Source organism: Roseibium marinum (assembly GCF_002906165.1).
Classification (GTDB): Bacteria; Pseudomonadota; Alphaproteobacteria; order Rhizobiales; family Stappiaceae; genus Roseibium; species Roseibium marinum.
This window is the reverse complement of record NZ_PPCN01000020.1, coordinates 1-57,351: the sequence shown is the minus strand read 5'-3', so window position 1 is coordinate 57,351 and position 57,351 is coordinate 1. Positions and strand designations below refer to the sequence as shown.

Annotated in this window: 53 protein-coding genes (1 of these 53 only partly in view); 24 read left to right on the top strand and 29 right to left on the bottom strand. The window is 61.6% G+C overall.

Annotated features, from left to right (window positions below):
* The 3 genes in view from CLV41_RS26485 to CLV41_RS26475 are tightly spaced (at most 8 nt apart) and all read left to right on the top strand, a layout consistent with a single transcriptional unit that may run on beyond the window.
* Positions 1-421 carry the end of a D-2-hydroxyacid dehydrogenase gene (locus CLV41_RS26485; protein WP_103225506.1) on the top strand. 506 nt of this gene lie to the left of the window's left edge, so 421 of the gene's 927 nt are visible here — the last part of the coding sequence; the start codon falls outside the window, past its left edge; the stop codon is at positions 419-421.
* Positions 418-1,584, top strand: coding sequence for a M24 family metallopeptidase (locus CLV41_RS26480; RefSeq protein ID WP_103225505.1), 1,167 nt, complete (start codon positions 418-420; stop codon positions 1,582-1,584). The genes CLV41_RS26485 and CLV41_RS26480 overlap by 4 nt, the downstream gene beginning before the upstream one ends.
* 8 nt (positions 1,585-1,592) lie before the next feature.
* Positions 1,593-2,558 (top strand): amidohydrolase family protein, encoded by a 966-nt coding sequence (locus CLV41_RS26475; protein WP_103225504.1) that lies wholly within the window; start codon positions 1,593-1,595, stop codon positions 2,556-2,558.
* 133 nt (positions 2,559-2,691) lie between these two features.
* On the opposite strand, the gene CLV41_RS26470 is transcribed toward CLV41_RS26475, so the two are convergent.
* The 3 genes from CLV41_RS26470 to CLV41_RS26460 form a co-directional block, all read right to left on the bottom strand.
* Positions 2,692-3,321 carry a YcjF family protein gene (locus CLV41_RS26470; RefSeq protein ID WP_103225503.1) on the bottom strand — a complete coding sequence of 210 codons (630 nt, stop codon included), beginning with the start codon at positions 3,319-3,321 and terminating at the stop codon, positions 2,692-2,694.
* A gap of 165 nt (positions 3,322-3,486) precedes the next feature.
* On the bottom strand, positions 3,487-4,140 hold the full coding sequence (locus tag CLV41_RS26465; RefSeq protein WP_103225502.1) for a YcjF family protein: 654 nt from the start codon (positions 4,138-4,140) through the stop codon (positions 3,487-3,489).
* The gene (locus CLV41_RS26460; RefSeq protein ID WP_170107332.1) at positions 4,137-4,793 is read right to left on the bottom strand and encodes a ParA family protein; all 657 of its coding nucleotides are present in this window, start codon (positions 4,791-4,793) and stop codon (positions 4,137-4,139) included. Before CLV41_RS26460 ends, CLV41_RS26465 begins: the two co-directional genes overlap by 4 nt.
* A 467-nt stretch (positions 4,794-5,260) precedes the next feature.
* On the opposite strand from CLV41_RS26460, the gene CLV41_RS26455 reads away from it, so the two are divergent.
* Genes CLV41_RS26455 through CLV41_RS26435 form a run of 5 tightly spaced genes read left to right on the top strand, consistent with a single transcriptional unit; the run spans position 5,261 to position 13,467 of the window.
* Entirely contained in the window at positions 5,261-8,146 is a 2,886-nt protein-coding gene (locus tag CLV41_RS26455; RefSeq protein ID WP_103225500.1) for a peroxidase family protein, read from the top strand.
* A 12-nt stretch (positions 8,147-8,158) separates the two neighbouring features.
* Positions 8,159-9,802, top strand: a complete 1,644-nt coding sequence (locus CLV41_RS26450; RefSeq protein ID WP_103225499.1) for a c-type cytochrome — start codon at positions 8,159-8,161, stop codon at positions 9,800-9,802.
* A gap of 8 nt (positions 9,803-9,810) precedes the next feature.
* Positions 9,811-10,398 (top strand): hypothetical protein, encoded by a 588-nt coding sequence (locus CLV41_RS26445; RefSeq protein WP_146048646.1) that lies wholly within the window; start codon positions 9,811-9,813, stop codon positions 10,396-10,398.
* Position 10,399: 1 nt separating this feature from the next.
* A complete protein-coding gene (locus tag CLV41_RS26440; RefSeq protein ID WP_103225497.1) occupies positions 10,400-11,782 on the top strand; it encodes a hypothetical protein in 1,383 nt (460 codons plus the stop codon).
* A gap of 44 nt (positions 11,783-11,826) precedes the next feature.
* A complete protein-coding gene (locus tag CLV41_RS26435) occupies positions 11,827-13,467 on the top strand; it encodes a S8 family peptidase (protein WP_103225496.1) in 1,641 nt (546 codons plus the stop codon).
* 23 nt (positions 13,468-13,490) lie between these two features.
* Here the strand turns inward: CLV41_RS26435 and CLV41_RS26430 are convergent, their stop codons facing one another.
* From CLV41_RS26430 to CLV41_RS26400, 7 genes are all read right to left on the bottom strand, one after another.
* Positions 13,491-14,585, bottom strand: a complete 1,095-nt coding sequence (locus CLV41_RS26430) for a glycoside hydrolase family 88/105 protein (protein ID WP_103225495.1) — start codon at positions 14,583-14,585, stop codon at positions 13,491-13,493.
* Entirely contained in the window at positions 14,575-16,083 is a 1,509-nt protein-coding gene (gene pglA, locus CLV41_RS26425; RefSeq protein ID WP_103225494.1) for a polygalacturonase PglA, read from the bottom strand. Before pglA ends, CLV41_RS26430 begins: the two co-directional genes overlap by 11 nt.
* Before the next feature lie 61 nt (positions 16,084-16,144).
* On the bottom strand, positions 16,145-17,422 hold the full coding sequence (locus tag CLV41_RS26420; protein WP_103225493.1) for an ABC transporter substrate-binding protein: 1,278 nt from the start codon (positions 17,420-17,422) through the stop codon (positions 16,145-16,147).
* Positions 17,423-17,446: 24 nt separating this feature from the next.
* Entirely contained in the window at positions 17,447-18,568 is a 1,122-nt protein-coding gene (locus CLV41_RS26415; protein WP_103225492.1) for an ABC transporter ATP-binding protein, read from the bottom strand.
* Positions 18,568-19,485 (bottom strand): carbohydrate ABC transporter permease, encoded by a 918-nt coding sequence (locus CLV41_RS26410; RefSeq protein ID WP_103225491.1) that lies wholly within the window; start codon positions 19,483-19,485, stop codon positions 18,568-18,570. Before CLV41_RS26410 ends, CLV41_RS26415 begins: the two co-directional genes overlap by 1 nt.
* 3 nt (positions 19,486-19,488) lie before the next feature.
* The gene (locus tag CLV41_RS26405) at positions 19,489-20,373 is read right to left on the bottom strand and encodes a carbohydrate ABC transporter permease (protein WP_103225490.1); all 885 of its coding nucleotides are present in this window, start codon (positions 20,371-20,373) and stop codon (positions 19,489-19,491) included.
* Positions 20,373-21,770 (bottom strand): family 4 glycosyl hydrolase, encoded by a 1,398-nt coding sequence (locus CLV41_RS26400; protein ID WP_103225489.1) that lies wholly within the window; start codon positions 21,768-21,770, stop codon positions 20,373-20,375. Before CLV41_RS26400 ends, CLV41_RS26405 begins: the two co-directional genes overlap by 1 nt.
* Before the next feature lie 169 nt (positions 21,771-21,939).
* On the opposite strand from CLV41_RS26400, the gene CLV41_RS26395 reads away from it, so the two are divergent.
* Positions 21,940-22,806, top strand: a complete 867-nt coding sequence (locus CLV41_RS26395; RefSeq protein ID WP_103225488.1) for a helix-turn-helix domain-containing protein — start codon at positions 21,940-21,942, stop codon at positions 22,804-22,806.
* 163 nt (positions 22,807-22,969) lie between these two features.
* Here the strand turns inward: CLV41_RS26395 and CLV41_RS26390 are convergent, their stop codons facing one another.
* From CLV41_RS26390 to CLV41_RS26360, 7 genes are read right to left on the bottom strand one after another with little or no spacing between them, the layout of a single operon-like run.
* Positions 22,970-23,500: an NADPH-dependent FMN reductase gene (locus tag CLV41_RS26390; protein ID WP_103225487.1), complete on the bottom strand. Its 531-nt coding sequence runs from the start codon at positions 23,498-23,500 to the stop codon at positions 22,970-22,972.
* Positions 23,501-23,521: 21 nt separating this feature from the next.
* Positions 23,522-24,835 (bottom strand): TRAP transporter large permease, encoded by a 1,314-nt coding sequence (locus tag CLV41_RS26385; RefSeq protein WP_103225486.1) that lies wholly within the window; start codon positions 24,833-24,835, stop codon positions 23,522-23,524.
* Positions 24,832-25,398: a TRAP transporter small permease subunit gene (locus CLV41_RS26380; protein ID WP_235867269.1), complete on the bottom strand. Its 567-nt coding sequence runs from the start codon at positions 25,396-25,398 to the stop codon at positions 24,832-24,834. The genes CLV41_RS26385 and CLV41_RS26380 overlap by 4 nt, the downstream gene beginning before the upstream one ends.
* A gap of 17 nt (positions 25,399-25,415) precedes the next feature.
* Positions 25,416-26,498, bottom strand: a complete 1,083-nt coding sequence (locus tag CLV41_RS26375; RefSeq protein ID WP_103225485.1) for a C4-dicarboxylate TRAP transporter substrate-binding protein — start codon at positions 26,496-26,498, stop codon at positions 25,416-25,418.
* A gap of 19 nt (positions 26,499-26,517) precedes the next feature.
* Entirely contained in the window at positions 26,518-26,922 is a 405-nt protein-coding gene (locus tag CLV41_RS26370; protein ID WP_235867268.1) for a YciI family protein, read from the bottom strand.
* 38 nt (positions 26,923-26,960) lie between these two features.
* Positions 26,961-28,106 (bottom strand): CaiB/BaiF CoA transferase family protein, encoded by a 1,146-nt coding sequence (locus CLV41_RS26365; protein WP_103225484.1) that lies wholly within the window; start codon positions 28,104-28,106, stop codon positions 26,961-26,963.
* A gap of 10 nt (positions 28,107-28,116) precedes the next feature.
* Positions 28,117-28,932, bottom strand: a complete 816-nt coding sequence (locus CLV41_RS26360) for a citryl-CoA lyase (protein ID WP_103225483.1) — start codon at positions 28,930-28,932, stop codon at positions 28,117-28,119.
* Between the two features lie 264 nt (positions 28,933-29,196).
* Here CLV41_RS26360 and CLV41_RS26355 point away from each other — a divergent pair, with 264 nt between their 5' ends.
* The 4 genes from CLV41_RS26355 to CLV41_RS26340 all read left to right on the top strand — a co-directional run bounded on the left by CLV41_RS26355 (position 29,197) and on the right by CLV41_RS26340 (position 32,878).
* Positions 29,197-30,015, top strand: coding sequence for an IclR family transcriptional regulator domain-containing protein (locus CLV41_RS26355; RefSeq protein ID WP_235867267.1), 819 nt, complete (start codon positions 29,197-29,199; stop codon positions 30,013-30,015).
* A 47-nt stretch (positions 30,016-30,062) separates the two neighbouring features.
* Positions 30,063-31,571: an amidohydrolase family protein gene (locus CLV41_RS26350; protein ID WP_103225482.1), complete on the top strand. Its 1,509-nt coding sequence runs from the start codon at positions 30,063-30,065 to the stop codon at positions 31,569-31,571.
* 78 nt (positions 31,572-31,649) lie between these two features.
* The gene (locus tag CLV41_RS26345; protein ID WP_103225481.1) at positions 31,650-32,510 is read left to right on the top strand and encodes a DODA-type extradiol aromatic ring-opening family dioxygenase; all 861 of its coding nucleotides are present in this window, start codon (positions 31,650-31,652) and stop codon (positions 32,508-32,510) included.
* Complete coding sequence (locus tag CLV41_RS26340) at positions 32,507-32,878, top strand: hypothetical protein (protein WP_103225480.1); 372 nt, start codon at positions 32,507-32,509, stop codon at positions 32,876-32,878. Before CLV41_RS26345 ends, CLV41_RS26340 begins: the two co-directional genes overlap by 4 nt.
* A gap of 58 nt (positions 32,879-32,936) precedes the next feature.
* On the opposite strand, the gene uxuA is transcribed toward CLV41_RS26340, so the two are convergent.
* The 9 genes from uxuA to uxaC are packed head-to-tail and all read right to left on the bottom strand — an operon-like array spanning position 32,937 to position 41,754.
* Positions 32,937-34,121: a mannonate dehydratase gene (uxuA, locus tag CLV41_RS26335; protein WP_103225479.1), complete on the bottom strand. Its 1,185-nt coding sequence runs from the start codon at positions 34,119-34,121 to the stop codon at positions 32,937-32,939.
* A complete protein-coding gene (locus CLV41_RS26330) occupies positions 34,118-35,548 on the bottom strand; it encodes a mannitol dehydrogenase family protein (protein WP_235867266.1) in 1,431 nt (476 codons plus the stop codon). Before CLV41_RS26330 ends, uxuA begins: the two co-directional genes overlap by 4 nt.
* Positions 35,538-36,266: a 2-dehydro-3-deoxy-D-gluconate 5-dehydrogenase KduD gene (gene kduD, locus CLV41_RS26325; protein WP_103225477.1), complete on the bottom strand. Its 729-nt coding sequence runs from the start codon at positions 36,264-36,266 to the stop codon at positions 35,538-35,540. The genes CLV41_RS26330 and kduD overlap by 11 nt, the downstream gene beginning before the upstream one ends.
* Positions 36,263-37,087: a 5-dehydro-4-deoxy-D-glucuronate isomerase gene (kduI, locus tag CLV41_RS26320; protein WP_103225476.1), complete on the bottom strand. Its 825-nt coding sequence runs from the start codon at positions 37,085-37,087 to the stop codon at positions 36,263-36,265. Before kduI ends, kduD begins: the two co-directional genes overlap by 4 nt.
* A 28-nt stretch (positions 37,088-37,115) precedes the next feature.
* The gene (locus CLV41_RS26315; RefSeq protein WP_103225475.1) at positions 37,116-37,436 is read right to left on the bottom strand and encodes a cupin domain-containing protein; all 321 of its coding nucleotides are present in this window, start codon (positions 37,434-37,436) and stop codon (positions 37,116-37,118) included.
* A 7-nt stretch (positions 37,437-37,443) separates the two neighbouring features.
* Positions 37,444-38,724 (bottom strand): TRAP transporter large permease, encoded by a 1,281-nt coding sequence (locus CLV41_RS26310; protein ID WP_103225474.1) that lies wholly within the window; start codon positions 38,722-38,724, stop codon positions 37,444-37,446.
* Between the two features lies 1 nt (position 38,725).
* Positions 38,726-39,250, bottom strand: a complete 525-nt coding sequence (locus tag CLV41_RS26305; RefSeq protein ID WP_235867265.1) for a TRAP transporter small permease — start codon at positions 39,248-39,250, stop codon at positions 38,726-38,728.
* A 56-nt stretch (positions 39,251-39,306) separates the two neighbouring features.
* The gene (locus CLV41_RS26300) at positions 39,307-40,287 is read right to left on the bottom strand and encodes a TRAP transporter substrate-binding protein (protein ID WP_103225473.1); all 981 of its coding nucleotides are present in this window, start codon (positions 40,285-40,287) and stop codon (positions 39,307-39,309) included.
* A gap of 24 nt (positions 40,288-40,311) precedes the next feature.
* Complete coding sequence (gene uxaC / locus CLV41_RS26295; protein WP_103225472.1) at positions 40,312-41,754, bottom strand: glucuronate isomerase; 1,443 nt, start codon at positions 41,752-41,754, stop codon at positions 40,312-40,314.
* A 94-nt stretch (positions 41,755-41,848) separates the two neighbouring features.
* Here uxaC and CLV41_RS26290 point away from each other — a divergent pair, with 94 nt between their 5' ends.
* The gene (locus CLV41_RS26290; RefSeq protein WP_103225471.1) at positions 41,849-42,541 is read left to right on the top strand and encodes a GntR family transcriptional regulator; all 693 of its coding nucleotides are present in this window, start codon (positions 41,849-41,851) and stop codon (positions 42,539-42,541) included.
* Positions 42,542-42,842: 301 nt separating this feature from the next.
* On the opposite strand, the gene CLV41_RS26285 is transcribed toward CLV41_RS26290, so the two are convergent.
* The 3 genes from CLV41_RS26285 to CLV41_RS26270 all read right to left on the bottom strand — a co-directional run bounded on the left by CLV41_RS26285 (position 42,843) and on the right by CLV41_RS26270 (position 47,208).
* Complete coding sequence (locus CLV41_RS26285; protein ID WP_103225470.1) at positions 42,843-43,151, bottom strand: GIY-YIG nuclease family protein; 309 nt, start codon at positions 43,149-43,151, stop codon at positions 42,843-42,845.
* Between the two features lie 306 nt (positions 43,152-43,457).
* A complete protein-coding gene (gene rhaI / locus CLV41_RS26280; RefSeq protein WP_103225469.1) occupies positions 43,458-44,741 on the bottom strand; it encodes an L-rhamnose catabolism isomerase in 1,284 nt (427 codons plus the stop codon).
* A 364-nt stretch (positions 44,742-45,105) separates the two neighbouring features.
* Positions 45,106-47,208, bottom strand: coding sequence for a bifunctional rhamnulose-1-phosphate aldolase/short-chain dehydrogenase (locus CLV41_RS26270; RefSeq protein ID WP_103225531.1), 2,103 nt, complete (start codon positions 47,206-47,208; stop codon positions 45,106-45,108).
* A 185-nt stretch (positions 47,209-47,393) separates the two neighbouring features.
* Between CLV41_RS26270 and CLV41_RS26265 the strand changes: the two genes are divergently transcribed.
* The 10 genes from CLV41_RS26265 (at position 47,394) to CLV41_RS26220 (ending at position 57,169) form a co-directional block, all read left to right on the top strand.
* A complete protein-coding gene (locus CLV41_RS26265; protein ID WP_103225467.1) occupies positions 47,394-48,200 on the top strand; it encodes a DeoR/GlpR family DNA-binding transcription regulator in 807 nt (268 codons plus the stop codon).
* Between the two features lie 145 nt (positions 48,201-48,345).
* The gene (gene rhaS / locus CLV41_RS26260) at positions 48,346-49,338 is read left to right on the top strand and encodes a rhamnose ABC transporter substrate-binding protein (protein ID WP_103225530.1); all 993 of its coding nucleotides are present in this window, start codon (positions 48,346-48,348) and stop codon (positions 49,336-49,338) included.
* 101 nt (positions 49,339-49,439) lie between these two features.
* Positions 49,440-50,993, top strand: a complete 1,554-nt coding sequence (locus tag CLV41_RS26255) for a sugar ABC transporter ATP-binding protein (protein WP_103225466.1) — start codon at positions 49,440-49,442, stop codon at positions 50,991-50,993.
* A complete protein-coding gene (locus CLV41_RS26250; RefSeq protein ID WP_103225465.1) occupies positions 50,990-51,973 on the top strand; it encodes an ABC transporter permease in 984 nt (327 codons plus the stop codon). The genes CLV41_RS26255 and CLV41_RS26250 overlap by 4 nt, the downstream gene beginning before the upstream one ends.
* Positions 51,970-52,980, top strand: coding sequence for an ABC transporter permease (locus CLV41_RS26245; RefSeq protein ID WP_103225464.1), 1,011 nt, complete (start codon positions 51,970-51,972; stop codon positions 52,978-52,980). The genes CLV41_RS26250 and CLV41_RS26245 overlap by 4 nt, the downstream gene beginning before the upstream one ends.
* A gap of 4 nt (positions 52,981-52,984) precedes the next feature.
* The gene (gene rhaM / locus CLV41_RS26240; RefSeq protein ID WP_103225463.1) at positions 52,985-53,299 is read left to right on the top strand and encodes an L-rhamnose mutarotase; all 315 of its coding nucleotides are present in this window, start codon (positions 52,985-52,987) and stop codon (positions 53,297-53,299) included.
* Between the two features lie 6 nt (positions 53,300-53,305).
* Entirely contained in the window at positions 53,306-54,718 is a 1,413-nt protein-coding gene (locus CLV41_RS26235; RefSeq protein ID WP_103225462.1) for an FGGY-family carbohydrate kinase, read from the top strand.
* A gap of 147 nt (positions 54,719-54,865) precedes the next feature.
* Positions 54,866-55,324 (top strand): dihydroneopterin aldolase, encoded by a 459-nt coding sequence (locus CLV41_RS26230; protein ID WP_103225461.1) that lies wholly within the window; start codon positions 54,866-54,868, stop codon positions 55,322-55,324.
* Positions 55,325-55,465: 141 nt separating this feature from the next.
* Positions 55,466-56,350, top strand: a complete 885-nt coding sequence (locus tag CLV41_RS26225; protein ID WP_103225460.1) for a dihydropteroate synthase — start codon at positions 55,466-55,468, stop codon at positions 56,348-56,350.
* 63 nt (positions 56,351-56,413) lie between these two features.
* Complete coding sequence (locus CLV41_RS26220) at positions 56,414-57,169, top strand: SDR family oxidoreductase (RefSeq protein WP_103225459.1); 756 nt, start codon at positions 56,414-56,416, stop codon at positions 57,167-57,169.
* Positions 57,170-57,351: the final 182 nt, after the last annotated feature.

The following is a 57,351-nucleotide window of genomic DNA, read 5'->3' as shown; positions in this document are numbered from 1 at the left end:
GGGTTTCAAGAAGATTTACACCCGTGAGCGCCTGCTGGAAGCTTCAGGAGAAGCGGACTTCTTGATCCTTCTGACGCCCTACACACCCGAGACGCATCATATCGTCGACGCGCGGGTGATCGCGGCGATGAAGCCGACCGGCATTCTCATCAACATTTCCCGGGGCGGCTGCCTCGACGAGGAATCCCTGATCGATGCGCTGCGGGCGGACCGCATAGCGGGCGCCGCGCTCGATGTCTTCGCGCGGTCGCCGCTACCGCCCGGAGATCCCTTGTGGGACCTGCCGAACCTGATCGTCACACCGCATATCGGCGGGTTTTCCGATGTCTACCGCGAACAGGCGCTGCCGATTCTTGAAACCAACGTGGCCGCCTATGCGGCCGGTGGCGTTGCTGCCCTTGAAGGGAGGCTGGACCAATGAGCAATTCACCGGTATCGGCTGCTGAACTCGACCGGCGCCAGGCGCTGGCGCGCGGCGTCATGGAAGATCTTGGACTTGATGCTCTGGTCTGCCAGGCGCGCGAGGACTGGATGGGCGGCTATGTCCGCTGGCTGACCGACGTTCCGGCCAACAACGGTTATCCGCGTACGGTGATCCTGTTCGCGGACAGGCCGATGACCGTGATCGAGATGGGAGCTTTCGGCACCGACCGGACGACGGATCCGCTCGCCCCGTCAACGCGGGGCGTCGGCCGGGTCCTGGGCACGCCGTCTTTCCATTCGATCGTCTACACCGTTGACTATGACAGCGAACTGGCGATCGCGGCCCTGAAAGAGGCCGGGGCACTGCGGGTCGGAACACTTTGCCCGGCCGCGCTGCCGCACGGGCTGATGCGCGCGCTGGAGGCCGCGTTCGAACCGGTTGACGCCACGGACGCGCTGGACCGGGTGAAAGCCGTCAAGAGCGAGGAGGAAATTGCTCTCATCCGGCAGATCGCCGGGCTGCAGGACAAGGTGTTCGAAGAGGTCTGCGACTTTATCCGTCCGGGTTTGACCGATCGCGACGTGGCAGCACACGCGGAGGCCGTCGGCCGCCGTCTCGGATCCGATCAGGGCATCTATCTTGGTCTGTCCGCGCCCCTCGGTCAGCCGTCAAGGTTCATGAACCGGCCTTTTCAGACCCGCGAAATTCAACCCGGCGATCACATGTCGCTGCTGATCGAGATCAACGGGCCCGGAGGGCTCTACCTGGAAATCGCCCGCACCATGGTGATGGGAAAGGCGGATGACCATCTGCTGCAAGCCTTCGCCAACGTCAAGGACGCGCAGGACCACACGCTGTCGCTCATGAAGCCGGGGGCAGCGCCGGCCGCCATCGCGGCGGCGCACGATGCCTGGATGGAGGCACGCGGACTTCCCCCCGAGATCCGGCTATACGCCCACGGACAGGGCTGCGAGATGGTCGAACGGCCCCTGATCCGCCGTGACGAGACCATGCCGCTGGCGCAGAACATGTGCCTTGCGGTGCATCCCAGTTACGACGACGGCCGCGTCTTCGCGGTCATCTGCGACAATTATCTGATTACGCCCGACGGTGTCAGCGATTGCCTGCACCGGACGGAAAAGAAGATTTTCGAACTCTGAGGAAAGTCATGAAGCCGACACCGAAAATCGCACTCGAAGAGCATTTTCTGCATCCCGATTTTGTAGATTACTGGGCTACCACTGCGCCCAACATCAGTCCCGACCTGTTCGGCAAGGCGCGTACCGCGCTGGAGGATTTCGGCGAGATGCGTCTTGCCGCGATGGACGGCATCGGTGTCGAAAAGTCGATCCTCTCACTGGCGGGGCCAGGCGTCCAGGTGGAAAAACGGACCGAAACGGCCGTTCGCCTCGCGCGGCGGGTGAACGACTTTCTGGCCTCCGAAATGGCGAAACACCCGGATCGCTATGGCGGCTTCGCGCATCTTGCGATGCAGGACCCTCTTGCCGCGGCCGACGAGCTGGAGCGGTGTGTCACCCAGCTAGGCATGCAGGGCGCGATGATCAACGGCCAGACCGGCGGCACCTATCTCGATGACGACCGCTACGCGCCCTTCTGGGAGCGCGTTTCGGCTCTTGAAGTGCCGGTCTACATCCATCCCAACAATCCGCCCGAGCAGGCGCACATGTATCACGAGCATCCGGAACTCTGGGGCCCGGTCTGGTCCTGGACGGTGGAGACCGCCACCCATGCGCTGAGACTGGTCTTCGCCGGAACCTTCGACCGCTATCCCGGCGCGAGGCTCGTGCTCGGACACCTGGGGGAATGCCTGCCTTATCTTATCTGGCGGCTCGACAGCCGCTGGGAGATCTCCAACCGGGGCGCCATGCATCTGGAAAAGAAGCCGTCCGCGTATTTCAGGAATAACGTCTGGGTCACCACCTCGGGCATGTGCGCCGATGCGCCGCTGCGCTGCGCCCTGGACATGATGGGCGAGGACCGGGTGCTGTTTTCGGTCGATTATCCGTTCGAACGGGCCTCCGAAGCCGGCGAATGGATCGAGCGGGCATCGCTGACTGACAGCGAACGCGCGAAGGTCTGCCACGCAAACGCGCGCGGGCTGCTGAAACTCTGATTAGCCGAACCCTCCGCCACATTTGCGGGTCACGGAGTGGGGCGTATAATCGCCGCGGCCCTTGATTAAAAAAAGCCGCCCGGATCATTGATCCAATGGCGGCTTTCAGGTGTTTCCGCGGTCGGGAAAAGGATTAAGTCGCGGTCTCTTCCGCGCCTTCGGCTTCCTCGGACTTCACCTTGTCCTTCGCCTTGCGGGCGAAGGATTTTCCCTTTTCGAACTGCTCGTTAAAGAATGCACGCATCTTGCCGGCATTGAAGTCCATGAGAGTGCCGCCCTCTTCATAATGCTTGACGATGGACCGGCCAACAGCGTAGGTCGCTCCGCCCGCCACCACCGGCAGTGAGACCATGCCGACCATCCATCCAATCCCGGGGATCAGTTTGGATGCGCTCGCGGCAACAAAATATCCGGCACTGTAGCCAAGAACACCGCCTACAAGCGCATATATGACCTTGCGTCCGAGATGCTCCGAGAATGGTTTGCCGTAGAGTTTGGAGAGCTTCTGGATCATGCGGAGCTGAATTGCGATGACGGCCGCAATGTCGAAAAATGCAACGGGTACGATGCTGGCCGCAACGGACGCGATGACATAGTCCTTGATCAGGTTGTCGGCGGTCAGTTCCCGTGTAACGGTAAACTCGTCGTCGTCGTCGTCGACATCGACGGTGTCGGCTTCCATTTCCGGCTCCTTGGGCTTATCGGTCTTGGTCGCTCTTGTTCTGGTTGCTTTCGTCCCGGCCGCGCTCGTTCTGCTCACCATCTAAGATCTCCTCAGCGTCTGCCGGGCGACGGTCGTCAACCGGGCGGAATGCTTTCGTGAGGGACGTTACTCCCTCATGCGTTGAAAGAAAAGTGTTCGCATCCGGGACGCTGCCCTTTTGCAGTCGGGTTCCTGATGTGTCCCGGAGGGTGCCTCGAGTGTCCGCTACGCCGCGAGCTCCGGCCCCAGGCTCAGCCGGTTCAAATAGACCTCGCCGACAATGCGTATAAGAACCGCCGCTGAAACAGACGTGATCGCCATGCCCAGAAGAGTCGGTCCCGTTGTCATCCTCAAAAGACCGCTTGTGGTGAAGCTGGCGATGCCTGGCGCGGCCATTCCCGTCAGCAATGCGGCGGCCAGGTGTTTGCTTCGATCCGCGCTGATAGGCTGACCATAAAGACGGGCAAGCTTGCGCAACATCCGTTCGACAACGGCGGCAATCGCGGCGAGATCGACCCATGGTAGCGGGACCAGACCCGCAATCGCCCCAAACTGGGCATGTCTGTCGACAATCAGCTGTCCGGCATTTTTAAGGAATTCCGCTTTACCGGGGGGAGATGACCGAACCGGTAAACTTTCCAGGTTGGAGAAAGGAAATGACCGTTTTGGGCCGGCGTCCTCTTTTGCTGCGTGGCTGCCGGCATCCGTTTCCTGCGCATCGCCCCCGGATTGGCCCTGACCTTGCTTCGGGGGAACGATCCCATCCGTATCGGCTGCATCGGGTCTGCGAGCCTGCTCTTCCTCGGCGAATGTCGAATTTGCCGCCCGGCGAAGGTCATTCATTGTGCGGCTGGACGTTCTCGGCAGCTTTCTGGTCATGCGGACAGCTTTTTCTTGGTTTCCAGAAGGACCGCGATTTCCCCGGCGATCGCGGTGATATCCCGGGCGGCGGGTCCGTCCGGAGCCGTAAGGCTGGGGGTCGCCCCGTAAAGCCCGGCTTCGGCATAGGCAACACGATTGGGCATGTCGTTGAAGAGGAGCGGGAAACCGCCTTCCTCCAGTTCGCTGCGCACATGCCTGGAGATGACGCTGCCCCTTGTTGTTTGCGTCAGCACACAGCGGAAGGTCGGCGCCCAGCCTTTCACTTCGTTCATCAGGGTCTTGACCGTATCCATCATCCGGTCGACATCGAGCGGTGACGCCTTGACCGGAATGAGGACAAGATCCGCCACAGCCAGAGCGGCAACCGTGATTTCACTGTCGAAACCGGGCGTGTCTATGATTGTGATGCCGTGGTTCTCGGCAATCTGCCGGGAGGTTTTCCAGAGGTCCTTGTCGGCTTTCTCAAGCACATCGATGTGTCCGAGAGCCTGCTCGCGCTCCGCGAGCCGGATGCCGGAGCGTTGTGGATCGGCATCAATCATCAGGGGTTTGTAGCCATCAAGATGCCATTGCACGGCCAGGCAACAGGCCAGCGTCGTCTTTCCGCTGCCTCCCTTCAGGGATGCGATGGTGACTACCGGTCCACCCATTTTTCCTGGCCCACCCTGATTTTTCGCGTCCATCAGCAAAAGATTAACAAAGAAAGACAAGTTTACCACGCCCGGCAGGCCTGTCACGTCCGGTTTCCACTGGCAATCTTTCCAATAGGTAAGGGTAAGCCGTTTCTCAGAGCCGGACAGGGGTGGCGCACCAGCAGCGGCGCCGGGATCGAAACGCAAGAATGCAGAGATTGACCGGTCTGAAAATGCCGCCGCAACTTGTCTGTCATGACCCGGGCGCGGCGTTGCCCGGCATGTCATTGAGCGTGCGTCCTTTTTCATTTTCCGCTGCGTGGTTCGATCGCCCGCGCGCATAGGTGATGACCGGCTTTAGCGGTTCACCGCAGAATCCTGTCTTGAAAAATACAACCACAGCTTATATGATCGTCCTGTACTACTGATTTTTATTTGATTTTGACTTATCTTAATTCTACTTAAAGTTGTAATTGGAGGCGCGCATGCTGGCTCCGGACAGTGAAGTCGAACACGATGTCGATCGTGGCTTCGACAAAATCACACGGTGGGAATATTACAAAGGCGCTGATGGCGACGCGGAATCGGAGCGTCGTGATTTCGAGCGTTTTTCAGTCGCCATATTGAAAATCCAGGACACGGTCCGGCGCAGATCCGGCGCCCTGCGCATAGATCGTGCCCAGCACGCCAAGGCGTTGCTCGCGGTCGGTAACGCGAAACTCAAGATCGCGGACGATCTGCCCGAGGACCTCACCGTCGGCCCGTGGCGGGCAGGCGCCGAGTTCCCGGTCATCCTGCGCCTGTCCAACGCCAGTGGCGTACACCAGTCGGACGGCCAGCGCGATCTGCGCGGCGCCGCGCTGCGCGTGGACGTTGGGTCGGCGGTGCAGGACCTGCTGATGACCAATTTCCCGGTCCCGCATGCACGCGATGCCACCCAGTTCATCGCCTTCGCCTCGGCGATGGCGGGCAACCGCATCCTCGGCATCGTGAAGCTGATGTTCGCGGTCGGCCCCAGGGAAGCCATCCGCATGCTGCGCAATGTCGCCGGCGGAACGGGGCGGCCGGTCCAATCGCTGGCCGGTGAAAGCTTCTGGAGCCGCGGCGCAATTCTGTGGGGCGAGGACGCCGGCCCGGTGAGGTATTTTCTCCGTCCGGCGCCCGGACACTCCGCGCAGGAGGTGGCGAAGGACTGGCAGCCGCCGGACAACCCGAACTACCTGCGTGCCGAAGCGGCGCAATTGCTTGCCAAGGGCGATGTCAGCTGGGAATTCTGCGTTCAGCGGTTCGTCAGCGAAGAGGTTACGCCGGTCGAAGATGCCGCCGCCGCATGGCCGGAGGAGAGCGCCAGGCCGATCGTGGTCGCGACGCTTACCGTCCCCCAGCAGGACATCACCACCCTTGAGGCCCAGGCGAAGACAGCCGAGATTGACGGGCTCTCCTTCAATCCCTGGAACACCACACCCGAGTTCCGGCCGCTCGGCAATCTCAACCGGGCCAGAAAGGCCGTTTATGCGGCAAGCGCCGCGCATCGCCTGCGCAGACGCTTCTACGAGCCGGTGCCCCTGCGCAACCGGTTCGTGACGGCATGCTTCACGCCTGCCTTCGCCCTGATCAACCGCTGGCTGCCCTGGTACCGGCTGCCGCATCTTGTGGCGCTCTTGAACCTGTCGCTGCTGCGTCATCAGCTGCGGACGAAAAACCTCATCGACCGGGAGCCCGTCGAGCCGAACCCGCAGGCGACCCAGCCGGAGCCCGCGGTGCCGGAAAACTTCCGCGACAGCAGGAGCTTCGACGGGAACCAGAACGATCTGAGCGTTTCCGGCATGGGCCGGGAAGGCGCCGCCTTCGGCCGCAACCTGAACCCGGACCCGCGTCCGGGCGATGTGAACACGCCCAATCCCGTTGTTGTCAGCCGCGAATTGCTTTACCGCAAACAATTCATTCCGGCGTCATCGCTGAATGTGCTCGCAGCGGCCTGGATCCAGTTTCAGGTGCATGACTGGGTGCAGCACAGCCGCTTTCCGCCGGGCCAGCGGGATGTCGAAGTTCCCATGCCCGACGGGATGACGTGGAAAAACACCCCGCGCGGCAAACAGGAAAGCGTCATGCGGATTTCCGGTGACCGTCCGCTGGGAGCCGCCGACGACATGAACCCGGTTTTCGGCAATACCGTTTCCCACTGGTGGGACGGCTCGGAAATCTACGGCAGCAGCCTGCAGAACGCGCAGCGACTGCGGGAGGGAAGCGGCGCGAAGCTGCGGCTTGAGAACGGCTACCTGCCGGAAGACAATATCGGCATGGAAGTGACCGGCTTCAACGAAAGCTGGTGGCTCGGCCTGTCGTCCCTGCACACGTTGTTCGCCCGCGAGCACAATGCCGTATGCGACGCTCTGCAAAGAGAATACAGGGACTGGAGCGACGAACGGGTCTACCAGACAGCCCGTCTGATCATCTCCGCGCTGATCGCGAAGATCCACACGGTGGAGTGGACGCCGGCCATTCTGGCGACCCCGGAAATCGACGTCGCCCTCAACGCCAACTGGTCGGGACCCGCAGGCGCGTTCACGCGGATGGGGCTCTGGCTTCAGGAAGCCCACGCGTTGCGCGGCATTCCCGAAACCCTTCCCGATCATCACAATGCCAGATACTGCCTGACCGAAGACTTCGTCACGGTCTACAGGCTGCATCCGCTTCTGCCGGACGACTACCGCATCCACGATGCGCAGACCGGAGCCTTTCAGGAGGCGCTCGATTTCAACGCGGTACAGGGCATCAGAACGGACGAAGCGATGCGCCGCATCGGCCTTTCCAGCGTTCTCTACTCCATGGGGATCGCGCATCCGGGCGCGATCACGCTGCACAATTATCCAAGGTCTCTGCAGAATTTCACCCGGACGTCGTCGGACGGCAAATCCGAGATTATCGATCTGTCGGTGGTCGACCTGGTGCGCGAACGCTCCCGCGGCATTCCCCGCTACAACAAGTTCCGCCAGGGGCTGCACAAGCCGCCGATCAAGCGCTGGGAGGACATTACCGCCGACAGCGAAAACGTGCGGTTGCTCAAGGAGGTCTACAAATCCATCGACGATGTGGACACGATGGTCGGCCTCTACGCCGAAACGCCGCCTCCGGGCTTCGGTTTTTCCGACACCTCGTTCCGCATCTTCATTCTGATGGCGACCCGCAGGCTTCAGTCCGACCGTTTCCTGACCGTCGATTTCCGGCCGGAAATCTATTCGCCGCTCGGAATTGCCTGGGTGCAGGAAAACACCATGAGCAGCATCATTCTGCGGCACTTCCCCGACTTTGCGTCCGTTCTTCCCACGGGTCAAAGCGCGTTCGCCCCGTGGCGGCGGCGGCAGAATTGAGGAGCATGTGCAATGCCAGTCTCCAGTCACCGCCTCAATTACGTCTGGCGGACGGTCCTTTGGGTCTGCAACGCGGTCCTGCTGATCGCGCTCGGCCTGACGGGCCTGTTCATCTATCTGGAAGGTGGATGGGCGAAACCGGTCTTCCGGGACGCGGCTGAAGCGTTCCGGCACGGTACAATCGGGACGGAGGTGATGCCACTGCCGGTCGCCCTCGTCCTGCCGGACCTGTTTCCGCATCACTTCCAGCCGGGCGGGCAGGACGCCGGCAGCTGGGTGGAACAGTTCGGATTCCTGGACGATCCGGAAAACCCGGACGGGCTTCCCGTCGGGTTCACCGCGACCAACTACCGGCCCCAGTCCGCCGCTCCCTCGCCGGTCCCGTTCGTCGCCCTGACCTGCTCCTTGTGCCACACGACGGATTTGCGCACTTCCGACGGCGGTACGCCCGCCCGGGTGCTTGGTCCGGGAAGCGTTTCGATCAACCTGTTCGCCTGGCTGGACGCCTTCCAGGCCTCGTTGCTCGAACGGCAGCCGGCGGCCCCGGGAGACGCGGAGGCGGATGCGCCCTTCGCACTGACCGTGGACGCGATCACCGCCGCCTATGAAGACAAGACCGGCGAGAGCCTGGGATTGATGCAGCGGGTCATGATCGGCGTGTGGCTCGGTCAGATCCGCGACCGGATGGAAGAAAACATCTCCCGGTTCGACGCACCGTACGGCAACGGCCGTTCGCGCGATGAGGACGTCACACCGACGGGACCGACCCGGACGCTGGCCTTCCGCACGCTTCTGCGCAACGTGATGAATTATCCGGCTAACGACCTGCCGATCCATTCCAAGATCGCAACGATCTACAATCAGGGCTGGCGCGAACGGGCGCAGTTCGACGGGTCGATTTCCAACCCGGAAGCCCGCAGCTCGCTGGCGGCGGTCGCCGCGGGCGCAACGGATGTCAATCTGGCCAATCCGGAGATCGTGCACAACATCCGCAAGGCTATCGAATACACGATCACGCTCGCGCCGCCGCGCTTCGAGGAGATTTTCCCGGACGCGGCGCGGCCCGATCCCGAAGCGGTGCGCCGCGGACAGGCGGTTTACCGGGAGTATTGCATGACCTGTCACGGCGACCGGTCCGGCCAGAGCTGGGAACCGGGAGAGCGGACGCACGAGGTGATCCCGGTTGTGGAAATCGGCACCGATCCGGAACGCGTCATGTTTCGTCACTACGGCGAAATGCCCGATGCGCTTTACCGGTATTTTCCCAAGGACCATCCTTTCGCACTCGACAGGAGCCAGATCTTTCCGCAGCCGGAAGACGCCGACAACAGCGACATCCGGGGCTATGTGGCCGGTCCGATCGACGGAGCCTTCCTGCGGGCTCCCTATCTGCACAATGCCAGCGTTCTGACACTGGCGGAGCTGATCAACCTGGAGCCGCGGCGGTCCCAATTCTATCGCGGTCAAAACCTTTACGACACCGACCGCGTGGGCTTCGCCAGCCCGCCGCGCAGGGATGCGTTGCGTTATTTCCAGTTCGACACGTCGGCGCCGGGCAACGCGAATACCGGTCATGACTACCCGTGGACGATCGACGATCCTGAGCGGGATCCGGCCGCCCTTGCCGATCTGCTCGCCTATCTGAAAACCCTGTGAGGTCCGCCATGAACCATGACAAACCGAAGGCGGTGACGCTCGCGCAGTTCACCGCGATGAGTGTGCCGACCGTGCTGCTGATCCTGTGGACCATGTTCGCGCCGGAACTTGGCGGCGCGCTGGAACTCGGCCGCACCAAGCTGACAATCTGGGCGACGACCTTCCTGCTTGTTCCGGCGCTCGCCTTCTGGCTGTTCCGGACGATGAACCAGGCCATCGCCAATCTCGGTTATCTCTTCTGGACGGGCGCCTGGGTGGTGTTCCTGCTGCATGCCTATTGGGCGATCTTCATCATTTTCGACGGTATCGCCGATACTTTCGTGCAGCAGGGGACGCTCATCGCCGGAGGCAATTTTTTCCTTCTGGCCGTGTGGACGCTCGACGTCGCGCTGATCTGGCTGCTGCCGGCAAGGTTCCAGTCCTTCTGGGTTCAATTGATCGCAAGGCTGCTGGCATTCCTGATCTTCGCCCTGACCCTGGTCGTTCTGAGAGGCGGCGCAATCCAGATACTCGGATTTATCTTCACCGGAATTCTGGTTGCCGGCGCGCTGGTCCGGGCGATCGTCCAGGTGCCGGCAGCAAGGGTGGAAACCTGACATGGACAACAACGCGGAAATCCACGGCGGGCTTGCAGATCTTCTGAGCCGGCCCCTGATCGAGACGATCTGGCAGCGCAGGACCCACAGGGTTCCGCGCGGCGTCGAGGAAGTCGCCGCCGGGTCCATGACCTACCGCTCGCAGCAGGAACCCAAACCCCTGTCGGAGCTGGAGGAAGCGCTGCTGATCGCGATGACCGGCGCTACCGGCCTGACCATGCCCGACCGGCCGTTTCAGGATCCCGACACGGGCAGACTGGTCATGGCGAAACCGAACCTGACGATGACGGGGCGGACGGCCGGAAGTCCCGACAATGCGCAGGGAACCCATTTTTTCCTGATCAACGATACGGGAACCTATTTCCTGCGCCACTTGCCGGCCAGCAAAGAGGCGTTCTCGCCCGAGGCACTGATCAGGCGGGCTGACGAGGCAAAGGTCAAGCTGCTCGACAGGCGTCTGGACGTGGAGAAGGGCGCACGGAATTTTCCGGCCTATCTGGACTCCAATCGTCTCTTGTCCAATCTGCCGGGCACGACGATCCTGCTTCCGGTTGTCGATCTTTCGCACCAGTATATCAACGGGCTGATGTACCTCCTCACCCAGCCGGACGGTGCCCGCCCGGCCCTGGTGGACGACAGGAATTTCTACATGTCCGCGGGGGTGAAGGACTGGATCCGCCGTGGCTTCCTGAATGACGACATCAAGGTTCCGCTCGGCGTCGTCGGATCGTTGCGCACCCAGCTTGAAGCGCCTCTGCTGCTGCAGAACCTCTTTCTGGTCGCCGAAGCCATGGGGCTCGGGGCCTGGATCCACGCAACCATCAGCCCGCCCGTTCTGACGGGCGATCCCAAGTTCCGCGATCAGTTCGGGCCGATGCTGGGGTTCGACCATGTGGTCCCCAAGTGGCGGCTGATGGACATTCTGAGGTGGCATGTACCGTTGCCGCGGTTTGCGGATGTCCGGTCCCATCCGGTCGCCCTGCGGCATCAGGGGGAAGACCTGATCAAGGCCAAGTGCCCGCCGAACTATGCCAGTATGAGCGAGGCGGTGGATGCGGTTGTCGCGCAGAAATTTGGGTCGGGCGGCGTCTACCAGGATGGCGACACTTTCCGGAAAATCTACAAGGACGATTACGGCGAGCGATACCTGAAAGAGGCGGCGCAATATGACAAGGACGTCATCAGCTGCGTGCGGGACATCTGCAATTACATCCACGACACGCATGGCCGGTTTCCGGCGCATTGCGAAGCCATCCACGTGCCCGGCGTGTGGCTGCAGGTGCATCACGTCGAACTACCTTATTACGAGAAATTTTTCACGAACGGGGTCACGGAGCGCCATCGGAACCACGATGCGCTGTGGGACACCGAAACCGGCAATTGATTGAGGCGGACTTCCGCCGGACATGAATTCGAGGGGCATCCGTAATGGTTGTCGACAGGAATGCATTTGAAGCCACTGTGGACATCTTGCTGCAGGCGACCTTCGGTATCGAGGCCGGCCAGCCGCTCCCTCCGGCAAGGTTTTCGCTGCTGTTGAAGCCGGGAGAAGACCCCGCAAAGGCGATGGACGATATCGCCCGAGGCTTCGAGGGAAAGCTCGCGGTGACTGTCGAACAGCCCCTCAGGGACGATGAGCCGGACTTGCTCGTCCTGACCCTGGCGGGACGGAGCTTTTACGACACTCCGCACCTTTGTTTCGAGGCGGCCTACCGGCTGATAGATACATTCGGGCTTGCCAATGCCGAACCGGAAATTCTGACCGGTATCTTCGTGGAGCCGGACCTTGGCGGTCCGCAGCGATTGGAGGAACTGGCGGTCGCGACACCCGGCGGATGCTGGGCGCCGCCGGAACCGCGTGTGGAGACCGACAAGCAATGGGCGTTGACGGCGATGCGGGTCAAGGAGGCCTGGGACCTGTCGCCGCCGGATCGCGCGCAAGGGGCCGGGATCGTGATCGCTCAGCCCGATACAGGCCTGACAGCTCATGCCGAGCTGCAGGATATCCAGTTAAAAAATCCCATCGACCTCATTCAGGGAGATAGCGATCCGGAGGACCCGTTGACGGCCTGGTTCGGCAACAACGGCCACGGGACGGCCACGGCCAGCGTTGTTTTCAGCAAGGCGCCGGGCGAGGTGCTCGGGTCCGCCCCGAAAGCCATCCTGATGCCGATCCGGGCCATTCGCAGCGTCGTGCGAACCTCGCAACTCAGCGTCGCCGAAGCCATCAATTATGCGGTGGACAATGGCGCGCACGTCATCACGATGAGCCTGGGAGGTGTTCCGTCGTTTTTCCTGCGGGCTGCGGTTCGCAGGGCCGTGCGCAACAACATCATCGTCATGGCGGCTTCGGGCAACTGTGTGCGGGAGGTGGTCTATCCGGCACGTTATGACGATTGCATGGCGATCGCGGGAACGAATATCGACGATCAGCCCTGGCGCGGCACCTGCCGGGGTCCTTCGGTGGCCATCAGTGCCCCGGCCGAAAATGTCTACCGGGCGCGGGCGGAACGGGTCGATGAGGAAGCGCGATTCTCGACCGGACAAGGCCAGGGAACCAGCTTCGCCGTCGCGCTTGCCGCCGGTGTCGCCGCCTGCTGGCTCGCTCATCACGGCCGGGACGTGCTTGTAGGAAAAGCAGAAGCGCGGGGCGAGAAACTGCAGCAGAGCTTCACGCGGCTTGCCGCCGCCACCGCAAGGAAAGTTACGGGGTGGAATTCCGGGGATTTCGGGGCCGGTATCATGGACGCCGCCGCCCTTCTTGATGCCGATTTCGGTCTGGTTCCGGCAGGTCCCCATCTGGAGCTGGCTGTTGCGGCGGGGGGCGCGGACAGTGTGCGCTCGCTGGTCGAGGGTGCCGCCGGAGACCGGCCGGTGGAGGAGATCGATTGGGAGATCTACGGACCGGAGATCGCCTTGAACATCTACACGAACGCCATGGCCGGTGGGGGGCTGCGAAACGGAGAACGGGGCGTGCTGGAGACAATCGCCGGCGCCCGCCCGGAGCCGCTTTCCGCATCGCTGCTCGAACGGCTCAAATCACGGCCAGGGCTCAAGGCCGCGCTTTGAAATTCTCCAGATGAGCTTTGCCTTCAGGGGAGCGCGGCGAGGTCTTCGGATGTCCTGTTCATCATGATCGTCGCGGCGCCCATCATCAGCGGCCCGACGCCCTTCGGATCGTCTTCCACAACGGGTTCGCTCAGATAGTATTCCGGCGTTCCATTGCGGTAGATGCCTTCGAAGCCTCCGAGGCCTGCAACTTCGCAGATGCCGTACATGCGGGTCCTGCCGTCGGCGCCCGGACTGACCGAGTGCGCGATCAGGCTTCCCATAAGATCCTCGTGGACCGGGGCGATGAGTTCGAGGGCCTGCGCGCGCTCCAGCGCGTAGACGAACATCGCCGAGGCGGATGTCTCCGGGTAATTGCCTTCAAGATCGGGCGCATCGATTATCTGAAGCCAGAGACCGTCCTTCGTGCGCAGCTCGAGTATGCGGTTCAGGAGGTCGGTGGTCTGCTGGCGCAGCGGTGAAAAGGTTTCAGGTCCGATCAGGTCGGCAACGTCCACCAGGCACATGCACAGCCAGCCGAGTGCCCGGGCCCAGTGCGCCTGCGATCTGCCCGTCTGCGGGTCGGCCCATACCTGATGGCGGATCTCGTCATAGCCATGGGCGTAAAGCCCGGTTTCAGGGACATAGGTTTCCTTGAGCGCAATTTCGATCTGAGTCAGGGAGTCGCGGATCAGCTCCGGTTCGTTGCGCGCATGGGCATAGGCGATCTGAAAGGGGGCGGCCATATAAAGGCCATCCAGCCAGATCTGCCAAGGGTAGCGTGCCTTGTGCCAGTAGACACCGGATTTCGTGCGTGGATGGGTGGCGAGCTGTTCGGCGAGAAGGTCGGCGCAGGCGAGATATCTCGGGTCGCCCGTGAGCATGTCGAGGTACAGCAGGGCGCCGCCCGCCCTGACGTTGTCGATATTGTATTCGGACAGGACATAGCCGGAGAGCTTCGGCCCGGGCAGGATTTGCGCATCCACGAGACGCTTGAGATGGGCAAGCCACCGGCTTTCGCCGCTGGCCATGTGAAGCAGTTCCAGGCCGCGGTAGATCAGGCCGTCCTCGTAGCACCAGTTGCCGCTCTTGTAGGGTTTGTAGTCTGTTGCATACCGGTCGAAAAAGTCAGTCAGCATGGCGTTCGTCCTTGGGGGCAAGAGTTATTCCGCCATCGACTTCCGCGAATTGAGCAAGAATAGCCTCATGTCGGCAGGCAGGGACCCGGCAGGCCATGAGCGGCACATCGGCAACGGCATCCGGATCGAAGGACACCAGCATGTTCTCTATGCGGATATCCGAAAACGGGGCTTCGGGAAGACCGAGAAGGGCGACGGCCGCCAATTGCACATTGGTCGCCGTAACGTTCTTCAGCGTGATGGCCGTGATCCGCGGCGTGGTGTCGTCCACCGGAGCCGGGTCCCGGGACTGGACGGCATTGGAGGTTCCGTCGGCATCGCAGAAATAGAAGGCATTGGCGGCAAAGGCGGTGGCGACGCGATCCATGTCGACATCCGTCATCGAAATATCGGCGACCCGTCCACCACGGCCCCGGCGTGTCTTGATCCTCAGGCCGCGGTCGGTGCCGAGGAAACGGCAGTGTTCAATCCTGACACCGCTGATCCCGCCGCTCATTTCCGATCCGAGCACCACCGCGCCGTGGCCTTTTTCCATCAGGCAATGGCTGATGGTCAGGTTTCGTGTCGGCGCGAGGTGGTCGACGCGGTCCCCGTCGCGTTTGCCGGACTTGACGGCGATACAGTCGTCGCCGACCGAAAAATGGATGCCGGTCAGGTCGGTCTCCTCGCAGCATTCCGGGTTCAGACCGTCGGTGTTGGGGCTGTTCGGCGGGTTCTCGATCTTCAGTCCGACCGCGGTGACGTGGCGGCTGTGGAAGGGATGGACGGTCCATGAGGGCGAATTGCGGATCGTCAGGCCGGACATGAGCACGTGTTCGCAATGGGCCAGGAAAACCGTTCTCGGCCGGCGGGCGCCGCGCCTTGTTTCCTTCGGCCATGTCCACCAGTCGCCCCGGTCGCCGCCACCGTCGATAATTCCGGCTCCGGTCAGGGTAATGTCCGTGCAGCCGATTGCTGTGATCAGGGCCGCGAAGCTTCTTTCCGGAAGCCCCTCCCAGGTGCCGATGACGCGGCCTGCCGCGTCGCGCTCTTCAAGGATCGGCCAGTCCTGCCAGTCGCCGATGGCGGCGAGCTCAGCGCCTTGCGCCAGATGCACGGTCATGCGGGAGCACAGGAACAGCGGACCGGTCATGAAACAGCCGGGCGGAACCAGAAGCGTGCCGCCGTCGGGCACGGAATTTATGGCCGCCTGGATGGCGAGCGAATTGTCCGCAGCGGAGGTATCGGCGCCATGGGCGACGATGTCTATCGCCCCAAGACATTGCTTCGTGCGGAACTCGATGTTGCCGAACATGCAGGTCAGGCTGTAGCCGGTGTCCGGTTGCAGATCGTTCAACTGCAGGACGGCCCGCTCGGTGCGGCCGGAAACGGACTCTCCGTCCGTCAGCGACGTCAATACGAACCCCACCGGCTCCGGCAGGGCATATTTCGCCCCGGCAGGCGCGAGGAGCACGGTTGCCGTCCTCGATGAAACGGCAATGAGCTTGAGTAGGGTCATTGAAACACTGCGGTCAAAGCGAACAGGAGGCGGCCGGGGGAACCCGGCCGCCCCCGATTGTTCAGGGACGGTATTCCTCGATGGCTTCGTTGACGCCGTCGATGATCTGCTCGGCGGCCGCGTTGGCATCGATCTGCCCGTAGGCATATTCTTCAAGTGTATCCAGGAAGATCGCGCGGACGTCCGGATGTTCGTTCAGCGGCGATACGGTGGGGCCGGAAGCCGCCATGATGATGGCGTTGGCATCCGCCAGCTCAGGCTTGATGCTGCCTGCATCCTTCAACTGGCTTGATGCGGCCTTTGACGCCGGCAGTCCGCGGGTCGTGCCGAGTGCCTCGATCCCTTCAGGCTCGTTGAGCAGGCAGTTGAGGATCTGGCCGGCCGCTTCCTGGTTCTCGGAGCGCTTCGAGATGGAGAACATCATCGACGGCTTGCGGTAGATGCCTTCCGTCTGTGCGCCTTCGCCCGTCAGGATTTTGACCGGAACGAGGTTCTGGCCCTCTTGAAGGGGGTCGGAGAATTTGAAGTAGGTCGAGTCCCATTCGTAGGATCCGGCGATACGCCCATCCGTCCATTCCGGCTTTTCATAAAGGTTGGCGTTTCCGGCGGCGTTGGCCTCTTCCTGGGTCATCGTCACGCCGGATTTCATCATCTTGCCGTAAAGCTCGATGCCCGCAGCCAGTTCTTCCGGTGTCCAGGCAACGGTGACGGTTGCGGGATCGATGAGATCCTTGCCTGTCTGCTGGGTGGTGTAGAGCGAAACCAGCAAGGCCGCGGTCTCCTTGATGGCGTTGAGCGGATAATACTCTTCGCCGAGGTTCTCGCGGATCTGCCGGGCGGCTGCGAACAGCTCGTCCCAGGTTGCCGGCAGCGGGACGCCTGCCTTGTCGAAGGTGGTCTTGTTGAAGAAGAAGACACGTCCGGTGGTGGAAACCGGCAGGCCGTTGATATGGCCGTTCACGGAAGTCGAATCCAGCTGGGCATCGGTCCAGTTGTCCAGCTCGATGACGCCGGAAAGCTCCTTCAGATCGGCGAAGCCTTCGCCGTTGGAGGAGAACAGCGGCAGCCACGGCCAGTTGATCTGCATGATGTCGGCTTCGGTCCCGCCGGCGATCTGCGTGGTGACCTTTTCCAGGTGACCCGACCAGCCCGTGAATTCCGGCTTGATCGTGTGGCCGTGTTTTTCACCGCACACCTTCAGGGCCGCCTGGGTGGCTTCGTGGCGGCTGTCGCCACCCCACCAGCTCATGCGCAATTCCACCGCGCCCGCGGCGCAAACTGTTGTTGCAAGTGCGGTTGCGGTCAGCAATGCACCAAGGCCAAGTTTCAATCCTGTCATTTCTTCCTCCCATGACGATCAGACTTAAAGTCCGGCAAGCGAGATGTTTTCCTCGCTGTACCTGTCGAACAGATGAATCCGGTGTCCGATAGGTTTGAGTGCGACAGCGTCTCCGCGTTTCGGAATTGCGGTGAGATGGTCGCTTGGCACCACGGCGACAAAGATCTGGCCGTGGATGCCGATATGAAGATTGATTTCGTGACCCAGGAACTCGACAGTGGTCACGGTTCCCGAAAGCGCGTTTTCCGTGCCCGGCGGGCAGAGTTCCAGATGCTGGGGGCGAATGCCGAACTTCACAGGACCCGTTGTCTCGCTGAGCCGCTCGCCAAGACCTTCGTCAACCTGGATGGTCTGGTCGCCTATCGTGATGTGGGGCACCCGGTTGGTCATCAGAACCGCGTCCACAATGTTCATTTCCGGCATGCCGATGAAGCCGGCGACAAAGGCGTTGGCGGGACGTTCATAGAGGGTTGCCGGGTCGGCAACCTGCATGATGTGGCCCTCCCGCATGACGCAGATCCGGTCGCCCATGGTCATGGCTTCCACCTGGTCATGGGTGACATAGACGACGGTCGCCGGGCGGCCTTCCGCTTTCAGACGCTTGTGGAGATCGGTGATGCGCACCCGCATATAGGCGCGCAGCTTGGCGTCGAGATTGGAGAGCGGTTCGTCGAACAGGAACACTTCCGGGTGCTTGATCAGCGCCCTTCCGACCGCGACGCGCTGGGCCTGGCCGCCCGAAAGCTGTTTCGGCAGCCGCTCCAGAAGCTCCTCGATCTCCAGAACCTTCGAGACGTCCTGGGTCGCGTCGTCGATTTCGGCTTTGGGCCGGCGCTTCAGGCGCAATCCGAAGGACAGGTTGTTCTTCACCTTCATGTGCGGGTAGAGCGCGTAATTCTGGAACACCATGGCGATGCCGCGCTTGCCCGGAACGATGTCGTTGACGACACGGTCGCCGATGCGGATCTCGCCGCCGGTGATCGTTTCCAGGCCGGCGATCATCCGCAGGGTGGTCGACTTGGCGCAGCCGGACGGACCGACAAGCACCATGAATTCGCCTTCTCCCACGGTGAGGTCGATGCCGTGCACGGCCTTGAAGCCGCTGCCGTAGGTCTTCTCGACGGATTTCAGTTGCAACTCGGCCATCAGCCTTTGACCCCTCCTGTCGAGATGCCTTCGATGAAGTATTTTTGTGCGATGAAAAACACCGTCAGGGACGGCGCGAGCGCCAGCACGGACATGGCCAGGATCTGGTTCCAGTCGAAGGCCTCCGTCGTGTCGATGGACAGTTTGAGGGCCAGACTGACCGGGTACTTGTCGATCGAGGAGAGATAGATCAGCGGCCCGAGGAAATCGTTCATGGTCCACATGAACTGGAAGAGGCAGACGGAGACGATGGCTGGCATCAGCATCGGCACGACGATATAGAACAGCGTCTGAAGCGTGTTGGCGCCATCGACCCTTGCCGCCTCTTCCATGTCCCTGGGTATGGCCCGCAGAAACTGGATCAGCATGAAGACGAAAAAGGCATCTCCCGCGACGGCCGAGGGCACCCAGAGCGGCAGGAAGCTGTCGAGCCAGCCGATGTCGCGGAACAGCAGATACTGCGGGATGCGGGTCACCACGTTCGGCAGCAGCAGGGTCGCGATCACCGTCATGAACAGGATGCGTTTGCCGGGAAAATCGAACCGGGCGAAACCGTAGGCGACGAGGGTGCAGGAGATGGCCGTGCCGATGACCTTCGGCGTGATGATCAGGAAGGTGTTCCAGAAAAACCGGCCGAAGGTGTAGGGCGTGGAAGTCTCCCAGCCCTTGATGTAGCCGGACAGCGTCGGATCCTTGGGCCAGAAGGACGGGCTCGCGAAAATCTCGGAGTTGGTCTTGAACGAGGCGCCGATCAGCCAGATCAGCGGATAGAGCATGATCAGGCCGAAGATCAGCAGAACGCTGTAGCGCATGGCGCTGGAAATCCGGCCGCGGCGGCGCAGCTTGATTTCCATGGCGGTTGCCGGCTCGCTTGTGGACAGCAGGTTTTGCGGGTTCAGGTCGAAAGAGGCGGTCATCGGTCAGCTCCTCTTGTCGCCGGCGTAGTAGACCCATTTCTTGGACGACCAGAAGGCGGCAAGGGTCAGGATCATGATGATCGCGAAGAGCGCCCAGGCAATCGCGGAGGCGTAGCCCATGTCGAAGCTCTTGAAGGCCTTTTCATAAATGTAGAGGGGCAGGAGGTAGGTGGATTTCAGGGGTCCTCCCTCGGTGATGATGTAGGGACCGTTGAACTCCTGGAAGGCCTGGACCGTCTGCATGATCAGGTTGAAGAAGATTACCGGCGTGATCAGCGGCAGGGTGATGTAGCGGAACAGATGCCAAGGGTTGGCGCCGTCGATGGACGCCGCCTCATAGAGCGACTTGTCGACCGATTGCAGGGCGGCGAGGAAGATCACCATGGCCGAGCCGAACTGCCAGCAGCGCAGCAGGGTGATGGTGATCAGTGCGTTCTGGGGGTCGCCGAACCAGTTGACGGGTTCCAGTCCGACGAGACCGATGATCATGTTGACGAGGCCGCTCTTGGCGAAGATGTAGCGCCACAGGACGGCAATCGCGATCGATCCGCCGAGGATGGAAGGCACGTAGTAGGCCGTGCGGAAGAAATTGATCGCCTTCAGCCGGTAGTTCAGGATCACCGCGATCAGCAGCGCGAAGGCGAGCTTGATCGGCACGGTCATGAAGACATAGAGCAGCGTGACCTTCAGAGACTTGTCGAACGTGCGGTCGCGGGTGAACAGCTTGTGATAGTTGTCCAGCCCCGTCCATCTGGGCGTGGAGAGCAGATCGTAATCGGTAAAGCTCAGGTAGAAGGATGCGGCGAAAGGGAATGCCGTGAACAGCAGCAGGCCCGCGACATACGGGGCGACATAGAAATAGCCGAGATATCTGTTGTCGCCTCCCATCAGGCCGCCTCCGCCGCAAGACGGGAGGGAAGCAGATGGGCCGTTGAAGAAATCATTTCCTGGAACATTGCGTGCGCATCCCGTTCTGTCAGGTCTCGGACAAGCGGATCTGAGCAAAACAGCGGAGCGAGGCTGCGGTAGTTTCCCTCTGCCAGGGCGGTCAGCAGCCCCATTTGCCGTCTGGAGTGATCCAGAACGATCTTTTCCAGTTCCGGCGGAAGTCCGCCAGCATTAATCGGGGTAATTTCCCCTTCCAGGAACACCGCGTTTGTCTCGACGATTGCGTCCAGGTCCAGTCCTTCCAGTTGGCCCCGGTTCGGCAGGTTGACGTTGGAAACGTGTTTGCCTTGTCCCATGAGCGCGGCGATCTGGTCGATCAGGGCTTCATCGGAGCGCACGGCGCGGGGCTCGGCTTTTGCGCTGGCGAGATCTTCGGCGCGCGCGCGTTTTTGCTCCTGATAGCGGATGCGAAAGTCCACCGGCGTGAGCGTAAATCCCCAGGCCGCGTGGCTTTTCAGATAGTCCCCGGCGGGCAGGAATTCGGCCAGATGACGGTCGCCCGCCGCGGCCGCGATGCCGAACCGGTTGAGGAGATCGAATTTCACGCGGTTCCGGTCTTCGAAATAGCGCGCATGTTCGTCGTCAGGCGCGGGCTCGCGCTCCCTCCAGCCGGCGTCCGCATGATCCGCCGCGAATTTCCTGTAGGCCGGCATCAAGTCCCGGTCCGCCAGGGTGATGCGGTCGACGAAGGTGAAATGGTTGATGCCGAGGACATTCACGTCGATATCGCGGAAATCCCAGCGCGTCTCGCCGGCCTCCCGGTTGGCGATCCACGCGGCGAGTTTGCGGATCTTGGTGACCTCGTGGCATTCGCCCCAGCATTTGATATCCGGAAAAGTCCGGTAGAGAGCGCCTGTCAGGACGCTCATCGGGTTGGTCAGGTTGCAGACGAAGGCATTCGGCGCGTGGTCGCGGATCGCCTTGCCGATTTCCAGAAAAATCGGCACCGCGCGCAAGGCGCGCACGAAACCGCCCGGGCCGACCGTGTCGCCGACCGCCTGGGGTATGCCGTATCCTGCGGGGATCTCGATGTCGTTCGCCATGTCGGCGAACCGGCCGGGCAGGATGGAAATCACCACCACATCGGCCTGGTCTAGGGCATCCTCGATCCTCGCCACGGTGCGATACCGCGCCGGCGTTCCCCTCGAAACGCCGGCGAAACGGGCGCCGATCCGCTCATTGCGATCGGCAGCGGCGCGGTCAATGTCGAAAAGCCTGACCTCCGCGGCCAGGCGCGTGTCATGCGCCAGATCCGACATCAGGTTCAACGCCCAGTTGAGCGATCCCCCGCCGATATACGCGATCTTTACCGGAGTGCCGTATTCGGAATATTTCATGTCTTCTGCAAAAAGCGCCTGCCGATATGCGACTGGACATTTCCGTCCCGATACGGGTCTGGCACTGTTTCCTCCCATGGAGAGCGGTCATTATGAGTGTCGCTTCTCTCACTTTTCTGATTTTATCGACCGGTCCGGCGAATTCAAATGAAGGCAAATAAACAAAAACATGGAGAAAAACGAACATAGTCCGCTCACCCGTATTCCGGTTCAGGCGCTTTCGCTCCGTCTCGCCCGCACGCCAATCCGGATGAAGCACGCGCAGACCTGGCGGATCAACAAGATCAATCCTGTCCACGATCTTGTATTCTGTCTTTCGGGAAAGGCCCGGTACCGGGTGGGGGAGGAAGGTTTCACCCTTTCGGAAGGCGAGGCCATGCTGATCCGGGGGCGGGAACGATTTCGCGGCGTTCACGGCGGCGGCGGCGACTATACCGGTGTTGCCCAGCACTTCACCCTCGACCTTTTCGGCCGCGCCGACCTGATGGACCAGATGCGGTTGCAACGGAAAGTGAAACTGCGCAACTGGCCGGTTCTCCAACCCCTCATCGATCACTACCGGACCATGGCGGCGACCACCAGTCCGACGCTCGTGCAGCACCACCAGTTCATGGTCCTGCTTCTCGCTTTCCTTGACGATGCATTCCTCGGCTGGCGGGAGGAGGGAGATCTGCTCGCCAATCAGGGCCAGTTGTCGCTGCAGATCATGCTGCTCGCCTCAAGGCTCGCCGCCGAACCGCTGATGGAGGAGGGTCTGGAAAAGGCAATGGAGATGGTCCCCTACAACCGGGACTATTTCCGCCGGGCGTTTCGCGAGAGGATCGGCATGACGCCGCAGAAATATCTGGAGTTCAAACGGATGGAATACGCGGTGCACCGGCTGGGACTCGGGCAGACGGTCAAGGAAACCGCCGCGGAGCTCGGATATTCGGATCCCTACTTCTTCAGCCGCATGTTCAAGCAGTATATCGGCGCCAGCCCGTCCAGCTACCGGCTGAAACGGACGGCACGGTCCCGCTACAGATTTGTCGAGTAACGCCCGTTGCTACCGGGCGCTCTCGCTGTTCATGTGAGGTCCAGCCCCGCTATTACCTCCCCGGTCCGGAGAGATTGCGCCCGCCGTAGACGAACGGAAAAGCCGAACGCATCGGCATCCGGCGATGCCAATCATGACCTCATCCTTGAGCCGTTGAATATGGTCAGCTATCGAGGGATGCGATGAAATCGCCGAGATGTTTTCCGGCGAACTCGAGGATGGTTTCATCGGTCAAATGGCCGTCGCTGACTTTATCATTCGCCGAGGGAACGACGATTTCCTGGCAGGTATGGATCTTCGCCAGCATGCCATTGAGAATGTATTTCAGATGAGCCTGGGCTCTGACGCCGCCAAGAGCGCCGCCCGAGACGGACATGACGAAACATGGCTTGTCCTTGAAGACGGACGCATAGGCCGGACGCGAAGCCCAGTCGATGGCGTTCTTCAGAACGCCCGGGACACTGAAATTATATTCCGGTGTCACCAGAACGACCCCGTCCGCCGCGGAGACCTGATCGATGAACCGGGTAACCTCGGGATCATCCTTGATGTCCGCGTTGTAATGCGGCAGCCGCCCGGGATCGGCCACCTCGCAGGTGATGCCCTCCGGAACCTGCTTGACGAGGGCGCGGACGGTTGCGCGTGAGGCGGAGGCTGCCCGCAGGCTGCCGGGAATAAAGAGCAGTGTTGTCATTTTTTCTTTCCAAAGCAGAAGCTAGAGACGGGCCAGCCAGGTTGCGATCGGCGGGAAGGCCACGATCAGGGCCACCGACAAAAGCATCGCCGCGACAAAGGGGAGGGCCCCGCGAAAAATCTCGGCGACCTTCAACGTCGGGTCGTTGATTGCCGACTTGATGATGTAGACGGAGAGCCCGAAGGGCGGTGTCAGAAGTCCGATTTCGACGCAGACGACCGTCAGCACGCCGAACCAGATCAGATCGAAACCGGCGGCCTCGGCGACCGGCAGGGCAATCGGGAGGAGGATCAGCATGATGGAGATGGAATCGATCAGGCAGCCCAGCAGGATGATCAGCAGCAAATAGAAGAGGAGGAAGCCATAAGGGCCGAACGATCCGGACAGGATGATTTCCGCAAGCGTCCGGGGCACGCCGGAAAGCGCCAGCATGCGGCTGAAGAAAGTTGCCGCCAGAATGAGGAACAGGACCGAGACGGTTATCTGTCCCGCTTCGATCAGAAGGTTCCAGAATTCCCTGAGCCCGAGAGACCGGCGAAGAAGCGCGATGACCAGCGCCCCGAGCGCGCCGGCCGCACCCGCCTCGGTCGGATTGAGGAAGCCGCCGTAAAGGCCGCCGAGGACGACGAGCATCAGCGAGACGATCGGGACTGCTTTCCAGAGCAGCTCCGGCGTGGAGAAATGCGCGTAGTCCGAGGTGTCTTCTGAAACTTCGAAGACGAAATCGCGCTTGTAGCGTGCCAGGAGCAGAATGACGGCGGAGAAGGTGAAGGCCAGGAGAAGGCCCGGCCCGACGCCTGCGAGGAACATGCGCCCGACGGATTCTTCCGCCAGAACCGCGTAGATGATCATCAGCAGCGAGGGCGGGATCAGCATGCCGAGCACCGAGGACCCGGCCACGACGCCGGTGGCGAATTTCTTGGTATAGCCGTGACGCTCCATCTCCGGCACGGCGACGCGGCTGAAAACCGTCGCCGAGGCGATGGAAATACCGGTGATCGAGGCGAAAACCGCATTGGCGAAAACGGTCGCGATGCCGAGCCCGGCGGACACCCTTTGCAGGAGCTGCTGAAAGACGTCGAAGGTGTCCTTGCCGACGCGCGATATGGTGACCAGCAATCCCATCAGCACGAAGAGCGGCACCACGGCGAAGAGATATTCCCTGAGCGAGTCGTTGGCGACCGCGCCGAGCATGCGCAGCGAAACGGTATCGCCCCGGATCGCGGCTACGCCGGCGAAGGACACCGCCAGCATGCCGATGCCGATAGGCATGCCGAGATAGATCAGAACCAGTAAGGCAACGATCGCGAGGCTGCCGATTTCAACCGGACTCATGTCCTGTCCTTTGTACTGAAAGCGAGGCCGAAATCGCGGATCGCGAGAATGAAAAACTGAATAGCCGCGATTGTCATGCCCAGCAGGATCAGCATGCGGAACGGCCAGGTCGGAAAGGTCGCGATGCCGGTCACGCCGATGTATTCACCCGATATCCAGTCTTTTTCCAGGATGCGGATGCTGGACCAGGCGATGCCGCCGATGACGGCGGTGCCGGTCAGATTGAAAAGACCGGAGAGCAGGGCTCCCGCGCGGGGAAAGGATCTCCGGAACCCCGAGTAGAAAATGTCCGTGCGAGCCAGACGGCCGGTCCTGACGGTTGTCGCGAGCTGCAGGGCAACGATCATGACGAGCAGCAGTGCCCCGAGTTCGGAGACCAGCGGCAGCGATGCCCCGACCGCGTTGCGGGCCAGTATGTCCGCGCAAATGATCATCATGAGAACCAGGATCAGGAGCGAACCGGCCGCGGCCAGGCCGTCAACCAGCAAGGCCCAGAATTTCCCGGCCGGTTCAAGGAGACGCCCCAGTCCCGGGGCGTCTGTCTTTTTGCTTTCAGTGGTCACCAGGTCGGCTCGCCGGATTAGAGGTCTTCGTCCCAGTTGCGCACCGGGGTCTCGCCCCTCTTACGCAGACCGTCCATGTAGGCTTTCATGTATTCTGTCGCGGGAATGCCCTTTTCCTCAAGGGAGTCGGCCCATTCCTTGGCAATGTTCGGCATGGCGTTCACCCAGGCCTCGCGGTCGGACTGCTCCATCGGTGTGAGTGTTACCGGCGGATTCTGGCTGGCGCCGATTTCGAGCATCTTTTCAAGCGCGGCTTCATGGCGCAGCAGGAGATCTTCCCCATGGGACTTGGTGTAATATTTGCCCGCCTCGATCATGGCGTTCTGCACCTCCCCGGGAAGGCTGTCCCACGTGTCGCGGTTGATCGCCACCGCACCGGAGAAGGCAACGCCCAGGTCGACCCGGGTGATATAGGGAGCGACTTCGTAGAGCTTCGACGGCAGGACGCCAAGCGCCAGCGACATGACGCCGTCGGAGACCCCGGTCTGAACGTCGGTATAAAAGGTGGTGAGCGCTCCATCGACAGCGTTGGCGCCGGTACCGCGCAGCCAGTTGCCGAGGACACCGGGGGCCGACAGCTTCATGCCGTCAATCGCGGCGAAACCTTCCAGCGGCTCCTTGGTATAGACATCATAGGAGTCTGTTCCCGTGAGCCCGAGAACCTTCAGGTTGTGGCTTTCCCATTCGTTCAGGAAAGCCTCGTTGGTCACGAACAGCTCTTGCATGACAGAGAGCTGGGCTGCCGGGTTGTTGGTGGAGAAAGGCGCGTAGCTCGAGCCCTGGCTCAGGGGCAGTTTCGCGGCTTCCAGGAAGGAAAACACCCAGCCGATGTCGGTGATACCTTCCTCGACCGAGGTCAGTGTCGCGTTTGCCTTGTAGAGCTGACCGCCGAAGGCCTCGTTCCACTCGATCTTGTAGTTGTCGGTCGCGGCCAGAACCTCATCCGTGCGCGCCATGAAATGGGTCTTGATCATGCCGACCCAGGGAATGACGGTCGGATGGCTCGAGGCCACCGTGAGGTTGATTGTTTCCTGCGCCATGAGCGGCGCCGGGGCAGTCAACAGGACGGCGGCCGTCAGTAGTCCGGATAGAGCTTTCATGCATTCCTCCCTTACGTGTTCAGGTGATTTCAAAAGTCTGGCTGGAAAAATCGAGCCGGATCGTTGCGCTGCCTTCGTTGATCATCCAGGGCCGGACGGAAAACGAGCGGGCACCGCTCTTGTGCATCGGGTCGCGTTCGGCGATGGCGATGGCGGCCTCGCGGGAAGCCGCCCTGACCACGACAAGACCTTCGCCTTCCCAGCTTTCCTCGTCGTCCGTCCACATGGGTCCGGCCGCGTAAAGGATCCCGTCCTTTTCAAGCGCGACCTGGAATTTCAGGTGATCCTCGATGCAGGCGAAAACCGGCCCGAGACCGTTTACCGGTTTGGTGAAGATCGCGTAGAGCTGCTTTTGCAGCATCGCCTTGCTGGCTTCCCGGACCGCATCGGCCGGTACGGCCGTCGGGTTGTCTTGTGCGTCCACGAATTCCCTCCCTTGTCTTTTTGCCGTCCGCTTTCCGCTCAGCCCGCCTTGCGGCGTTTCAGCTCGGCGCGGATCTCCGCTCCGTGCTGGTCGAGTGTCGGCGGCGGCGCGATATCCAGTTCCGGCGCGCCGTCGAAGCTGTAGGGCGCGCGCACGGTCGTGCTGTCGCCCATTTCCGGATGATGGGTTTTCACCGCCAGCTTGAGGTGCCTGGCCTGCGGGTCCTCAAGGGCCTCATTGGAATCGTAGGCCGGGGAATGCGGCACCTCGGCCTCAAGGAGCTTTTCGCACCAGGCATCGCGCGTATCGGTCTTGAAAACGGGCGTGAAGATGTCGATCAGATCGTCCTGATGCCTGATCCGCTCGAGACGTTCGGAAAACCGGGGATCGTCATTCAGCGCTTCCTGGCCTGTGGCTTTCAGAAAACCTTCCCAGAACTTGGCCGGCGAGGACATGTGGATCGCGATCCATTTGCCGTCGCCGCACTCGAAGGTGTAGCTCTGCGAGACGACCGGACGCGACAACGGTCCCATCACTTCGCCGACCGAATAGTAATGTGTGAAGCTGTCCAGATTGAAATGGGTCATCGCCTCCAGCATGGAGATGTCCAGCCGGTGGCCCTTGTTTGTCTTCGTTCTTTCGAAAAGGGCCGCCAGGATGCCCATGGCCGCGTACTGGCCGGTGATGGCATCCGCGATGGCCGGGCCGATCACACGCGGATTGGAGATCGGGGTGACGAGGCGCAGAAACCCGCTGGCCGCCTGGGCGACCGTGTCGAAGGCCGGACGGTCGCGCGCGGGACCGGATGTGCCGAAACCGGATATCGCGCAGTAGATCAGTGTCTCGTTGACCTTGCGAAGGTCGTCCTCTCCTACGCCGAGTTTCTCGGCGACACCGGGACGGAAATTCTGGATGAAGACATCGGCGCTCGCCACCAGATCGCGCAGAACCGCGAGATCCGCCGGATCCTTGGTATCGAGGGCGATGGAACGCTTGTTGCGGTTATAGGTCTGGTAATGCGGTGAATAGAGACCGCCCTTGAACGCCCGGAAGGGATCTCCGGTTCCCGGACGTTCGACCTTGATAACATCCGCGCCGAGGTCCGCCAGATGCATGCCCGCGGCGGGGCCGGTGATGTAGGTGCCGAGTTCGATAACCCGGACGTCCTTCAGGATCTTGACCATGAACTCCCCCTCACGCCGTGGTCTTGCCGGAGCCGGCCGTTGGCTGTTCGCCGTCATAGGAAATCGCGAGATCCGCCTTGTGGGACATGATGAACCCGATGGACCGGCGCGATTCCTCCAGGAGGTGCGCCGCCAGTCCGGCGGTGCGCGCCAGAAGGGGTACGGCCTTGAGGGCGTCGACCGGCCAGCCGGCGTCCAGGATGACCGCGGGAATGGCACCGGAAACGTTGATCGGAAGCGGCCGCTCGATAATGCCGGGCGCATGTTCGGCAAGCAGTCGGAGGGTGGAAATATACTTGCCGCTGACGCCAAGTTCGTCGGCAATCTCCATAAGGCGGTTCGCCCGCGGGTCTCCGGCGGCATGCTGCGGGTGCCCCAGTCCGGGCACTTTCTTGCGGGCCGCCTTCAGGTCCTTGAGGGTGGCGATGACGGCGGTTTCGACGTCCGTGCCATCGGCATCGGCCTTTTGAAGGATTTCTTCGAGAAAACGGCCGGCGGATTCAGAACTTCCCGCCACAACGCTGCCCATGCCCAAAAGGCCGGCCGACATGGCGCCCTGCCAGGCCTCCGGTCCGGCCGCCAGGGTCATCCGCGCCGCTTGAACGCTCGGCACCAGGCCGTGTTCGGCGATCGCCACCAGGCAGGCGTCCATCATGACGCGCTGCTCGCGTTGGGGACGTTCGCCCAGAACCAGAAGCCAGAAATAGTCGGTGAAGTCTATTTTTCCGATGAGATCGTTGCACAGATCGAGCCCGCGCACCGTGATGCTGTCCGCATCAGAGGTCGCGATTGCCGTGTAGGCCTGCTCTTGTTTTCCAATTCGCATTGCAGTCCTCTTTTTCGGTATGCGAAAAAATTTGCTGTTAGCGAAAAAACTACTAGCCAATTGCAGACACGTCAAGTAACAATCAGAAATCAATGACCTCAGGAACGAAAGAAACGGTCGCACGGTTGAAGGCAGCGGAAGCTGGGAAACAGGATCCGGCCGCGCTTTGAAGCAGGCGGATCGGTGTTAAAAGGACAATGAGACGGTGCGTCGGCCGCACCGGTCCACTCCCGGAACCTGTTGTCCTGATGAGGAACGATCGACGTGTACCAAACGACGATAAACACTGATGCGGAACGGCCCACGGAATTCGTCGAGGCGCTCGCGAAGGGCCTCGCCATTCTGGAATCCTTTGATTCCGCGCATCCCGAAATGACGCTGAGCGAAGTCGCCCGGCGGGTCGGCCTGTCGCCGGCGGCCGCGCGCCGGAGCCTGATCACCCTTCAGACGCTCGGCTATGTGGGGCAGAAGGACAAACGCTTTCATCTGCGCGCCAAGATCATGACACTCGGTTCGGCCTTCTATTTTTCCGCCGGGATCGGCGACATTCTCCAGCCGAACCTGCGCGAGCTGGTGGAGGAATTCGGCGACGCCTCGTCGGTCGGAACGCTGGACGGCATGGACGTCATCTACATCGCGCATTATTCGATCCAGCGCGCGCGCCGCGCGGCCGCGGTGGTCGGCGCGCGCTATCCGGCCTGCGCGACCTCGCTCGGCCGGGTGCTGCTCGCCGGGCTGCCGGATGCGGCCCTCAACGTCTACCTTGCCACTGTCCGGCCGCCGGATCTGACGTCGAAGACCATCAAGGATCCGGACACCTTGCGGGAAGAGATCCTGACGGTGCGCGAGAACGGCTATTCGACCACAGTCGACCAGCTCGACTACGGCATCACCGCGATCGCCGTTCCTGTCCGCGACCTGGAAGGACGGACGATCGCAGCGCTTAATTCGTCCGGATACACGGGCAAGGTGACGCCCGAAAGCCTGGTTGCCGAACGCCTGCCGGCCTTGAGGGAAGCGGCCTCCCACATCGCCCATGAGATTACCCGCTATCCCATTCTGCAATCGATGATCGGAACCTGAAGCGACCGGAAGAAAAAGGTCGATATACGGCAAAGGGAGGACTGGCCATGTGTAGACTCTGCAATGCGACTACCCCGGACCAATCGTGTCCGGTACAGCACGACTTTTTGACGGCAGGCGCTGCGCCCGGCGCGGCCGGAACCTTCGCGGCCACCGGCACCCTGGCCGCCCAGGACGCGGCAGCGAGCACCATTCCGCAAGGAGTGGGCGTGGAAGGGCGGCGTATCCTTCTCAAGGGCGGTATCGTCCTTTCGATGGACGATGCGGTCGGCAATTTCGCCGTTGGGGATGTCCTCATCGACGGTGGCCGGATAGCCGAAGTCGGTGCGAATATCGATGCCGGCGATGCCGCGGTCATCGATGCAAAGGGCAAGATCGTCATGCCCGGTTTCATCGACACCCATCATCATCAGTTCGAGACCGCGCTGCGCGGCCAGCTTGCCAACGGCATCCTGATCAATGACGGGCGTCCGTCCTCCGTCCACAATTACTACGAAACCATCCTGCAGACGTTCTCCATGGTCTACCGGCCGGAAGACGTCTACATCAACGAGCTGTTCGGCTCCATCGCCCAGCTGGATGCCGGGGTGACGACCGTGATGGATGTCAGCCAGATCCACCATTCCCCGGAACATTCGGATGCCGCGATCGAGGGTCTGCGCGATGCGGGCCGCCGTTCCGTGTTCGGCTATTTCGAAGGCTGGGGAGACCGGGCCCAATACCCGCAGGATGCCAAACGCATCAAGGAACAGTATTTCTCTTCCGGCGACCAGCTCATGACGATGGTCATGGGTGGCGAAATCTATCTGCCCGGCCATGAAGCGGCCTGGGCAACCGGACGCGAGCTCGATCTTCCGATCGCCCTTCATGTTGTCGGCACCTTCGGCATGCAGGGAACGTTCGACGAACTCGGGGCGAGCGGCAAGTTCGGCCCGGACAATATCTTCATCCACATGACCGGCATGTCGGAGAACGGCTGGAAATACGCGGCCGATGCCGGCGCTCATGTCTCGCTGTCGGTTCCCATCGAGATGCATATGCGCCACGGCGAACCGCCGATCCAGAAAGCCATCGATCTCGGCATGGGGCTGTCGCTCTCAACGGATGTCGAGTGCACGATGACCGCCGATTTCTTCACCCAGATGCGCAGTCTGCTCACGCTTCAAAGGATGAACGCCAACGGGAAAGCGCTCGCCGGCGAGGACTATCCCGAGCTTCTGACGACGCTGGACGCGCTGCGCGCGGCGACCATGGGCGGCGCCGAAGGACTGAGGCTCGGCGGCCGGACCGGCTCGCTCACGCCGGGCAAGGATGCCGACATCATCCTGCTCGACGCGGAGGCGATCAACGTCGCGCCGCTCAACAACGCGCCCGGCGCCGTCGTCACCCTGATGGAGCGCGGCAACGTCGATACGGTCTTCGTGGCCGGTCAGATCAAGAAGTGGAAAGGCCAGCTCATGGGCTTCGATCTCGCACGCCTCACCTCGGAACTTGAGAAAAGCCGCGACTACCTGTTCGAAGCCGCCGGGATCGAACGGGATCTCTTTGCAATCTGAGTGAAACCGGCGCGGAGCGCAATTGCCGCGTCTCGTTGTTCTGGCGCCGTCAGCGCCGAAAAGGGAAGGAGTAAGACATTGGCTCAACTGGTTGCCACACTGGCATCGACACACCATCCGTTCTATCTGAAAGCCACCACCATGCCGCCCGAGCAGCAGATGCCCGAGGCGCCGGAGTGGAAACGCAAGGTCGAGGCTTATCGGGAAACGCTGGAACGGACCAAGCCGGACATACTGGTGATGGTCGGATCGGACCATTTCCACCAGATTTTCCTCGACAACTGCCCCCAGTTCCTGATCGGCAAGGCAGAGCGCTACGATGCGACCTTCTATAACGAGGAACGGGAATTCGGCATTCCGAAATATGTGCTGGACGGCGACGAGGACATGTCGCGCTTCATGCATCAGTCGCTCATGGATCAGAATTTCGACTTCGCGTTTTCCAACGAGTTGAAGATCGATCACTCGATCATCTGTCCGATCATCACCGTGCGCCCGGATGCCGATCTGCCCGTGGTGCCGATCTACACGAACATCTTCGCGCCGCCGCTTCACACCCCGAAACGGTTCTACGATCTCGGCCGGGCGATCCGCAAGGCGATCGACGATTACCCCTCCGACAAGCGGATTGCCGCAATCGGCACGGGACACCTCTCCCTGGAACTGGGCGGTCCGCGCCAGTTCATGGAGACCGGTCCGGATCCGCAATTCGACCGGCAGGCAATCGACTGGCTGAGGGCCGGCGATATCGACGCCATCCTGGAAAACGTCACCCATGAGAGCATGGGTCAGAGCGGCAATGCCACCCACGGTTTCCTGAACTTCATCCTGATGCTGGGAGTCGCGGGTCCCGAAGGCGCCGACTACGTCGACAATCTCGATCTGTTCCACACCATGGAAGCCTATTTCACCTGGTACCCGAAGGAGCAGGCGGCATGAGCAAATACTACGTCAACAAGTTCCTTTACACCGTGGACCGCGATCCGGAGCTCTTGAAACGCTACACGGACGACCCGCGCAATCTGGTGGCGACCTGGGAACAGTCCATGGGACCGAAGCTTCTGAACAACGAGGTCGAAGCCTCGTCGGTTCATGCTTTCACCCCGGAAGAGCGCGAGGCCCTGATCAATCACGACTACGTGGCTTTGTTCGAAATGGGCGCGCACTTCTTCCTCAACCTGACGATTTTCATCGGCATCTACGACGAACCCTACATGGAAAAGAGCGGCCCTCTGTCCTTCCAGAAGGAAATGGCCGCCAAGTTGCAGCATTGGCGCGGCAAGGACTACCCCACCGTAGAAACCTGACGCGTCAGAGTGCCGGGCCCACCCGGCACTCGCCTTTTTGCAGGGGGCTCCCAAAGGCTCAGGACAGAACCGCGGTGTGGTTCAGTCCGGCAATGACGCCGCGCAGTTCTGCGAGACCGCGCATGCGTCCGATAAGCGGATAGCCGGGATGGGCACCCTTTTGCGCGTCGGTCAGCAATTCGTGGCCATGGTCGGGCCTGAAGACGATGTCGCTGTCCGGCCGGTTTTCGTTCTTGCGGCGCCGTTCCTCGCGCATCAGCACCTCGACCAGTGCCGGCATGTCGGTATCGCCTTCAAGATGGGCGGCTTCCTCGAAGGACCCGTCCGGTTCCTTCGCGACGTTACGCAAATGCGCGAAATGGATTTTGCCGGCAAATTGTTTCGCGATTGCCGGAACATCGTTTGCCGGATTGGCTCCGAGCGAGCCGGCACACAGCGTCAGTCCGTTGGACAGGCTCTCACGCGCGGACAGAATCCAGTCGATGTCCGCGGCATTGGAGACGATGCGGGGCAGTCCGAGGATGTCCCTTGGCGGATCGTCCGGATGAACGGCAAAGCTCAATCCCAGGTCTTCGGCCGCCGGAATGACTTCATCGAGAAACCGTTTGAAATTCGCGCGCAGGGCGTCGCGGTCAAGGCCGGCATAGGGCGCCAGGGCCTGGCGCAGTCCCTGGACGTCGTAACGGTCATAGGCACCCGGAAGTCCGGCCATGATCGCCGTAACGAGAATTTCGAGATCTTCAGGTTTGGCACTGTCGTACCAGCGTTTCGCGGCGGCGATGTTATCGGCCGTATAGTCCCGGTCCGCGCGCGGCCGCTCGATCATGAAGAGTTCGAACGCGGCCATTTTCTCGACCGAGAACCTCAGACAGGAGCCGCCGCGCCTAACCGGCGCGGTGAGATCGGTGCGGGTCCAGTCCAGGAGCGGCATGAAATTGTAGCAAATCACCCGGATGCCCTCGGCGGCAAGATTGGCCATGGACTGCCGGTAGTTGGCGAAAAGCTGCGTCAGATCGCCCGCACCGCGCTTGATCGCCTCGTGTATCGGCAGGCTTTCCACCACCGTCCAGTCGAATCCCGCTTCGCGGATCTGCGCCTTGCGGGCGGCGACCGTTTCACGCGGCCAGACCTCGCCATAGGGAATTTCGTGCAGGGCGGTGACAATGCTGGACGCTCCTGTCTGTGCGATCTCGGACAGGGAAATACGGTCCAGAGCGCCATACCAGCGCCAACCTTCAATCATGCGAGTGCCTCAAGAGTTCGATGAACGCCGCCGGATACCAGCCGCTCATAAGCGGTGGTGACTTCCGGTTGGATGGCGTCCGCCAGAGCGGCATCGAAAATGTCACGCACGCCCAGAAGCGCGGCGACCTTGCCTTGCGCATCGGACGCGCCGTCGGAAAGGGCCTTGAGCCGGTCGGAGAGCGGATCGCGCACATCGATGGGCTCGCCCTTGAGATCGGTTCCACCCACATAGATCATCCAGGCGGCGACAGCGGTCAGAAGGCCGGGGCAGGCGCGGTCACCGGCAAGGTTGTCGCGCAGCGTTCCCAGGATCCGCTGTGGCAGCTTCTGGCTGCCATCCATGGCGATCTGCCAGGTGCGGTGCTGAATGCCGGGATTTGAGTAGCGGTCGAACAGGGCGTCGGCATAGCCGGCGATATCGATGCCGGGTGGAGCGCTGAAGGAAGGAATGATCTCTTCTCTCCAGAGCCGTTTGACATAGCCGGCGAGGACGGGATCGGCGATCGTTTCGGCGATGGTCTCGTGCCCGGCCAGATAGCCGAGATAGGCGAGCGAGGAATGGGTGCCGTTGAGCATCCTGAGCTTCATGTTCTCATAGGCGGTCACATTACCGACCAGCTCGACACCGACGGCGCCGAGGTCCGGCCGTGCATCCTTGCCGTAGGCGGGCACGAAATCGTCCTCCACCACCCACTGCCTGAAGGGCTCGTGCATCACGGGCGCGGCATCGAGACGTCCTGTCCTGGCCGCCAGCGCCTCGACGTCCTCCGGCTTTGTCGCCGGTACGATCCGGTCGACCATGGTGGCGGGAAAACGGCCTTCCGCCTGAAGCCAGTCCGCCAGGCCGGGGTCGATTTTCCGGGCCAGTTCCAGGACGATGCCCTTCACCAGGCGGCCGTTGTCGGGAAGATTGTCGCAGGTCAGAACCGTGAAAGGCGGCAGGCCGGCTGCCTTGCGTCTCTGCAACGCCCTGACAAGGTACCCCGGCGCGGTCGTCGGCAGTTCGCTGGTCAGGTCGTGCTGGATGCCGGGATGCTTGAAGTTGAGGCTGCCGGACGCGGGGTCATGGCAATAGCCCTTTTCGGTCACCGTCAGCGTAACGATCCGGATAGCGGGATCGGCCATCGCAGCCAGAAGGGCCTCGGGCGACTCGGGTGCGACGAGGACGTCGCGGAGGATCTCGACCTGGTGAAGACGGGAGCCGCCGGGTCCCAGTTCCTGGGCCGTATAGACGAAATCCTGGGGCGCGAGCAGATCGCGCGTCGTCGGGCTTTGCAGGCTGACGCCGATGATGCCCCAGTCGCCGCCGGACTTTTCCATGGCTTCTTCGATGTAGACGGCACCGAAGGTCCGGAAGAATGCTCCCAGACCCAGGTGAACGATACCTGCCTTCGGCGCAGGTCCCTTCTGCCGGCTAACGCGCAAGCCAGCCTCCATCGACACTCAGAACGGTTCCGTGGACGTATTTCGCCGCGGGCGAGGCGAGGAACACGGCGGCTTCGCCGATGTCGCTGGCCTCCCCCCAGCGTCCGGCCGGAATCCGCTCCAGGATCTGCCGGTTACGGTCCGGATCGTTGCGCAGGGCTTCGGTGTTGTTGGTGGCGATATAACCCGGTGCGATGGCGTTGACGTTGATGCCCTTGGCGGCCCACTCATTGGCCAGCAGCTTTGTGATGCCGGCAACGCCATGCTTGGAAGCGGTGTAGGACGGCACCCGGATGCCGCCCTGGAAGGACAGCAGCGAGGCGATGTTCACGATTGCCCCGGACCGTCCCGCCGCAAGAGCTGCCCTGCCAAAGGCCTGGCAGGTGAAGAAGACCGCTTTCAGGTTCACATCGATGACGTCGTCCCAGTCGGCCTCGGAGAAGTCGATGGAATCCGCGCGCCGGATAATCCCGGCATTGTTGACAAGAATGTCGATCGTCTCGTTTTCAAAGAGCGGAACGGCCGCCATGGGGTCGGCGAAATCGACCGCCACGTGGCGTCCCTTTTCGATCTTCGAGAGGGTTTCATCGCAGTCGCGGCGGGCGGCGCACAGCACCTCCGCGCCAGCCGCGCCCATGGCGATGGCAATCGCCTGGCCGATGCCCGTATTGGCGCCGGTTACCAGGGCGCGTCTGCCTTCGAGAGAAAAGGAATTCACCGCAGGTCTCCCATCGCAACCATGTCCATGTCGGTGAAGTCGACATTGTCACCGGCCATCGCCCAGCAGAAGGTGTAGGCGCCGGTGCCCGCCCCGCAATGGATGGACCAGGGCGGGGAGACGACCGCTTCCTCATTGGCCATGACAAGATGGCGGGTTTCCTCGGGCTTGCCCATGAAATGGAACACGCGCTGCTCCGGGCCCAGCTCGAAATAGAGATAGGCTTCCATGCGGCGGTCGTGCAGATGGGCGGGCATGGTGTTCCAGACCGACCCGGTCGCGAACTGAGTGTAGCCCATCAGAAGCTGGCAGCTTTCGGCGACTTCCGGATGCAGGAACTGCAGGATGACGCGTTCGTTGGAGGTTTCGGCTGAGCCGAGTTCGACCCGGCGCGCGTCCTTCACGGTGATCAGTCTGGTCGGGCAGGTCCGGTGCGCGGGGGCGGACAGGATGTAGAACCGGCCGGGGCCGGAAAAGGAGACCGGTCCGGAACCCATGCCGATATAGAGCACGTCGCCGCGGCCGACGTCATAGCTCTGTCCGCCGGCCTTGACGGTTCCCGCATCGCCGATATTCAGAATGCCGAGCTCGCGGCGGTCGAGCAGGGACGGGGTGCCGGCTTCATGGACGTGGTCCAGCACCAGTTCGCCCGAACCTGGAACCGCGCCGCCCAGGATCAAACGGTCGTAATGGGTGTAGACCAGATTGATTTCGCCCTCGACAAACAGGCCGGAGGCATGGAAGTGATCGCGCAGACCCTGCGTGTCCAGCTTTCTGGCGGTTTCCGGGTCGATCGCGTATCGGGTTTCTACATTGGTCATGGCAAAAGTCCTCGGGTGTGGGGCGGTCTTAAAGAAAGTCGTCGCGACGGGGTGTGAAGGTGTCGATCAGCGTGCCCGGTTCGACGCAGACGCAGCCATGCATGGCTCTGGAGGGAATGACGAAACTGTCCCCGGGGCCGACCTCGAATTCCTGCCCGTCGATGCTGAAACGGAACTTGCCGCTTTCAACGTAAGTGGATTGTGTATGCGGGTGATTGTGGAGCTTGCCTTCCGCGCCGGTTTCCTGGAACCGGAAGGCGACCACCATCAGCTCGGCGCTGTCGGACAGGACCTGGCGTCGAATGCCCGGGTCGGCGGCGACTTCGGGAAAGGTTTTTACGAACTTCATTTCAGCCTCAGTGGAACAGGGACGGCAGCCAGAGCGACAGTGCCGGTATATAGGTGACAAGCAAAAGGGTGAAGATGGCGGCCCCGTAAAAGGGCCAGATGGTCCGGACCGCGTCCCATACCGAGATCCTGCCGACCGCGCAGCCGACGAACAGCACCGTTCCCACCGGCGGTGTGCACAGTCCGATCCCCAGATTGAGAACCAGAATGACGCCGAAATGTACCGGATCGACGCCGAAGGCCGTCGCGACGGGCAGGAAGATCGGCGTGGTGATCACGATCAGCGGCGACATGTCCATGAAGGTTCCGAGGAACAGCAGCACAATGTTGATCATAAGGAGGATGACCAGCGGGTTCTGCGAGACGTTCTTCATGAACGCCACCAGCTCAGCGGGAATGTGCAGGAATGCCAGAAGCCAGCCGAAGGAGGCCGCCGATCCGATGACGAGCAGCACCATGGCCGTGGTTCTGACGGCCGCCTTCGTCGCACCGACGAATTCGGCCCAGTGCATGGTGCGGTAGGCGAGCGTCGTGACCAGAAGCGCATAGACGGCCGCGATGCACGAGCTTTCCGACGCGGTGAAGACGCCGGAGCGGACGCCGCCGAAAATGATGGCGATCAGCAGCAGGCCCGGAACGGCATTGAGGAACAGCGCGCCGAGGGCGGACCAGCCGGGGAAGGACTCGGTCGGATATCCGGCCTTTCTGGCCACGAACCAGGCGGTCACCATCAGGGATAGGGCGAGCAGCAGGCCGGGGAAGATGCCGGCGGTGAAGAGATCGGCGATCGAAAGCCGTCCGCCGGCGGAGATCGAATAGATGATCATGTTGTGCGAGGGCGGCAGCATCAGCGCGATGATCGAGGACATCACGGTGACGTTCACGCCATATTGGACCGAATAGCCCTTTTCCTTCATCTGCGGGATCATCAGGCCGCCGATGGCGGTCGCATCCGCCGCGGCGGAGCCCGAGATGCCGCCGAAAAGAACCGAGGCGGCGATATTCACCTGGCCGAGGCCGCCGCGCATATGGCCCACGACCGCTCCCGCGAGGGCGACGAGCCGCCGGGCGATGTCGCCGCGCACCATGAGTTCGCCGGCGAAGATGAAGAAAGGGATCGCCATCAGCGCGAAGACGGAGACGCCTGAATTCAGCCGTTGGAACACGATGACGGGCGGCAGGTCCATATAGAGGACAGTCGCAAGGGACGCCGCGCCGAGGCAGAACGCCACCGGTGTGCCGATGAGAAGCAGAACGACGAATGTGCCGAAGAGGATAACCGGTTCCATATCAGATCTCTTCCACAGGATCGTCGCCGAAGCGGGCCGTCGGAAGACCGGCCGCGCGGCGGAAAAGCCGTTCGATTGAAAAAAGGAAAACAAGGCAGCCGCCGCCGACGAGCGGCAGGAAATCGATCGCCCCGGAAATTCCGAGCGACGGCAGCACGACGTCCCAGGCCGACAGGGCCAGTTTGGCGCCGTACCAGGCCATTCCGAGCCCGAAGGCGGCGACGACCGCGTCGGAGATGCTGAAAAGCACCAGCTTGGTTTGCTGCGGCACAAAATACAGCAGGACATCGAAGCTGAGATGATACCCCTCCCTGATGCCGACGGCGGCGCCCAGGAAAATGAACCAGCCCATCAGGATGACCGCGGCCGGTTCGCTCCACACAATGCTGTCGTTCATGACATAGCGCATGAAGACCTGGGCGGTGATAAAGACGGTCATCAGAATGAGACCTGCTCCCGCCAGCCACAGGGCAGCCGTCGAGACGAGGCGCAAGACCTGCGCGGCGAATGTCAGATGAGTTTGCACGTCGATGTCCTGAAGGGCGGACCTGCGGCCGGGAGCGGCCGCAGGTCTGTGTGTGGTTAGTCGGTTGCGCGGATGCGGGCAACCAGGTCCTTCAGATTGTCCGAAGTGACATGTTTTTCATAGACGCTGTCCATAGCGGCCATGAAAGGTTCCTTGTCGATTTCGGTGATGACCTCGACACCGGACGCCCGGACTTTTTCTTCCGAGGCCTTTTCGCGGGCCTGCCACATTGCACGCATGACCGGGACGGAGTCCTTGGCTGCCTGACGGACCGCCGCCTGATCTTCCGCGGACAGTTTGTCCCAGGACTTCTTGGACATGACCAGGACTTCCGGAACGATCAGGTGCTCGTCCAGGGTGTAGTAGCCAGCGACTTCGTAATGTCCGGAGGACTCGTAGGACGGCCAGTTGTTTTCCGCACCGTCGATGACGCCGGTCTGGATGGAGGAGTAGACCTCACCGTAAGGCATCGGCGTCGCGTTGGCGCCGAGAGCGGACATCATGTCGACGAAGATGTCGGACTGCATCACGCGAACTTTCATGCCCTTGAGATCTTCAATCGATTTAATCGGTTTGACCTTGTTATAAAAGCTGCGTGAGCCGCCATCATAGAAAGCCAGTCCGACATAACCATGCGGTTCGAAGGCTTTCAGGATTTCATCGCCGACCGGGCCGTCCATGACGCGGTGCATGTGGTCCGCACCCTTGAAGATATAGGGCAGCGAAACAACCTTGGTCTCTTCGACCAGATTGTTGAACGGACCCATGGATACGCGGTTCAGGTCGATGACGCCGAACTTGGTCTGCTCGATCGTGTCCTTTTCCTGACCGAGTTGGGCGGAATGGAACACTTCCACGCAGATCCGGCCATCGGTGCGCTCTTCAAGAAGCTTGCCCATTTCCTTCACGGCCTCGACCGTCGGGTAGCCGTCCGGATGGGTGTCGGACGACTTGAGCGTCACTTCGCAGGCAACCGCGGCGGTCGTGAAGGCCGCTGTGGCCAACAGGGTTGCCGCCAAAGACTTCAATACTTTCATAACATTCCTCCCTGGAATTGCTCGTCAGAGCCGATAGGCTTGTTTCACAAGCCTGTAAGTGAGGTCATGAGCGACCTCAAAAGCCTCGTCCTCGTCCAGCCTCCCGGATGTCACGAGTGATGCGAGGTATGCACTGTCGACCCTGCGGGCCACATCGTGGCGGGCGGGGATCGAACAAAATGCCCGTGTGTCGTCGTTGAACCCGACGGTGTTGTAGAAGCCGGCCGTTTCCGTCGTCATTTCGCGGAACCGGCGCATGCCTTCGGGACTGTCGTAGTACCACCAGGCCGGGCCCAGTTTCAGGACCGGATAGACACCGGCCAGCGGCGCCAGTTCCCGGGTATAGGCGGTCTCGTCGAGCGTGAAGAGAATTATGCTGAGGTTCTTTTCAAGGCCGACCGCATCCAGAAGCGGCTTGAGCGCATCGACGTAATTGGTCTGCGTCGGGATATCGAAGCCCTTGTCCCGGCCGAAGGACTGCATGATCGCCTTCGAATGGTTCCGGTGGCTGCCCGGATGGATCTGCAGGACAAGACCGTCCTCTAGGCTCATGCGCGCCATTTCGGTCAGCATGTGGCCGCGGAAGGCATCGGCTTCTTGCGGGCTGCAGCTTCCCTTCAAGGCTTTCTGGAACAGCTCGTCCGCTTGCGCCGCGGACAGGTCTTCCGTTCGCGCCGTCGGATGGCCATGATCGGAGGAGGTCGCGCCGAAGGATTTGAAGTAGGCGCGCCGCGCCCGGTGGGCGTTCAGATATCCCTGCCAGGAAGCCGTATTCTCTCCCGTCAGTTCACCGAATTTTTCGATGTTGTCCTGAAAACCCTCGAACTCGGGATCGACCACGGAATCCGGCCGGTAGGCGGTCACGACGCGTCCGGTCCAGCCGCTGTCGCGGATCCGGCGGTGCCACTTCAGGTCGTCCAGAGGCGATTCAGTCGTGGCGATCGCTTCTATGTTGAAGCGTTCGAAGAGCGCGCGCGGGCGGAATTCCGGGCGGGTCAGGCAATCGGCAATGTGATCGTAGGACTCGTCGGCCGTTTCCGCTGAAAGCCGCTTTGTCCAACCGAACACTTCCTGGAAAGAATGCTCCAGCCACATGCGCGACGGGGTCGCCCGGAACAGATGAAAATTCTCGGCGAAGATCCGCCAGATCTTGCGGCTGTCGCTTTCCGTCCAGCCGCCGTCAACTCTCGGCAGACCGAGGGCGCCAAGATCGATGCCCTGGGAGTACAGCATGCGGGAGACATAGTGATCGGGAACGATGATCAACTGCGCCGGGTCCGGAAAAGCCTCGTTTTCAGCGTACCAGCGCGGATCGGTATGGCCGTGCGGGCTGACGATCGGCAGGTCCTTCACCGAATTGTAAAGGTCCAGGGCCAGGGCGCGCGAGGCGGGGTCGGCCGGCAACAGACGATGCGGATCAAGTCCGCTCTTTGAGGTTCCCGGTGCGTCCGCTATCCCCTGTGTCATTTTTCACTCCCCGGTGGACCTAACGTTTCGGCCCTTATTGCTACTAGCAAACTGATATGCTAGTTGAGTAGGCGAGTCAACGGAGAGAGAGCTGATGTCAGAAACAAGCGCCTTGAAGGCGCTGGAACCGATAAAGATCCCTTCGGTGGCCGATGCCGTCTTCGAGGAATTGCATCAGCAGATTCTCTCTCTGGAACTTGCCCCGGGAACCCGCATGTCGGAAGTGGAGGTCGCCAAGGCGTTCGGCGTCTCCCGTCAGCCGGTGCGGGACGCGTTCTACCGGCTGTCGCAGCTCGGCTTCCTGCTGATCCGGCCGCAGCGCGCCACGGTGATCACCAAGATCTCGGAAGTGGCGGTGCTAAGGGCGCGTTTCGTTCGCACATCCCTTGAAATCGCCTGTCTGCGGGCGGCCGCCGAAGTGGTGACGGAAGACGATATCAAGGACCTGCAGCAGCTCATCGACGAGCAGCAGGCCGCGATCTCGGCAAACGAGCGCCAGTTGTTTCACAGGCTCGACGACGACTTCCATCGCCTGATCTGCGACATCTCCGGCCACGATTATGTGTGGGCGCTGATCCGGGAGCAGAAAGCCCATATGGACCGCGTGCGCTTTCTCTCGCTCGCCTCCGGTGCACAGGCCGCCCATGACGACCACGTCGGTATCATCAACGCCCTGCGCGAGGGTTCGGGCGAGCGGGCTGAAGCCCGGCTGAAGACACATCTGAGCCGGATCGAAACCATCCTCGGCAAGATCCGCGCGGAAAATCCCGAACATTTCGAAGAGTGAGGGAGGGCCGCCGGGGCAGGGCGTGTCCGGTTGATTTAGTCCGCCCTTCAGGGAAGCATGACGGCCGGGCCGGTGAATTTCATGCGTAAGCGGTTCCTCAGGGAGCAAGCGGCCCATCCTTCGAGACAGCGCTTCGCGCTTCCTCAGGATGAGGAGGAGTGTCTGGCCAGTCAGAGTGGCCAGAGCTATTTGCGACAATCGACATTTTCGGCAGCTGCCACACCCACTTCCTCATGCTGAGGAAGGCCGGAGGCCTGTCTCGAAGCATGGGCCGCTTGCTCGTCGGCGGATTTGAACCAGCTTAAGATCCATCTTTGAGAGTTGCCTTTGCCCCGCGTTTCGAAAGTTCCGGAAGCAACTCGAAATTGCCTCGGATCAGGGCTTCCTTCTTGTCCCTTCTCCAGCTTTTGACCTGGCGCTCACAGGCAATGGCATCGGTCAACCGGTCGAATTGACAATTAAACACGAGAGTAACCGGCCGGTGACGTGCGGTGTAGCCGTCGTACATGCCCTGCTCGTGTTCGCTGATGCGCGATTCAAGGTCTTTTTTTGTGATCCCGGTATAGTAACTGCCGTTGGCGCATCGAAGTATGTAAAGCGTTGCTCCCATGTTCCGATTGCATATCAGGAAACAGCAATTTTGTCGCGCTCGTCCGGGACCGGGCCGAATCCGTCGCAGGCGCTGTTCGAGTATATGAAATGAGGATGTTTCTTCGGAGCAAGCGGCCCATGCTTCGAGACAGGCCACCCCACCTTCCTCAGCATGGGGAAGGTGGGGTGGCGATTTTGGAAAATGGCGATGGCCACTCTGACTGGCTATAAAATACACCTCATCCTGAGCAAGCGCGAAGCGCTGTCTCGAAGGATAGGCCGCTTGCACCTGAAACAAAGCGAGCGACCTGCGACACATCCAGTCTCACACGATCCCGCCACCAGCGCCGGAGACATCCGGGCGAACCTGCGCGACCTTCTGCCGGTACCCGGATGCGCGGTAGGTGGCGACGGGGTCGATGGCGCCGCCGGAGTCCAGACGGGCCATGGCGAGGAGGGGATCCACATCGGTGCGGAAGGCGGCCTTCAGTGTGGTGGTCGCCATCAGCGCGTCGTTGTCCTGCTGGTACTCGGTAAGCCTGTCCCGGTCGACCAGAAGGGCCTGGGCATATGCGCGCTGGACTTCCATGGCGCTCACCATCAGGCTTTCGATCGGATCGGTCACATTGTGCGACTGGTCGAGCATGTGGGCCGGGTTGAACCCCGGCACGCGGCGCATTTCCGCATCCACCAGTTCGTTGAAGACCAGAAACAGCCGGTAGGGATCGATGGATCCCGTATCGAGATCGTCGTCGCCGTATTTGCTGTCGTTGAAATGGAAACCGCCGAGCTTGCCGAACTGGATCAGCCGGGAGACGATCATCTCGATATTGACGTTGGGGGCATGGTGGCCGAGATCGACGAGGCAGAAGGCCTGCGGCCCCAGTTCCTGCGCGATCATGTAGTTGCTGCCCCAGTCCTGGACGACGGTTGAATAAAAAGCCGGCTCATACATCTTGTGTTCGGTGAGGAGTCGCCAGTCGTCCGGCAGATTTGCGTAGATTTCCTTCGCGGATTTCAGGTAGTGATCGAATTGCCGGGCGAAATGGCTCTGGCCCGGGAAATTCGATCCGTCGCCGATCCAGACGGTCAGGGCCTTCGACCCTATGGCCTTGCCGATCTCGATGCATTCCAGGTTGTGTTCGACGGCCTGCCGACGGGTGGCCGCGTCGGTGTGCGAGAGTGAGCCGAACTTGTAGGAATGAGCCTGGCCGTCCTGATCCTGAAAGGTGTTGGAGTTCATGGCATCGAAGCCAAGTCCCAGAGCGCCTGCCCGGGCCTTGAGCTCGGACGGATCTGCCTTGTCCCATGGGATGTGCAGCGACACGTTCGGGGTGGCGCGGGTCAATTGCTGAATGACCGAGCAATCCTCAAGCTTGTCGAAAATGTTGCGCGGCTCTCCCTTGCCCGGAAAACGCGCGAAGCGCGTGCCGCCGGTGCCGACACCCCAGGAGGGAACGGCGACGCCATAGGCGGCGACCTTCCGCTTGATCTCGTCAATTGCAATACCCCGGCGGTCGAGCCGCTCGCCGAGCGTGTCGTAGTCGCGCCTCAGATGGTCCGCCCGCGCTTCGTTTTCTTCGGCGATCAGAGAGGTGTCGATCATCATGAGAAAATCCTTTCCTGTCGCAAAACCACCTCTTTCCGATGGCGGCCGCCGGACCCGTCACGACGGATGAGCCGCTTGCTCCGAGCCATGCCGCCCATCCTTCGAGACAGCGCTGCGCGCTTCCTCAGGATGAGGTGGTGTTTTAGAGAGTTGCCGGCGCGTGAAGAACCGGACATTGCCTGCTTCGACAGCGTGCCCGCGCCAGGTTCCAGATATAGCCGCGCCGCCACAACAACCTCATCCTGAGGAGCGGGCCTGCCCGCGTCTCGAAGGATGGGCCACTTGCTCCGGGCATGGGGTCCGCTGTTCGAGACGGGTTTCCTCGGAACGAGGCCATCCGCCAAGTGTTCCGGTCTGCCGGTCATCAGCGTGTGAAAGACTGCACGTTGCCGGCATCGACATTGATGATGTTGCCGGTGGATTTGGACGATGCTTCGCAGGCGAAGAAATAGCTGGCTTCGGCGATATCCTCCGGCAGGACGGAGCGTTTCAGCAGTGAACGCTGGCGGTAATGCTCCTCAAGCTCGGACGTCTCCTTGCCGTAGGCCTCCGCGCGTTCCTTCAGCCAGTCGCCGGACCAGATCTTCGAACCGCGCAGCACAGCGTCCGGATTGACCACATTGACGCGGATACCGGCCGGGGCACCTTCCAGGGCAAGACAGCGGGCGAGGTGAATCTCGGACGCCTTGGCCGTGCAATAGGCGCTGGCGCCCGGCGAGGCCGCAAGGCCGTTCTTGGAGCCGATGAATATGATCGAGCCGCCGATCCCCTGTTGCTTCATCACCTGAAATGCCGAGCGCGAAACCAGGAAATAGCCGGTCGACAGGATCGACATGTTCTTGTTCCACAGATCCAGCGACGTCTCTTCAACAGGCGCTGAAGAGGCAATTCCGGCATTGGACACGAGAATGTCGACGCCGCCATATTCCATGGCCGCGCGGGCGAAGCTACCCGCAACGGCGTCCTCGCTGGTCACATCCATGGTGACCGTGCGCACGACGTCCTTCGAAAAGCGGCCCTCCAGGTTCTCTGCCGTTGCCGTGAGCGCCTCGGCATCGATATCGGCAAGAACCACACAGGCGCCTTCGCGCAGGAACCGTTCCGCCGTGGCCGAGCCGATGCCGCCGGCGCCGCCGGTGACCAGAGCCACCCGCCCCGCCAGGCTTTTCGGCTTCGGCATGCGCTGCAGCTTGGCCTCTTCCAGGAGCCAGTATTCGATATCGAAAGCCTCCTGTTCCGGCAGGCCGCGATAGGTCGAGACGCCGGAGGCGCCGCGCATCACGTTGATGGCGTTCGTGTAGAACTCGGCGGATATGCGCGCCGTCGCCTTGTCCTTGGCAAAGGTGATCATGCCGACGCCGGGAACGAGATAGACAACAGCATTGGGATCGCGCAGGGCCGGGCTGTCGGCATGTTTGCAGCGCTCGTAATAGGCCGCATAGTCCTCGCGGTAGGCGGCGACCGCTTCGCCGAGCCCGGCAAGGGTTGCTTGCGTATCCGGGCTGGCCGGGTCGAAATCGACGACGAGCGGGCGGATCTTGGTGCGCAGGAAATGGTCCGGGCAGCTCGTGCCGAGCGCGGCAAGCGGCTCCATGTCCGCCGAGCAGACATATTCCAGCACCGCGTCGCTGTCATCGAAATGACCGACCATATGCTGCTTGGCGCTGACCATGCCACGGATAGCGGGCATCAGCCGGGCGGCAACGTCGCGGCGCTCGGTGGGCGGCAGGGCGCGATGCCTGGAGCCGCCGAAGGCCTCCTTGCCGGCGGTCTTTTCCTCGAACCAGGCAATCGCCCGGTTGATGATGTCGAGCGTGGTCGCATAGCAGGTTTGCGCATCGTCCGCCCAGGTGAAGAGACCGTGGCTTTCCAGGACGACGCCCTTGGCCTGCGGGTTTTCCAGGCAGAACTTTTCCAGCCACAGGCCGAGTTCGTAGCCCGGACGGCGCCAGGGCAGCCAGCCGATCTCGGAGCCGAAGATTTCCCGGGTGATCGCCTGGCTGTCGCTGGCCGCCGCAATGGCAATGATCGCGTCAGGATGCATGTGGTCGACATGTTTTCTGGGGACGTAGGCATGCAGCGGCGTGTCGATGGAGGCGGCGCGCGCATTGAGGTTGAAGGTGCAATGGGGCAGGTAGGCGACCATTTCGTCTTCGAATTCGGGTCCGCGATAAAGCGTCTTCAACGTGCGAAGCTTGTCCATGTAAAGCGTCGCGAAACCGTCCATCTTGATGGTGCCGACGTCGCCGCCCGAACCCTTGACCCACAGGACCTCGGTCATTTCGCCGGTCAGCGGATCCTTCTGCATGACCTTGGCGGACGTGTTGCCGCCGCCGTAGTTGGTGATGCGCTTGTCGGAGCCTAGGAGGTTGGAGCGGTAGAGCAGGCGCTCGGGCTCGCTCATGGTTGAAGCCTTTTGACCGTCCCACAGATTTTCCAGCCGGGACCCGGCGGCGGAATTCAACATCATGTCCTCCCAAGAATGCCTGACAGCGTTCGGCTGTTTCAGCAGAAACTCGCTTGATCGAGATTGCTTGTCAATCAAAAACAATCAAGTTCAATCATATTGCACTGCAAAATGACTATTTTTGATTTTTTATGATTGACATTGACCGGTGTTGGTGGAAACGTTTGCTCTAACGGGAGGACCATATGCACGAAAAAGAACGCCACAGGATTATTCTTTCCGCTGTTCAGGACCGTCCTGTCGTGACGGTTCAGGAACTGGTGGCGCTCACCGATTCCTCCGAAGCGACGATCCGCCGGGACATTGCCCAGTTGCATGTTCAAAAGAAGCTGCGGCGCGTTCGGGGCGGGGCGGAATCCATTCATCCGCCGCAATTCGTCGGTCTCGCCGGCCGTCCCTTCAGCGTCAATGAAACGATCAATATCGCGCAAAAGCGTGCCATAGCGCAAAAGGCCGTGGAATTGTGCGAGGACGGCGACGCGATCATCATCAACGGTGGCACGACCACCTTTCAGATGGTGCATCCGCTGGCGACCAAGCGCTGCCAAGTCTTCACCAATTCGTTCCCGATCGCGGAACACCTGCTGAAGAATTCCAAAAATACCATCCTGCTTTCGGGCGGGGTGATCTACCGCGAACAGAACATCATTCTGAGCCCCTTCGAAAACGACGTGACGCGGAACTTCTACGCAAAGCGTATGTTCATGGGTGCCCAGGGGCTGGGGCCTCTGGGGTTGATGGAAGCCGATCCGCTGCTGATCCAGGCAGAACAGAAGCTGATCGGCCAGGCGGATGAACTGGTGGTTCTGGCGGATTCGTCGAAATTCAGCGCACGGTCGAGCCTGATCCTGTGCCCGCTGGAGCGGATCTCCACCATCATCACCGATGACGGAATTCCGGACAGCGCGGCCAAGATGCTGGAGCAGGCCGACATCAGACTGATTGTGGCGCCGGTTAGCGCCGCGCAGGGCAAGGCCGCCTCAAGCGGGTAGCCGGTATTCTGCCGGGACCTGGGAGGGCCGGCAGTCATACGGAACATCCGGTGTCCGACAGAACACGGACCGGATGATCCGGGATTTTGAAAGCGATCTAACTTCCGCAGTCAAAAGCCTGCGGGACGATCCTGGGAGGAAGACCATGAAATTGCTTAAATCACTTCTGGCGGCAACCGCGGTTGCCGCGGTCTGCATCGCCGGTCCGGCGCAGGCTGAAACCAAGCGCATCGCGCTTGTCGTGAAGGCCCTCGGCATCGGCTTCTTCGAGGCCGCGGCCAAGGGAGCCGAGGAAGCGGCCAAGGAACTCGGCGACGTCGAGATCATCTATACCGGGCCGACCGACACCACGGCGGAAGGTCAGATCGAGGTGATCAATGCGCTGATCGCCCAGAAGGTCGATGCCATCGCGATTTCCGCCAACGATCAGGATGCTCTCGTGCCCTCGTTGAAGAAAGCCATGGATCGCGGCATCACCGTCATATCCTGGGATTCCGGCGTCGCGCCCGAAGGCCGCCAGCTTCACCTCAACCCGTCCTCCAATCCCCTGATCGGCAACATGATCATCAAGCTCGCCGCCGATCATCTTCCCGATGGCGGCGATGTCGCGGTCCTGTCCGCCTCCGCGACGGCCACGAACCAGAACATCTGGATCGAGGAAATGAACAAGGTGAAGGGCAACTATCCGGGCATCAATGTCGTTGCCACCGTCTACGGCGATGACCTTGCCGACAAGTCCTACCGCGAGGCCCAGGGCCTCATGCAGACCTATCCGGACCTGAAGGCGATCATCGCACCGACCTCCGTCGGCATCGTCGCGGCCGCGCAGGCTGTCTCCGACGCTGAAAAAGCCGGTCAGGTCAATGTCACCGGTCTGGGACTTCCCTCGGAAATGGCCGGCCACATCGAGTCCGGTGCGTCCAAGTCCTTCGCGATCTGGAACCCGATCGACCTCGGCTACTCCGCCACGATCCTGGCCTATAACCTTGCCACCGGGGCGGCCGAAGCAGCGCCGGGCGCCGAAATTCCGATGGGCCGGATGGGGACGCTGACCCTCGACGACAACAGCGAAGGCGCCATGGCGGATCCGTTCGTCTACGACAGCTCCAACATCGACGACTTCAAGGACATTTTCTAAGTCGCGCCAGAACCGGTCCGGAACCCGGACCGCAAGCTCCGACCCGGTGCACTGCGCACCGGGTCCCCTCACAGACAATCCACCAGAAACGGCACCGGAACATGGTCATGCTTGCGAAGGGCATTGAGGACGCGCCGCCGCATCGCGGCGAGAGTTCCGCCCCCGTCCTGTCCCTGACGGGCATCTCCAAATCCTTTCCCGGTGTCAAGGCGCTCTCGGGTGTCGCCCTGGACCTTTATCCCGGCGAAGTCACGGCGCTGGTCGGGGAGAACGGCGCGGGCAAGTCGACCATCGTCAAGATACTCACCGGCATCTACCAGCCGGACGACGGGCAGATCCGTATCAACGGCGAGCCTGTGGTCTTCCCGACCGCACAGGACGCGGGAAGCGCGGGCGTGACGGCCATTCACCAGGAGACGGTTCTCTTCGACGACCTGTCGGTGGCGGAAAACATCTTCATCGGCCATGCGCCGAAAACCCGGCTCGGGCTGATCGACCGCAAGGAAATGGTCCGCAAGGCGAAGGCCCTTCTGGACAGGATCGGCGCGCAGATCGATCCCGGCGTTACCCTCAGGGATCTCGGCATCGCCAACAAGCATCTGGTGGCGATTGCCCGCGCGCTGTCCATCGACGCCCGGATCGTCATCATGGACGAGCCGACAGCCTCTCTTTCCCACAAGGAAATCGAGGAAACCTATGAGCTGGTCGAACGGCTCAAGGCGGACGGCAAGGCGATATTGTTTATCAGCCACAAGTTCGACGAGATCTTCCGGATTGCCGACCGCTATACGGTTTTCCGCGACGGAGAGATGGTGGGCGCGGGAAAAATCGCCGAAGTCGGCGAGCGGGAGCTGGTGAAGCTGATGGTCGGCCGGTCGGTGGACCAGGTTTTTCCCAAGCGGACGCCGCAACTCGGCGAAGAAGTCCTGAAGGTCGTCGGCTATTCGCACCCGACCGAGTTCGAGGATATCGGCTTTACCCTTCGCGCGGGCGAAATCCTCGGCTTCTACGGTCTCGTCGGCGCCGGACGCAGCGAATTCATGCAGGCGCTGTTCGGTATCACCAAACCCTCCAAGGGGGCCATTCGCATCGACGGCAGGGTCGCCGTCACCCGTACGCCGAATGAAGCGATCGGCCATGGCATCGTCTATGTGCCGGAAGACCGGGGCAGGCAGGGAGTGATCAAGGGATTGCCGATCTTCCAGAACGTTTCGCTGCCTTCACTCAAGCAAACTTCTCGGAACGGGTTCTTGCGGCTGGCGGAAGAATTCACGCTGGCGCGCGACTATACACAGCGTCTGGACCTGCGCGCCGCCGCCCTCGATCAGGATATCGGCGAGCTGTCCGGCGGCAACCAGCAGAAGGTCGTCATCGCAAAATGGCTGGCGACCAAACCCCGTGTCATCATTCTCGACGAACCCACCAAGGGTATCGACATCGGCTCCAAGGCGGCGGTGCATGAATTCATGGCGGAACTTGCCGCCGGCGGACTGGCCGTCATCATGGTGTCCTCGGAAATTCCTGAAATCCTCGGCATGTCCGACCGGGTCATCGTCATGCGCGAAGGGCGCATCGCAGCCGAATACGAAGGCGCGGACCTGACGCCGGAACATCTGGTGCGGGCCGCGGCCGGCATAACGGAGGTGCGGACATGATCCGCTTGCTGTTCAAGTCACGCGAAGCGATCCTGGGCGCCGCGATCCTTGTCCTCGTGGCAGCGATCGCATCGCGGTTTCCCGCCTTTGTCGCACCGTCAAACCTTGCCAATGTCTTCAACGACACGGCCCCGCTGATCATCCTGGCGCTGGGCCAGATGGTGGTGATCCTGACCCGCTGCATCGACCTTTCCGTCGCCGCGAACCTCGCGCTGACGGGCATGGCGGTCGCCATGCTCAACACGGTCATGCCCGGGCTTCCGATTCCTTTCATCCTTCTGGTCGCCCTGTGTCTCGGCGCCCTGATGGGGCTGGTCAACGGCCTGCTGGTGTGGAAGCTCGATATTCCGCCGATCGTGGTGACGCTTGGCACCATGACCATCTACCGGGGCATCATATTCGTGATCTCGGGCGGGGAATGGATCAACGCCCACGAAATGAGCGACACGTTCAAGGCCTTCCCGCGTGCCGCGCTGTTCGGTCTGCCGGTTCTGTCGTGGATCGCGATCGCGGTTGCCGCCGGCTTCGCCGTGCTTGTCGGCAGAACGCCGCTTGGCCGGACCTTCTTCGCGGTCGGGGGAAATCCGCATGCGGCGGTCTATACCGGCATCGATGTCGGCCGTGCCCAATGCGCCGCCTATGTTCTTTCCGGGGCGCTCGCCGGCCTGACAGGTTATCTCTGGGTGGCCCGCTATGCGGTCGCCTATGTCGATATTGCGGCCGGGTTCGAACTCGAAGTGGTCGCCGCCTGCGTTATCGGCGGCATTTCCATTGCCGGCGGTATCGGCTCGGTGGGCGGCGCGCTGCTCGGCGCGCTGTTCCTCGGCATCGTCAAGAACGCCCTGCCGGTCATCCACATCTCGCCCTTCTGGCAGCTCGCCATTTCCGGCAGCGCCATCATCATCGCCGTTGCCTTCAATGCGACGTCAAGCCGGACAAAGGGCCGGGTGATCCTGAAAAAAGCGGAGCACGCGCTATGAGCCTCGCCTCACCCGACCTGGCGGGACGCCAGCTCCCGGACCGGCTGAAGACGCCGCTGCAGCGTTTTCTGGTGAGCTGGGAACTGCTGCTTCTCAGCGTTGCCGTTGCCGTCTTCGTGCTGAACAGCTTCGCTTCGCCCTATTTCCTCGACCCGTGGAACCTTTCCGACGCCACGTTCAATTTCACCGAGAAAGCCATGATCGCCTTCGCCATGGCGCTGCTGATCATTTCCGGTGAAATCGATCTCTCGGTCGCCTCGATCCTCGCGCTGTCCTCCACCGCCATGGGGTTCGCCGTGCAACTGGGCGCCGATACGCCGGTGCTGGTGCTGACCGGTCTGGCCGTGGGTCTCGCCTGCGGGGCCTTCAACGGTCTCCTCGTCACCGGCTTCGGCCTGCCATCGATCGTCGTCACCATCGGCACCATGAGCCTCTTTCGGGGGATCTCCTATATCGTTCTCGGCGACAAGGCCTATACCGGTTATCCCTCCGATTTCGCCTTTTTCGGCCAGGGCTACGTCTGGTGGGTGATTTCCTTCGAGTTCGTGTTGTTCGCGCTGCTGGCGGCGGTCTTCGCCATCCTTCTGCACCGCACGAATTTCGGCAGGGCGGTCTATGTCATCGGCAACAATCCTGTCGGGGCGCTGTTTTCCGGTATCCGCGTGCCGAATGTGAAATTCGCCCTGTTTCTGCTGACCGGCCTGATGTCGGGCGTGGCCGCCATCTGCCTGACCTCCCGCCTGGGCGCGACGCGCCCGTCCATCGCCTTCGGTTGGGAACTGGAGGTGGTCACCATGGTCGTTCTCGGCGGGGTGAGCATCCTGGGCGGGTCCGGCACCATTCCCGGCGTCGTCATCGCCGCTTTCGTCATGGGCATGGTGACCTTCGGTTTCGGTCTTTTGAACGTGCCGGGCATCGTCATGTCGATCTTCATCGGCCTGCTGCTGATCGCCGTCATCGCATTGCCGCGCATCGCCCGGCGGCTGCTTGCAAGACGAAAGGTTTGAGGCAATGGAAAAAGTCGCCTTCAGGATGCAGCTCCATCCGGGTATGGAAGCCGAATACAAAAGACGCCACGACGAGATCTGGCCCGAGCTGGTGGCGCTTTTGAAGGACGCGGGTATCAGCGATTATTCCATCCATCTGGACCGGGAAACGAATATCCTGTTCGCTGTCCTGTGGCGGCAGGACGGTCACACGATGGATGACCTGTCCTCGCATCCGATCATGCGCCGGTGGTGGGCGCATATGGCCGATCTGATGGTGGTCAAACCCGACAATGAACCGGTTGCCGCGCCGCTCGAAACCGTCTTTCACATGGATTGACGGGCAATGAAGACCCTGAAACATGCCGGCGTGATCGATATCGGCAAGACCAATGTCAAGGTCGCGGTCGTCGATCTTGAGTGCGAACGGGAGGTCGGCGTCCTGACGCGGCCCAATCGCGTCCTGCCCGGACGACCCTATCCTCACTACGATATCGACGGACACTGGCGCTTCATCCGCGACGCGCTCACGCGGCTTCATCTTGAACACGGTATCGACGCGCTGTCCGTGACAACCCACGGCGCCTGCGTGGTTCTCCTGGACGCGGACGGCAACCTTGCCGCGCCGGTTCTCGATTATGAATTCGGCGGACCCGACGAACTGGCCTCTGCATATGATGCAATCCGTCCGGATTTCGGCGAGACCGGCTCGCCGCGCCTCGGCATGGGGCTGAATGCCGGCGCGCAGATCTTCTGGCAGTTTCACACCGATCCCGGCCTCGCGGAGCGGACAGCGTCGGTGCTGACTTATCCGCAATACTGGACCTTCCGCCTGACGGGCGTTGCAGCCAACGAAGTGACGTCGCTCGGCTGCCACACCGATCTGTGGTGTCCGCGGGATAACCGCTATTCCCCGCTTGTGGAGCGTCTGGGGCTTTCGGGAAAAATGCCACCGGTGAAGCGGGCGGCCGATCCGCCCGGCACGATCCTGCCGGACGTGGCGCGAACGACCGGGCTGCCGGAAGGTCTGCCGGTTTCCTGCGGCATTCACGATTCCAATGCCTCGCTCTATCCGCACCTTCTCAGGCGCTCGGCACCGTTTTCGGTCGTATCGACCGGAACCTGGGTCATTGTCCTTTCCATCGGCGGACAAGCCGTTTCTCTCGATCCGGACCGGGACACGCTGATCAACGTCAATGCCTTTGGCGATCCGGTTCCCTCGGCCCGTTTCATGGGAGGACGGGAATTTGAAATGATCCTGGATGGACGGGAGAGGACCTGTTCGGCGGCGGATATCGCCCGCGTCCTGGAAAGGGAGATCATGCTTTTCCCGGCGGTCGATCCCCGATCGGGGCCGTTCCAGGGGCGCGAGCATCATTGGAGTGTCGACGAGAGCACGCTCAGTGATGGGGAGCGCTATGCGGCACTGTCGTTCTATCTGGCGCTGACCACCGCGGAATGTCTTGCCATGACCGGCGCCGAAGGTGCGGTTCTCGTGGAGGGGCCTTTTTCGCGGAACCGGCTTTATCTGGATATGCTGCAAGTCGCGACCGGCCGGACAACCGAAGCCGCCGCGGGCTCGCTCACCGGGACCAGCGTCGGCGCAGCGCTTCTGGCCGCGCGGCAAAGGCCCGCGCCTGAAACGGGCGGTCCGCGAGCGGAGCATCCTGCCGATCCACGCCTTGAGACCTACGCATCCCGTTGGCGGCAAGAGGTTCATCGCGTGGACGCCAAAGCCGGAATGGGCATGTCGCCCTGAACGGTCTCTGTCCGCGCGGGTCCTGTTTTGATGAGAATTGAGGCAATCGCGCGACGATTTGAACGCGAAGTTTTCTTGACCCTCCGCCGGATGTGGTTACACCCGTTTTCCTGATCGCAATTGTTTTTCCAGGCAACAGGTGGATCCATGTCCGCGTCCCCAGTCTCTCCGACAGTCTCTCCGACAGTCTCTCCGGCCGGCCAGTCCGGCGACCCGCGCAACGCAACAGGCCTGACGGAAGACGGCCAGGATGTGATCCTGATCGAAGGTCTGCTGGTGCCGGTGGAAATCGGCATTTTGGAAAGCGAAAGAGGGCGGACCCAATCGGTCTGCATTGACGTCGAGATCCGGACGGTGCCGGGTTACCGCCAGATTTTCCGCGAGACCGGTGCCTACGTATCCTACGCGGACACGGTCGAGTTCGTTCAGGACAAGGCTGTTTCCGGCGGCCATACGGACATGGTCGAGGATTGGGCGGAGGCGGTTGCCGGCTTCGTGCTGACCAATCCGCTGGCCGACCGGGTGACGGTCAAGGTGACCAAGCTGGATATTTTCGACGAGGCGGCAGGGGTCGGCATCCGCATTTCGCGCAAGCGGTCCGAATGAGCGGAAAACATCCGGCCTGGAATATTTGTCCTTGCCGGAGCAACGCTTTTCCCTATCTGATCTGAAACCTGCGTGATACGCGCAACGAACCCTGCCTGCCGATGCTCTGACCTGGATCATATCTCTGGAGCCCTGCCTCACATGATTTCCGCAGACCGCCTTCTTCCGTTGTGGCTCAAATACCGGGAGGCGCTGGAAACTCCGGTGCGGACCTTCGACTTTCCGAAATTCGGACGCCGTTTCGAAGACCGCACCTATCAGATGGGTGTCCTGAACCTTTCGCCGGACAGTGTTTACCGCGAGACCATCTGCCATACGTTCGAGGCGGCGCTCTATCGTGGCCGGCGGATGACGCTCGAAGGAGCCGCGATGGTGGATATCGGTGCGGAATCGACGGGTGAGAGCGCGGATCTCGTTGCGGCGGAAAAGCAGATCGACCGCATGCGGCCCGTCGTGAAGGCGCTTGCGGAGGAGGGGATCCTGGTTTCCGTCGAGACTTATTATCCGGAGGTGGGTGTTGCGCTTCTGGAGGCCGGGGCCGGTGTGGTCAATCTTACGGGCCGGGTCGATGACCGGGCTTTTTATGAAGCGGTCGCCTTTCATCAGGCCGGCGTGGTGATGTGTTACACACCGGGTGAAAACGCCCGCTCGAAGGATTATCTGCCGCCGGTGGAGGAGATCTTCGATCACCAGCTGGCTTTTTTCAGGGAGAGGATCGCCCAGGCGACCGATGCTGGGGTGGAACGCCTGTGGGTCGATCCGGGTTTCGGCTTCGCCCTGCACCTGCCGGACGGACCGGACAGGATCCGCTATCAGACCGACAGTATCCTGCAGTCCTTCCGTTTGCGCGAACTCGGCTGGCCGGTGACGCTGCAACTGACCGGGGCGGTCTATCTGTTCAGGGACGAGGTGCGGGTGGCGCAGACCAGCGCGGCAACGCTGGCCGTGATGTCGAAGGCAAATCTGGTGCGCAGCCACGAGGTGCCGCGGGTCCAGCCGGTTCTGAACCTGCAGGACTACGCCTGACGCGGTTCGGCGCGGTGGTTTGGAGCACTCATCTTTAAGCGTGATCCTGCGGGGAGGCGAGACATGACGGTCGGCAAGATTGCCCTGGTGACGGGGGCGGGAAAACGGGTCGGCAAGGCCATCGCCCGGGGTCTTGCGGACGACGGCTATGCGCTCGGGCTTCATTACAATTCATCGGCGGGTGGCGCACAGGATCTTTACGAGGACATTCTTGCCTCCGGTGGCAAGGCCGCGCTCCTGCGGAAGGATCTCAGCCGTCCGGAAACCGCCGGCGAACTGGTGCGGGAGGCGTCGGCTGCGCTGGGCGGACCGGTTTCGGTCCTTGTCAATTCCGCCTCCGCGTTCGACACCGACAGCCTTGCCGATCTGACCTGGGACACGTGGCAGTTCCTGTTGAATGTGAATGCCGCGGCGCCTGTCTTTCTGATGAAGGCCTTCGCCGATCAGTATCCGCTGCCGGAAGGCGGGGCCATCGTCAACATGCTGGATACCCAGATGAACTCGGCGTCGCCGGAACGCTTCAGCTATTTCTGCGGCAAGTTCGCGCTGGACGGGGCGACCCGGCTGGCGGCCTTCGAGCTGGGACCGAAGGGCATCCGGGTGAACGCGGTTGCACCGGGGCTTGTGCTTCCCAGCGACCAGAGCCAGGAAAATTTCGACAGCCGCCAGAAACTGACACCGCTCGGGCCGGGGTTGGGGCCGCAGGATATCGTTGCCGCCGTGAAGTATCTGGTCGCGGCGAAACAGGTGACGGGACATACGCTGGTGGTTGACGCCGGGCAGCGTCTGATGGGCTTCGGCAATTCGCCAATCGGGTAGACGTCGGGGCCGCCAGGGGTTGCCGGATGGTTAATATCCACCGCTGCAGGCGGAATGATATTTTTCGAAAGAAAATTCAGATCGGCTGTTGACGGTAGTGATTGGTGTGCGTATAACGCGGCTCATCGACGGCGGCAACGTCGCTGGCGAGAGGGTTTTTTGTTCTAAATTCCTGAAAATCG

Bases quoted from the DNA above. Each gene is read 5' to 3' on its own strand.
- CLV41_RS26480 (WP_103225505.1), top strand. From the start codon at position 418: ATGAGCAATTCACCGGTATCGGCTGCTGAACTCGACCGGCGCCAGGCG.
- CLV41_RS26475 (WP_103225504.1), top strand. From the start codon at position 1,593: ATGAAGCCGACACCGAAAATCGCACTCGAAGAGCATTTTCTGCATCCC.
- CLV41_RS26470 (WP_103225503.1), bottom strand. From the start codon at position 3,321: ATGGTGAGCAGAACGAGCGCGGCCGGGACGAAAGCAACCAGAACAAGA.
- CLV41_RS26465 (WP_103225502.1), bottom strand. From the start codon at position 4,140: ATGACCAGAAAGCTGCCGAGAACGTCCAGCCGCACAATGAATGACCTT.
- CLV41_RS26460 (WP_170107332.1), bottom strand. From the start codon at position 4,793: ATGGGTGGACCGGTAGTCACCATCGCATCCCTGAAGGGAGGCAGCGGA.
- CLV41_RS26455 (WP_103225500.1), top strand. From the start codon at position 5,261: ATGCTGGCTCCGGACAGTGAAGTCGAACACGATGTCGATCGTGGCTTC.
- CLV41_RS26450 (WP_103225499.1), top strand. From the start codon at position 8,159: ATGCCAGTCTCCAGTCACCGCCTCAATTACGTCTGGCGGACGGTCCTT.
- CLV41_RS26445 (WP_146048646.1), top strand. From the start codon at position 9,811: ATGAACCATGACAAACCGAAGGCGGTGACGCTCGCGCAGTTCACCGCG.
- CLV41_RS26440 (WP_103225497.1), top strand. From the start codon at position 10,400: ATGGACAACAACGCGGAAATCCACGGCGGGCTTGCAGATCTTCTGAGC.
- CLV41_RS26435 (WP_103225496.1), top strand. From the start codon at position 11,827: ATGGTTGTCGACAGGAATGCATTTGAAGCCACTGTGGACATCTTGCTG.
- CLV41_RS26430 (WP_103225495.1), bottom strand. From the start codon at position 14,585: ATGCTGACTGACTTTTTCGACCGGTATGCAACAGACTACAAACCCTAC.
- pglA (WP_103225494.1), bottom strand. From the start codon at position 16,083: ATGACCCTACTCAAGCTCATTGCCGTTTCATCGAGGACGGCAACCGTG.
- CLV41_RS26420 (WP_103225493.1), bottom strand. From the start codon at position 17,422: ATGACAGGATTGAAACTTGGCCTTGGTGCATTGCTGACCGCAACCGCA.
- CLV41_RS26415 (WP_103225492.1), bottom strand. From the start codon at position 18,568: ATGGCCGAGTTGCAACTGAAATCCGTCGAGAAGACCTACGGCAGCGGC.
- CLV41_RS26410 (WP_103225491.1), bottom strand. From the start codon at position 19,485: ATGACCGCCTCTTTCGACCTGAACCCGCAAAACCTGCTGTCCACAAGC.
- CLV41_RS26405 (WP_103225490.1), bottom strand. From the start codon at position 20,373: ATGGGAGGCGACAACAGATATCTCGGCTATTTCTATGTCGCCCCGTAT.
- CLV41_RS26400 (WP_103225489.1), bottom strand. From the start codon at position 21,770: ATGAAATATTCCGAATACGGCACTCCGGTAAAGATCGCGTATATCGGC.
- CLV41_RS26395 (WP_103225488.1), top strand. From the start codon at position 21,940: ATGGAGAAAAACGAACATAGTCCGCTCACCCGTATTCCGGTTCAGGCG.
- CLV41_RS26390 (WP_103225487.1), bottom strand. From the start codon at position 23,500: ATGACAACACTGCTCTTTATTCCCGGCAGCCTGCGGGCAGCCTCCGCC.
- CLV41_RS26385 (WP_103225486.1), bottom strand. From the start codon at position 24,835: ATGAGTCCGGTTGAAATCGGCAGCCTCGCGATCGTTGCCTTACTGGTT.
- CLV41_RS26375 (WP_103225485.1), bottom strand. From the start codon at position 26,498: ATGAAAGCTCTATCCGGACTACTGACGGCCGCCGTCCTGTTGACTGCC.
- CLV41_RS26365 (WP_103225484.1), bottom strand. From the start codon at position 28,106: ATGGTCAAGATCCTGAAGGACGTCCGGGTTATCGAACTCGGCACCTAC.
- CLV41_RS26360 (WP_103225483.1), bottom strand. From the start codon at position 28,932: ATGCGAATTGGAAAACAAGAGCAGGCCTACACGGCAATCGCGACCTCT.
- CLV41_RS26350 (WP_103225482.1), top strand. From the start codon at position 30,063: ATGTGTAGACTCTGCAATGCGACTACCCCGGACCAATCGTGTCCGGTA.
- CLV41_RS26340 (WP_103225480.1), top strand. From the start codon at position 32,507: ATGAGCAAATACTACGTCAACAAGTTCCTTTACACCGTGGACCGCGAT.
- uxuA (WP_103225479.1), bottom strand. From the start codon at position 34,121: ATGATTGAAGGTTGGCGCTGGTATGGCGCTCTGGACCGTATTTCCCTG.
- kduI (WP_103225476.1), bottom strand. From the start codon at position 37,087: ATGACCAATGTAGAAACCCGATACGCGATCGACCCGGAAACCGCCAGA.
- CLV41_RS26315 (WP_103225475.1), bottom strand. From the start codon at position 37,436: ATGAAGTTCGTAAAAACCTTTCCCGAAGTCGCCGCCGACCCGGGCATT.
- CLV41_RS26310 (WP_103225474.1), bottom strand. From the start codon at position 38,724: ATGGAACCGGTTATCCTCTTCGGCACATTCGTCGTTCTGCTTCTCATC.
- CLV41_RS26300 (WP_103225473.1), bottom strand. From the start codon at position 40,287: ATGAAAGTATTGAAGTCTTTGGCGGCAACCCTGTTGGCCACAGCGGCC.
- uxaC (WP_103225472.1), bottom strand. From the start codon at position 41,754: ATGACACAGGGGATAGCGGACGCACCGGGAACCTCAAAGAGCGGACTT.
- CLV41_RS26290 (WP_103225471.1), top strand. From the start codon at position 41,849: ATGTCAGAAACAAGCGCCTTGAAGGCGCTGGAACCGATAAAGATCCCT.
- CLV41_RS26285 (WP_103225470.1), bottom strand. From the start codon at position 43,151: ATGGGAGCAACGCTTTACATACTTCGATGCGCCAACGGCAGTTACTAT.
- rhaI (WP_103225469.1), bottom strand. From the start codon at position 44,741: ATGATGATCGACACCTCTCTGATCGCCGAAGAAAACGAAGCGCGGGCG.
- CLV41_RS26270 (WP_103225531.1), bottom strand. From the start codon at position 47,208: ATGTTGAATTCCGCCGCCGGGTCCCGGCTGGAAAATCTGTGGGACGGT.
- CLV41_RS26265 (WP_103225467.1), top strand. From the start codon at position 47,394: ATGCACGAAAAAGAACGCCACAGGATTATTCTTTCCGCTGTTCAGGAC.
- rhaS (WP_103225530.1), top strand. From the start codon at position 48,346: ATGAAATTGCTTAAATCACTTCTGGCGGCAACCGCGGTTGCCGCGGTC.
- CLV41_RS26255 (WP_103225466.1), top strand. From the start codon at position 49,440: ATGGTCATGCTTGCGAAGGGCATTGAGGACGCGCCGCCGCATCGCGGC.
- CLV41_RS26250 (WP_103225465.1), top strand. From the start codon at position 50,990: ATGATCCGCTTGCTGTTCAAGTCACGCGAAGCGATCCTGGGCGCCGCG.
- CLV41_RS26245 (WP_103225464.1), top strand. From the start codon at position 51,970: ATGAGCCTCGCCTCACCCGACCTGGCGGGACGCCAGCTCCCGGACCGG.
- rhaM (WP_103225463.1), top strand. From the start codon at position 52,985: ATGGAAAAAGTCGCCTTCAGGATGCAGCTCCATCCGGGTATGGAAGCC.
- CLV41_RS26235 (WP_103225462.1), top strand. From the start codon at position 53,306: ATGAAGACCCTGAAACATGCCGGCGTGATCGATATCGGCAAGACCAAT.
- CLV41_RS26230 (WP_103225461.1), top strand. From the start codon at position 54,866: ATGTCCGCGTCCCCAGTCTCTCCGACAGTCTCTCCGACAGTCTCTCCG.
- CLV41_RS26225 (WP_103225460.1), top strand. From the start codon at position 55,466: ATGATTTCCGCAGACCGCCTTCTTCCGTTGTGGCTCAAATACCGGGAG.
- CLV41_RS26220 (WP_103225459.1), top strand. From the start codon at position 56,414: ATGACGGTCGGCAAGATTGCCCTGGTGACGGGGGCGGGAAAACGGGTC.